General features: G+C 33.7%; 55 protein-coding genes and 3 tRNA genes (1 of these 58 running past the window's edge). 21 read left to right on the plus strand and 37 right to left on the minus strand.

Annotated elements, in window-relative coordinates:
- Positions 1-207 precede the first annotated feature (207 nt).
- From EG814_RS19650 to mraZ, 18 genes are all read right to left on the minus strand, one after another.
- Entirely contained in the window at positions 208-945 is a 738-nt protein-coding gene (locus EG814_RS19650; protein WP_125723582.1) for a hypothetical protein, read from the minus strand.
- Positions 946-982: 37 nt separating this feature from the next.
- Complete coding sequence (locus EG814_RS19655; RefSeq protein ID WP_125723583.1) at positions 983-1,540, minus strand: suppressor of fused domain protein; 558 nt, start codon at positions 1,538-1,540, stop codon at positions 983-985.
- Positions 1,541-1,794: 254 nt separating this feature from the next.
- A tRNA-Arg gene (locus EG814_RS19660) sits at positions 1,795-1,868 on the minus strand.
- Positions 1,869-1,949: 81 nt separating this feature from the next.
- Entirely contained in the window at positions 1,950-2,399 is a 450-nt protein-coding gene (locus tag EG814_RS19665) for a GatB/YqeY domain-containing protein (protein ID WP_125723584.1), read from the minus strand.
- A 227-nt stretch (positions 2,400-2,626) separates the two neighbouring features.
- Positions 2,627-4,627, minus strand: coding sequence for a cell division protein FtsZ (gene ftsZ / locus EG814_RS19670; protein ID WP_125723585.1), 2,001 nt, complete (start codon positions 4,625-4,627; stop codon positions 2,627-2,629).
- Positions 4,628-4,714: 87 nt separating this feature from the next.
- Complete coding sequence (gene ftsA, locus EG814_RS19675; protein WP_125723586.1) at positions 4,715-6,121, minus strand: cell division protein FtsA; 1,407 nt, start codon at positions 6,119-6,121, stop codon at positions 4,715-4,717.
- Positions 6,122-6,127: 6 nt separating this feature from the next.
- On the minus strand, positions 6,128-6,850 hold the full coding sequence (locus tag EG814_RS19680; protein ID WP_125723587.1) for a cell division protein FtsQ/DivIB: 723 nt from the start codon (positions 6,848-6,850) through the stop codon (positions 6,128-6,130).
- Complete coding sequence (murC, locus tag EG814_RS19685; RefSeq protein WP_125723588.1) at positions 6,837-8,186, minus strand: UDP-N-acetylmuramate--L-alanine ligase; 1,350 nt, start codon at positions 8,184-8,186, stop codon at positions 6,837-6,839. Before murC ends, EG814_RS19680 begins: the two co-directional genes overlap by 14 nt.
- Before the next feature lie 156 nt (positions 8,187-8,342).
- Positions 8,343-9,428, minus strand: coding sequence for an undecaprenyldiphospho-muramoylpentapeptide beta-N-acetylglucosaminyltransferase (gene murG, locus EG814_RS19690; protein ID WP_125723589.1), 1,086 nt, complete (start codon positions 9,426-9,428; stop codon positions 8,343-8,345).
- Between the two features lie 37 nt (positions 9,429-9,465).
- Positions 9,466-10,776, minus strand: a complete 1,311-nt coding sequence (locus tag EG814_RS19695; RefSeq protein ID WP_125723590.1) for an FtsW/RodA/SpoVE family cell cycle protein — start codon at positions 10,774-10,776, stop codon at positions 9,466-9,468.
- Between the two features lie 57 nt (positions 10,777-10,833).
- On the minus strand, positions 10,834-11,193 hold the full coding sequence (locus EG814_RS19700; protein WP_125723591.1) for a four helix bundle protein: 360 nt from the start codon (positions 11,191-11,193) through the stop codon (positions 10,834-10,836).
- A 68-nt stretch (positions 11,194-11,261) separates the two neighbouring features.
- A complete protein-coding gene (gene murD, locus EG814_RS19705) occupies positions 11,262-12,593 on the minus strand; it encodes a UDP-N-acetylmuramoyl-L-alanine--D-glutamate ligase (RefSeq protein ID WP_125723592.1) in 1,332 nt (443 codons plus the stop codon).
- Positions 12,594-13,826, minus strand: a complete 1,233-nt coding sequence (gene mraY, locus EG814_RS19710) for a phospho-N-acetylmuramoyl-pentapeptide-transferase (RefSeq protein ID WP_125723593.1) — start codon at positions 13,824-13,826, stop codon at positions 12,594-12,596. It lies immediately after the preceding gene.
- A gap of 71 nt (positions 13,827-13,897) precedes the next feature.
- A complete protein-coding gene (locus tag EG814_RS19715; RefSeq protein WP_125723594.1) occupies positions 13,898-15,361 on the minus strand; it encodes a UDP-N-acetylmuramoyl-L-alanyl-D-glutamate--2,6-diaminopimelate ligase in 1,464 nt (487 codons plus the stop codon).
- Positions 15,358-17,364, minus strand: coding sequence for a penicillin-binding protein (locus tag EG814_RS19720; RefSeq protein WP_125723595.1), 2,007 nt, complete (start codon positions 17,362-17,364; stop codon positions 15,358-15,360). The genes EG814_RS19715 and EG814_RS19720 overlap by 4 nt, the downstream gene beginning before the upstream one ends.
- Positions 17,355-17,702 (minus strand): FtsL-like putative cell division protein, encoded by a 348-nt coding sequence (locus EG814_RS19725; protein WP_125723596.1) that lies wholly within the window; start codon positions 17,700-17,702, stop codon positions 17,355-17,357. The genes EG814_RS19720 and EG814_RS19725 overlap by 10 nt, the downstream gene beginning before the upstream one ends.
- Before the next feature lie 16 nt (positions 17,703-17,718).
- A complete protein-coding gene (gene rsmH, locus EG814_RS19730; RefSeq protein ID WP_206430327.1) occupies positions 17,719-18,627 on the minus strand; it encodes a 16S rRNA (cytosine(1402)-N(4))-methyltransferase RsmH in 909 nt (302 codons plus the stop codon).
- On the minus strand, positions 18,602-19,075 hold the full coding sequence (gene mraZ, locus EG814_RS19735) for a division/cell wall cluster transcriptional repressor MraZ (RefSeq protein WP_125723598.1): 474 nt from the start codon (positions 19,073-19,075) through the stop codon (positions 18,602-18,604). The genes rsmH and mraZ overlap by 26 nt, the downstream gene beginning before the upstream one ends.
- Before the next feature lie 377 nt (positions 19,076-19,452).
- On the opposite strand from mraZ, the gene EG814_RS19740 reads away from it, so the two are divergent.
- A complete protein-coding gene (locus tag EG814_RS19740) occupies positions 19,453-20,217 on the plus strand; it encodes an alpha/beta fold hydrolase (RefSeq protein WP_125723599.1) in 765 nt (254 codons plus the stop codon).
- Positions 20,218-20,260: 43 nt separating this feature from the next.
- Complete coding sequence (gene yihA / locus EG814_RS19745) at positions 20,261-20,881, plus strand: ribosome biogenesis GTP-binding protein YihA/YsxC (RefSeq protein WP_125723600.1); 621 nt, start codon at positions 20,261-20,263, stop codon at positions 20,879-20,881.
- Positions 20,882-20,977: 96 nt separating this feature from the next.
- Here the strand turns inward: yihA and gldC are convergent, their stop codons facing one another.
- Positions 20,978-21,310: a gliding motility protein GldC gene (gene gldC, locus EG814_RS19750; RefSeq protein WP_164515351.1), complete on the minus strand. Its 333-nt coding sequence runs from the start codon at positions 21,308-21,310 to the stop codon at positions 20,978-20,980.
- On the minus strand, positions 21,310-22,266 hold the full coding sequence (gene gldB / locus EG814_RS19755) for a gliding motility lipoprotein GldB (protein ID WP_125723601.1): 957 nt from the start codon (positions 22,264-22,266) through the stop codon (positions 21,310-21,312). Before gldB ends, gldC begins: the two co-directional genes overlap by 1 nt.
- A gap of 99 nt (positions 22,267-22,365) precedes the next feature.
- Between gldB and nadE the strand changes: the two genes are divergently transcribed.
- Together nadE and EG814_RS19765 are read left to right on the plus strand one after the other, a co-directional pair.
- Positions 22,366-23,172 (plus strand): NAD(+) synthase, encoded by an 807-nt coding sequence (nadE, locus tag EG814_RS19760; RefSeq protein WP_125723602.1) that lies wholly within the window; start codon positions 22,366-22,368, stop codon positions 23,170-23,172.
- 92 nt (positions 23,173-23,264) lie between these two features.
- Positions 23,265-23,894, plus strand: coding sequence for a response regulator transcription factor (locus EG814_RS19765; protein ID WP_008467169.1), 630 nt, complete (start codon positions 23,265-23,267; stop codon positions 23,892-23,894).
- Between the two features lie 94 nt (positions 23,895-23,988).
- Here EG814_RS19765 and dnaG read toward each other — a convergent pair whose 3' ends face one another.
- From dnaG to EG814_RS19790, 5 genes are all read right to left on the minus strand, one after another.
- The gene (dnaG, locus tag EG814_RS19770; protein ID WP_125723603.1) at positions 23,989-26,052 is read right to left on the minus strand and encodes a DNA primase; all 2,064 of its coding nucleotides are present in this window, start codon (positions 26,050-26,052) and stop codon (positions 23,989-23,991) included.
- Between the two features lie 129 nt (positions 26,053-26,181).
- Positions 26,182-27,273, minus strand: a complete 1,092-nt coding sequence (locus tag EG814_RS19775) for a hypothetical protein (protein WP_125723604.1) — start codon at positions 27,271-27,273, stop codon at positions 26,182-26,184.
- Positions 27,274-27,349: 76 nt separating this feature from the next.
- Positions 27,350-28,108: a hypothetical protein gene (locus EG814_RS19780; protein WP_125723605.1), complete on the minus strand. Its 759-nt coding sequence runs from the start codon at positions 28,106-28,108 to the stop codon at positions 27,350-27,352.
- The gene (locus tag EG814_RS19785; protein WP_125723606.1) at positions 28,095-28,655 is read right to left on the minus strand and encodes an RNA polymerase sigma factor; all 561 of its coding nucleotides are present in this window, start codon (positions 28,653-28,655) and stop codon (positions 28,095-28,097) included. Before EG814_RS19785 ends, EG814_RS19780 begins: the two co-directional genes overlap by 14 nt.
- A 199-nt stretch (positions 28,656-28,854) precedes the next feature.
- A complete protein-coding gene (locus EG814_RS19790) occupies positions 28,855-29,832 on the minus strand; it encodes a polyprenyl synthetase family protein (protein ID WP_109191933.1) in 978 nt (325 codons plus the stop codon).
- A gap of 160 nt (positions 29,833-29,992) precedes the next feature.
- Here EG814_RS19790 and EG814_RS19795 point away from each other — a divergent pair, with 160 nt between their 5' ends.
- On the plus strand, positions 29,993-30,853 hold the full coding sequence (locus EG814_RS19795; RefSeq protein WP_125723607.1) for a hypothetical protein: 861 nt from the start codon (positions 29,993-29,995) through the stop codon (positions 30,851-30,853).
- Between the two features lie 249 nt (positions 30,854-31,102).
- On the opposite strand, the gene rlmN is transcribed toward EG814_RS19795, so the two are convergent.
- Entirely contained in the window at positions 31,103-32,155 is a 1,053-nt protein-coding gene (rlmN, locus tag EG814_RS19800) for a 23S rRNA (adenine(2503)-C(2))-methyltransferase RlmN (protein ID WP_125723608.1), read from the minus strand.
- Positions 32,156-32,584: 429 nt separating this feature from the next.
- Between rlmN and EG814_RS19805 the strand changes: the two genes are divergently transcribed.
- The 7 genes from EG814_RS19805 to EG814_RS19835 all read left to right on the plus strand — a co-directional run bounded on the left by EG814_RS19805 (position 32,585) and on the right by EG814_RS19835 (position 38,148).
- Complete coding sequence (locus tag EG814_RS19805; RefSeq protein ID WP_125723609.1) at positions 32,585-33,145, plus strand: YceI family protein; 561 nt, start codon at positions 32,585-32,587, stop codon at positions 33,143-33,145.
- Between the two features lie 297 nt (positions 33,146-33,442).
- The gene (locus tag EG814_RS19810; RefSeq protein WP_125723610.1) at positions 33,443-34,012 is read left to right on the plus strand and encodes a YceI family protein; all 570 of its coding nucleotides are present in this window, start codon (positions 33,443-33,445) and stop codon (positions 34,010-34,012) included.
- A 5-nt stretch (positions 34,013-34,017) separates the two neighbouring features.
- Positions 34,018-35,466, plus strand: coding sequence for a hypothetical protein (locus tag EG814_RS19815; protein WP_125723611.1), 1,449 nt, complete (start codon positions 34,018-34,020; stop codon positions 35,464-35,466).
- Positions 35,467-35,473: 7 nt separating this feature from the next.
- A complete protein-coding gene (locus EG814_RS19820; protein ID WP_125723612.1) occupies positions 35,474-36,025 on the plus strand; it encodes a hypothetical protein in 552 nt (183 codons plus the stop codon).
- Positions 36,026-36,200: 175 nt separating this feature from the next.
- A complete protein-coding gene (locus EG814_RS19825) occupies positions 36,201-36,599 on the plus strand; it encodes a hypothetical protein (protein WP_125723613.1) in 399 nt (132 codons plus the stop codon).
- A gap of 111 nt (positions 36,600-36,710) precedes the next feature.
- On the plus strand, positions 36,711-37,352 hold the full coding sequence (locus tag EG814_RS19830; protein ID WP_125723614.1) for an O-methyltransferase: 642 nt from the start codon (positions 36,711-36,713) through the stop codon (positions 37,350-37,352).
- 76 nt (positions 37,353-37,428) lie between these two features.
- On the plus strand, positions 37,429-38,148 hold the full coding sequence (locus tag EG814_RS19835; protein WP_125723615.1) for a phytanoyl-CoA dioxygenase family protein: 720 nt from the start codon (positions 37,429-37,431) through the stop codon (positions 38,146-38,148).
- 203 nt (positions 38,149-38,351) lie between these two features.
- On the opposite strand, the gene EG814_RS19840 is transcribed toward EG814_RS19835, so the two are convergent.
- From EG814_RS19840 to EG814_RS19870, 7 genes are all read right to left on the minus strand, one after another.
- Positions 38,352-38,915, minus strand: a complete 564-nt coding sequence (locus tag EG814_RS19840) for a phosphatase PAP2 family protein (protein ID WP_125723616.1) — start codon at positions 38,913-38,915, stop codon at positions 38,352-38,354.
- A complete protein-coding gene (locus EG814_RS19845) occupies positions 38,915-39,262 on the minus strand; it encodes a Sec-independent protein translocase subunit TatA/TatB (protein ID WP_125723617.1) in 348 nt (115 codons plus the stop codon). The genes EG814_RS19840 and EG814_RS19845 overlap by 1 nt, the downstream gene beginning before the upstream one ends.
- A 154-nt stretch (positions 39,263-39,416) precedes the next feature.
- Positions 39,417-41,660 carry a M1 family metallopeptidase gene (locus EG814_RS19850; RefSeq protein ID WP_125723618.1) on the minus strand — a complete coding sequence of 748 codons (2,244 nt, stop codon included), beginning with the start codon at positions 41,658-41,660 and terminating at the stop codon, positions 39,417-39,419.
- A gap of 66 nt (positions 41,661-41,726) precedes the next feature.
- A complete protein-coding gene (locus EG814_RS19855; RefSeq protein ID WP_125723619.1) occupies positions 41,727-42,233 on the minus strand; it encodes a DUF6702 family protein in 507 nt (168 codons plus the stop codon).
- The gene (locus EG814_RS19860; protein WP_125723620.1) at positions 42,230-42,985 is read right to left on the minus strand and encodes a hypothetical protein; all 756 of its coding nucleotides are present in this window, start codon (positions 42,983-42,985) and stop codon (positions 42,230-42,232) included. Before EG814_RS19860 ends, EG814_RS19855 begins: the two co-directional genes overlap by 4 nt.
- Positions 42,975-43,703: a carboxypeptidase-like regulatory domain-containing protein gene (locus EG814_RS19865; protein WP_125723621.1), complete on the minus strand. Its 729-nt coding sequence runs from the start codon at positions 43,701-43,703 to the stop codon at positions 42,975-42,977. The genes EG814_RS19860 and EG814_RS19865 overlap by 11 nt, the downstream gene beginning before the upstream one ends.
- On the minus strand, positions 43,690-44,460 hold the full coding sequence (locus EG814_RS19870; RefSeq protein WP_125723622.1) for a carboxypeptidase-like regulatory domain-containing protein: 771 nt from the start codon (positions 44,458-44,460) through the stop codon (positions 43,690-43,692). Before EG814_RS19870 ends, EG814_RS19865 begins: the two co-directional genes overlap by 14 nt.
- Positions 44,461-44,623: 163 nt before the next feature.
- Between EG814_RS19870 and pepE the strand changes: the two genes are divergently transcribed.
- The gene (gene pepE, locus EG814_RS19875) at positions 44,624-45,331 is read left to right on the plus strand and encodes a dipeptidase PepE (protein ID WP_125723623.1); all 708 of its coding nucleotides are present in this window, start codon (positions 44,624-44,626) and stop codon (positions 45,329-45,331) included.
- A 137-nt stretch (positions 45,332-45,468) separates the two neighbouring features.
- Here the strand turns inward: pepE and EG814_RS19880 are convergent.
- Positions 45,469-45,541, minus strand: a tRNA-Gly gene (locus tag EG814_RS19880).
- Between the two features lie 98 nt (positions 45,542-45,639).
- A tRNA-Gly gene (locus EG814_RS19885) sits at positions 45,640-45,712 on the minus strand.
- A gap of 135 nt (positions 45,713-45,847) precedes the next feature.
- Here EG814_RS19885 and EG814_RS19890 point away from each other — a divergent pair.
- On the plus strand, positions 45,848-46,285 hold the full coding sequence (locus tag EG814_RS19890) for a GNAT family N-acetyltransferase (protein WP_125723624.1): 438 nt from the start codon (positions 45,848-45,850) through the stop codon (positions 46,283-46,285).
- Between the two features lie 2 nt (positions 46,286-46,287).
- Positions 46,288-47,871, plus strand: a complete 1,584-nt coding sequence (locus EG814_RS19895; RefSeq protein ID WP_125723625.1) for a L,D-transpeptidase family protein — start codon at positions 46,288-46,290, stop codon at positions 47,869-47,871.
- Here the strand turns inward: EG814_RS19895 and EG814_RS19900 are convergent.
- Entirely contained in the window at positions 47,860-48,585 is a 726-nt protein-coding gene (locus EG814_RS19900) for a murein L,D-transpeptidase catalytic domain family protein (RefSeq protein WP_125723626.1), read from the minus strand. The two genes, EG814_RS19895 and EG814_RS19900, sit on opposite strands and share 12 nt — an antisense overlap.
- A 302-nt stretch (positions 48,586-48,887) precedes the next feature.
- Here EG814_RS19900 and EG814_RS19905 point away from each other — a divergent pair, with 302 nt between their 5' ends.
- A complete protein-coding gene (locus EG814_RS19905; RefSeq protein ID WP_125723627.1) occupies positions 48,888-51,323 on the plus strand; it encodes a DUF5916 domain-containing protein in 2,436 nt (811 codons plus the stop codon).
- Between the two features lie 140 nt (positions 51,324-51,463).
- On the plus strand, positions 51,464-52,981 hold the full coding sequence (gene gpmI / locus EG814_RS19910; protein WP_125723628.1) for a 2,3-bisphosphoglycerate-independent phosphoglycerate mutase: 1,518 nt from the start codon (positions 51,464-51,466) through the stop codon (positions 52,979-52,981).
- 266 nt (positions 52,982-53,247) lie between these two features.
- Here the strand turns inward: gpmI and EG814_RS19915 are convergent, their stop codons facing one another.
- A complete protein-coding gene (locus tag EG814_RS19915) occupies positions 53,248-54,498 on the minus strand; it encodes a DUF445 domain-containing protein (RefSeq protein WP_125723629.1) in 1,251 nt (416 codons plus the stop codon).
- Between the two features lie 253 nt (positions 54,499-54,751).
- On the opposite strand from EG814_RS19915, the gene map reads away from it, so the two are divergent.
- The 4 genes from map to EG814_RS19935 form a co-directional block, all read left to right on the plus strand.
- The gene (map, locus tag EG814_RS19920; RefSeq protein ID WP_109191910.1) at positions 54,752-55,570 is read left to right on the plus strand and encodes a type I methionyl aminopeptidase; all 819 of its coding nucleotides are present in this window, start codon (positions 54,752-54,754) and stop codon (positions 55,568-55,570) included.
- A gap of 74 nt (positions 55,571-55,644) precedes the next feature.
- Positions 55,645-56,040 carry a GxxExxY protein gene (locus EG814_RS19925; protein WP_235831016.1) on the plus strand — a complete coding sequence of 132 codons (396 nt, stop codon included), beginning with the start codon at positions 55,645-55,647 and terminating at the stop codon, positions 56,038-56,040.
- 45 nt (positions 56,041-56,085) lie between these two features.
- Positions 56,086-56,859: a class I SAM-dependent methyltransferase gene (locus EG814_RS19930; protein ID WP_125723631.1), complete on the plus strand. Its 774-nt coding sequence runs from the start codon at positions 56,086-56,088 to the stop codon at positions 56,857-56,859.
- 129 nt (positions 56,860-56,988) lie between these two features.
- On the plus strand, positions 56,989-57,671 hold the beginning of the coding sequence (locus tag EG814_RS19935) for a DEAD/DEAH box helicase (protein WP_125723632.1). It continues 2,221 nt past the right edge of the window; 683 of the gene's 2,904 nt are visible here — the first part of the coding sequence; the start codon lies at positions 56,989-56,991; its stop codon lies beyond the right edge, outside the window.

Genomic DNA, 57,671 nt, shown 5'->3' on the forward strand with positions numbered 1-57,671 from the left:
CTTCTTTAAAACCAATTCTACGCATTCTAACTTAAATGCATAGTCATACTTTACTTTTCTTTCCATAAAAAATGCCCCCAAATAGTGTCTAACTTTTTGGGGGCAGTGCATAAATTCTCAGGCTTTTTAATTTTTTAATGAACTTGATGGTACAGAATTCGAACCGTTTGTTAGAAGATTTAAAGATTTTGGTTGGTACTTGAATGTTTAGATTCTACTATTTTCTCGCTCATTTATTTCATCTATCGCACTTTCAATAAAATATTTTAAATCATTGCTTCTTGTTCTTTTAAATTCTGCCTTCAACGTTTCTAATGATTTTATTGTTCCAGTAGATCTAAGGGTTGCACAAATCATACATTTAGTATGCTGATCACTAGTCTTCAGTTTTAATATTAAAATCTCTTCTAAATCTTCGTGCTCTGAGTTTTTTAAGGCATTAAGTGCATCAATCCTGTTCTGATAAGTTCCTCTTAGTAATAATTGTTTAAGATAATCAATATTGAGCGTGGCTGGTTTTCTTAATTCATTAAGTCTACTTAAAACTGTTGTAATTACTTCTTCCTTGTCCGTTTTTTTTAGTTCTGAAATCAAAAAGTCAAAAAGTTCATAATCTTTACAGTTTACGCATAAGCTGCTTAAACATCTTAAAACGTATTGTTTATATTGAAAAAAATCTTTGTCCTTAAGTAATTTGATAAGTTCTGGCTTTAAATTTATATCACTTAATTCATCCGAAACCCTGTAAGCAAACCAACTAGAATAATCTTCACTTCCAAAAGATTGGTCTCGTTTCTGCTTTTTAATGATATTATTTGAAATAAAATTTTTGCTTCCCATTTCAATAATTAGAGTCTTTGCATCAGAAGACTTTAACTTATAAATTAAGTTTTCTTTATCTTCTTTAACTTTTTCATCTAAACTTTTAAATAGTCCAAATAGCATAATTTTGTTTTTATTTAAAATTTCTGATTATAATCTTTTAAACTAAGGATTTTCTTAATGGATTTAAATAATCCAGTTGTTTCTCTTCAAACAATTCTTCTAATGCCTCACAACCATTTTCAATTTTATAATCCCTCTCCGCTTGTGTAATTGGAATAAGCCAATAGCAATGAATAACCTTTTCTTCAAATTGAAAAATTTCCAAATTTTCTCCGTCAAGATAAGGTAAGGAAATAAACGCATGGTCACAGACAGAGTTTTCAAGCCAAGGTCTTCCAATATTAGAGGAATGGTGAATATTAAAAGGTGTCAGTCTATGATGAGAGGCATGAACAGTCAATAATTCAAGCAAAGAGTTATCTTGTCTGGGAGAATAAATAACTAACTCAATTAGGTTATCATCTATTAAATCAGCCGACATGCCAACTGTGCAATACGTCCATATATTATGGATTTTATTCGGAGGGAATTCTAAAATGAAAAATTCAGGATGGATTTTCCATGTTGGACCTATCTCCCACTTTATTTTTTTTCCACAAATTCCAAAATAGGAATTGTAGTGATCGTTCAATTTCGCAGAATAATTCTTTTGCATTAGCTTTTTATGATGAAACAGAGTCAATTTTTGTCAAATCAATCTTGCAGACTATTATTTGACATAGTGAACTTAATAACTTTATCTTCAATATGCAAATAAAAAGTTACTCCAGAATTTTAGATCCATGATGGGCTTCGAACCAAAATTCCCTGTAAATCAAGGCATTTTCAAAACTAGAAAAAAATCCTCTAAATTTCGAATCACAAAAAAGCCTGCAAAATATACACTTTGCAGGCTTTCAATTTTTATAGTGACCCCGGAGGGGTTCGAACCCCCAACCCTCAGAGCCGAAATCTGATATTCTATCCAGTTGAACTACGAGGTCAATTTATTTATGATTTTAGATTGCAGATTTTAGATTTCTTATTGGAATCTAAAATCTACAGTCTAAAATCTAAAATTATATTTACGAAAGTAATTTCTTTACGATTGTCGAAATGGTTTTTCCTTCAGCAGTTCCGCCTAATTGAGCAGATGCTAATCCCATTACTTTACCCATTGAAGCAATTCCAGAAGCTCCTGTTTCAGCAATGATTTTTGCAATTACAGCTTCTACTTCTTCTTCGCTTAATTGAGCTGGTAAAAACTTCTCGATTACAGCAACTTGAGCCAATTCTGGTTCTGCCAAATCGGGACGGTTTTGCTCTGTAAAGATTCTTGCGCTTTCTTTACGGGTTTTAACCAATCTCTGAAGTAATTTAATCTCTTCTTCTTCAGATAAATCTTCTTTAGATCCTGAAACAGTTGACGCTAATAATAATTCTGATTTAACAGCTCTTAATGCTTCTAAAGCTACAGTATCTTTTGCTTTCATGGCGTTTTTAATTTCGTCCATGATTTGTGTTTGTAAACTCATTTTTATGTTTTATTTGAAATAAGCTAATGCTTAATAATTGATATATTAATTTGATTTTTCTTCGACTAAGTTTATTATGTGCGAAGTCGAACTGACTCTAACGAACAATAAGATTCACTTTAAAAACCTATTTAGGAAGTCAAATTCTTAAATTCTGTGCGAAGATAAAAAAAATAACCCGAAAATTAAATCCAATTTTCGGGTTACCAAATATTATGATTCTAAAATTAATCTACGTTATCGTGCAAAAATGAATTGTTTGAACGTAATTGTAAATCATTATTACTGTCTGTTCCAACAGAAATTCTAGAATTTGTATTATTAGATTGCGAATTAGACAAATCTATTCCTAATCTTTTGTAAGCTGGTTCTTTTTCCAACTCATCAATTCTAGAAACATTGTTATGGAATTTATAATTAAATTCTTTTAGTTTCTTTCTTCTTTCTTCAGCTCTTAAACGCAATGTTTCTTCGATAGTCAATTCTAAAGGAGAAACTTCAGAAGTTGTAGAGAAATCTGGCTGACTAGCAAAATCAACTCTTGGCTTCAATGTGATGTTTAATTCTTCTGGAATAGTATCCTCAACTACTTTTTCAACAGGTTTAGAAGCTAATAAATCATTTTCAACTTCCATATATTCTTCTAGAGAATATTTGATGATACCGTTATCTGAAACTTCAGTAACTGGCACAAATTGTACTGGATCGTTTACTTTAATTTCGCGAGTTTCATTTGTTAATTCAAACAACACTCTATTATCTTCAACAACTGGCTCTCTTTTTACAGGCTCTTGTTTGAACAAAGGAAGATCAAAAGAGAAAGTTGTTTGTTCTTCTCTTTCAAAAACTCTTTGCTGATGAACTGGAGGCTGCTGTATTTGCTGAATTGGTGTTTCAGGAGCAGAAATTGTAAAATCGATATCTGTAATTGGCGAAACAATTTCGAAAGTTACATCCAAATTTTTAATAAACTCAGACATCACTACTAACTCTTCCTGATTGATAGCTGGAGCAACAGCTTGTACTGGAGTTTGAATTATAGCTTGAGTTGGAGTCGGTGTAAATGTTTCATCTTCATCTACCAATTCAAAAACAACTTTATCTTCTACTTTTGCTGTAGGAGTATCTGTTGTTAAGTCAAAAGATGTAAGAGGTCTGTTTGTTAAATTATGAACACTTCTTTGCTCATCTTCTAATGTATGAATGATTTTCTTCGGTTCTGTATTTACAATTTCGTTTTGCTGTTCTACATCAAAACCTGTAGCAATAATGGTTACAGCAATAGCCTCACCAAGAGTTTCGTCTTCACCAACTCCCATAATGATATTTGCATTGTAACCAGCTTCTGCTTGAATATGATCGTTGATTTCTCCAATTTCGTCAAGCGTAATCTCATTAGTTCCAGAAACGATAAGCAACAATACGTTTTTGGCACCCGTAATTTTATTGTCGTTTAACAACGGAGAATCTAAAGCAGAAACGATAGCGTCTTTTGCTCTGTTTTCGCCTGCTGCCACAGAAGATCCCATGATCGCAGTTCCACTGTTTGCTAAAACAGTTTTTGCGTCACGCAAATCGATATTTTGAGTATAGTGGTGCGTAATTACTTCGGCAATACCTCTAGAGGCTGTTGCCAAAACTTCATCCGCTTTAGAGAATCCTGCTTTAAAACCAAGATTTCCGTATACTTCTCTTAATTTATTGTTGTTGATTACAATTAAAGAATCTACTTGCTTACGCAATTTCTCGATTCCTAGAATTGCTTGTTCCTGACGCACTTTCCCTTCAAATTGAAACGGAATGGTCACAATACCAACAGTTAATATTTCTCTTTCTTTAGCTAATTGAGCAATTACCGGAGCTGCACCAGTTCCAGTTCCTCCACCCATACCAGCAGTAATAAATACCATTTTAGTATTTCTATCTAACATTTTTTCAATATCAGAAATACTTTCAATAGCCGATTGCTGTCCTACGTCTGGGTTTGCTCCTGCTCCTAATCCTTCAGTTAAATTAACTCCTAACTGAATCTTATTTGGTACTGAACTATTTTGAAGCGCTTGCGAATCGGTATTACAAACGATAAAATCTACGCCTTTAATACCTTGTTTAAACATGTGGTTAATAGCGTTACTTCCGCCTCCACCGACACCTATAACTTTGATTACATTTGATTGATTTTTTGGTAAATCAAATGAAATACTTCCAAATTCTGAGTTGCTCATCATCTTTTTGGTTTTTTGAAATTCTTATTAAGTACATTTTTTACTTCTTGACTTGGGGCCAGAAAGTAATCCTTCTCTTTTTATTCTAATTTATTCTGCGTTGTCTAAAAATTCTTTGATTTTGTCGACGTATCGATCAAAAAATGATCTTCTTATTTTGGTCTCTGTAGATTCATTGCTTGCTACCTTTTGGCCAACGGCTTCTCTAGGCTCATCAATTGTTTCTACTTTCTCAACGTAGTTTTCTTCAACTTCGTATCGCTGTACTGGAGGAGCCGTTCTGTAAACTACTTTTGGCTGTTCTTTAACTAGTTCCATTCTAACAGCACTTTGCGAACTGTTTTCGATACTATTCATTACTAATCCTACTGCAGTTGCAAACAACGGGCTAGAGATTTCATCACTAGAGTTTCCTGCCAAATGCTCGTTCGGATAACCAATTCTAGTATCCATTCCAGTAATGTATTCTACCAATTGCTTAATGTGCTGCAACTGTGCGCCACCACCTGTTAAAACAATTCCTGCAATCAGTTTTTTACGAGGATCTTCATGTCCGTATGCTTTAATTTCTGCAAAAACTTGTTCTACAATTTCCACTACTCTTGCATGGATAATTTTAGATAAGTTTTTAAGCGAAATTTCTTTTGGCTCTCTTCCTCTTAAACCAGGAATTGAAACAATCTCATTATCTTTATTTTCTCCTGGCCAAGCCGATCCGAATTTTACTTTTAAAAGTTCGGCTTGTTTTTCGATAATCGAACAGCCTTCTTTAATATCATCTGTAATTACATTTCCTCCAAAAGGAATTACTGCTGTATGACGAATGATGCCATCTTTGAAAATAGCCAAATCTGTTGTTCCGCCTCCAATATCGATAAGCGCAACACCAGCTTCTTTTTCTTCCTGACTTAAAACCGCATCTGCAGAAGCTAATGGTTCTAATGTTAATCCAGATAATTCAATTCCTGAACTCTGAATACATCTTCCCACATTTCTGATTGAAGAAGCCTGACCAACTACAACGTGAAAACTAGATTCTAGTCTTCCGCCATACATACCGATTGGTTCTTTTATTTCAGATTGCCCGTCAATTTTAAATTCTTGCGGTAAAACGTGAATAATTTCTTCTCCTGGAAGCATCGCCAGTTTGTTAACTTGATCGATTAAAAGCTGAATATCTTTTTCGCCAATTACTTCTTCTGGATTATTTCTGCTGATGTAATCTGTATGCTGTATACTTCTGATGTGCTGTCCGGCAATACCTACAACTACATCTTTTATTTTATATCCTGAATTATTTTCCGCTTCGAGTATAGCCTGCTGAATAGACTGAATCGTCTGCGTAATGTTGTTTACTACTCCTCTGGCAACACCCAAACTTTTGGATTTACCGATGCCCAAAATCTCCAACTTACCATATTCATTTTTTTTGCCAATCATGGCAACGATTTTGGTTGTTCCAATATCTAGACCTACTGCAATGTTATCTTTTTCCATTTTCTATTATTTAGTGCAAACTACTTGTTCCGTAAACCTAAGGTCAATTTTTTTGTATTTGTATAACGAACTATCTAAAACTGCTTTTTGAAAAAACGCTTTATAGTTTCTAAATTTCTTATCAACATTCATCGTTCTTCCAAAATCTATGAAGTAATCATAGTTACGATTAAACATTTTTAAGCTTCCATTCGGCATAATCTCTATAGCAATGATGTTTTTTTTCAAAAACGCATCGTCATAAATTGTGCGAAATAAAGCTGCTAAATCTTCGTTATTTTTTTCATTTATTGCCCCTGAAACAAGAGGAACTCGTGCAGTGAAATTGTCTGATAAAGGCATTTTACCACCCTCATAGTCAATATAAAAAGAAGTGCCGCCGTCATAAACTCTTGCTATGGGCGTCTTCTGTTTTACTACTGCTTTTAGAACCCCGTCGATACTTACAAAAACATTTGACTTCTCAATCATCTCTTGCGTATCGAGGGTTTTCTCTATCTTATTCAAATCTAGTTCATCTTTTCTAATACTGGAAGCGTCTCTTTTATTTTCTATCAACAATTTATTAACCGTTTCCGGTTTTACAAAAAGCGTATTTTCCCCTACAAAAACAACCATAGATTTTTTCAGTTTTCGATCCCCATTTCGATGCTGAGCAAAAGAATATAGAAACAAAACCAGTCCGAAAATAAGTACTAATCTAATATTTGTCCAATTAAATATTTTCATTTAAAATCTTTTTAATTGACGGAACCATCTCTCCCAAATCACCAGCTCCAATTGTTACAATAATAGGTGCATCACTGGCTTTAATTTCACCTAATAAATTTTCTTTTGCAACAATTTTTTTATCTGTATTGGTCATTTTACCCAAAAGCCACTCAGAAGTAACTCCTTCCATCGGAAGCTCTCTTGCTGGGTAAATATCCATTAAAAACACTTCATCAAACTGCGATAAGCTTTCGGCAAATCCGTCAACAAAATCTCTTGTTCTGCTGAACAAGTGCGGCTGGAAAATCGCCAAAACTTTACGCCCTGGATACAACTCTCTAACTGCCTGATGAACAGCATTTATTTCTGTTGGATGATGTGCATAATCATCAATATACACTAATTCTTCAGTCTTAATCTGATACGAAAAACGTCTTCTGATCCCGTTGAATGAAGCAATGGCTTTTGCAATAGAATCGGTCGGAGTTCCATAAGTTTTAGCCATTGCAATAGCCATCAATCCATTCATTAAATTGTGCTTTCCAGGCAGTCCGAAACGCAGATCTTTAATAATTTCTGATGGCGTCTGCACGTCAAAAACATAAGCCCCATCTTCGATTCGAACGTTATAAGCCTTATATACAGCATCTTCATTTATAGCACATTGAACACCTTCTAAAGGCAATTCTTTGGTTATAAAAAGCTTATTTTTATCTTCTACTTTCGAAGCAAATTCTCTAAATGAATCTTGAATTGCATCGCTAGTTCCATAAATATCCAAATGATCGGCATCCATAGAAGTTACACAGGCAATATCTGGACGTAAGTGCAAAAACGATCTATCAAATTCGTCTGCTTCTACAACCGTTACCGTTTTTCCGCTTCCGATAAGATTTGAATTATAGTTTTCTACAATACCTCCAATAAAAGCCGTTACATCTACACCACTTTGAAACAGAATATGCCCTAAAATACTTGATGTTGTTGTTTTTCCGTGAGTTCCTGCAACTGCAAAACAGAAAGTATCTTTGCTTATGATACCTAAAACTTCAGCACGCTTTTTAACTTCATAATGTCTTTCTATAAAATAGTTCCATTCTGAATGTGTTTTTGGTACAGCCGGAGTATATATCACTAAGGTATTTTCAACGAAATAATCTGAAGGAATTAAACTAATATTATCTTCAAAATGAATATCTATACCGCTTTCAATCAATTCATTTGTAAGCATTGAAGGGGTTTTATCATAGCCTGAAACCTGTTTTCCAATAAATTTGAAATAACGGGCTAGAGCACTCATTCCGATTCCTCCGATACCTATAAAATAAACGTTTTGTATTTGATTTAAATTCATTTTAAATTATGTTTTTTCAGACTTTTAAAATTCCTTACAACATGTAAGTTATTACTAATTAAACTCTTGCAATCTCAACGTCTTTTTAAGCCTAAATTGCCTAAAATAGCGCTCTAATCTGTATTTAATGTTGTATAATTTTTGTTTTAAATTATATTATAACAACTTTTTAATTTCTTCAACGATGCGTTTAGTTGCATCTGGTCTTGCCAATTTTTTAATGTTATCGCTTAGTTGTTTTTGTTTTCCCGAATCTTTCAGCAGCGCTTCAAAAACAATGCTAAACTGATTGTCTAGTTCAGATTCTTTCAACAAAATTGCACCTTTTTCATCTACAATTGCCTTTGCATTTTTAGTCTGGTGATCCTCAGCAACATTAGGCGAAGGGATAAAAATTACAGGTTTTCCAACAATACATAATTCTGATACTGATGAAGCACCAGCACGTGAAATTATGACATCTGACGCTGCGTAAACAAAATCCATTCTTTCGATAAAATCGACCACTTTTACATTAGGCTGATTGTATTTTTTATATTCTTCAAAATATAATTTCCCACATTGCCATATTACCTGTACCTCTTGAGAAAGAAAATTTTGCAGTTCTTTTTCTATTAGCTGATTAATTTTTCTCGCTCCTAAACTTCCTCCAAGAACCAATAGCGTTTTCTTATTCGGATCTAAATTATAGAACGCAATTGCTTCATCTCTTTTACTTTCTATATCAATTAAATCTTGACGAACGGGATTTCCTGTTAGAACAATTTTCTCTTTTGGAAAAAAGCGCTCCAAATTTTGGTACGCTACACAAATTGCATTGGCTTTTTTGCTCAACAATTTATTTGTAATTCCCGGATAAGAATTCTGCTCCTGAACCACTGTCGGAATTCCTGCCGAACCTGCCGCTTGCAATAAAGGCCCGCTAGCAAAACCTCCTGTTCCAATTACCACATTTGGCTTAAACTTTCTGATAATTCTTTTTGATTCTAATAAACTGCTTGCCAGCTTAAGAGGAAACATCATATTTTGAAAAGTCAGTTTTCGCTGTAACCCCGCAATCCAAAGACCTTTTATTTCATAACCTGCCTGAGGCACTTTCTGCATTTCCATTTTATCTTTGGCGCCTACAAAAAGAAATTCTGCATCAGGAAATTGTAATTTTAATTCATTCGCAATCGCAATCGCAGGATAAATATGTCCTCCTGTTCCTCCTCCGCTAAGTATGAATTTATAGTTTGTCATTTTTCTAAAAATTACAACATTTTAAAACTTATTCTTTTTATTTATTTAAAACCGCATTCATCGGATTTCTTGAATTATCTTCTATCGAATAGACTGGTTCTTCATCATATATTTCCTGAGGAATTACATCGTCTTCTGCCAATTCTTTATCAATCAATCGCTGTAGTGCTTCTTTTCTTTTTTCTTTTTCTAATTTTTCCTCAGCAATTTCATCTTCTTTTTTAGTCACGCTAATGATAATTCCAAGTCCAAGACAAGTCATCCAGATCGAACTTCCCCCGCTACTAATCAACGGAAGCGTTTGTCCTGTAACCGGCAATAATTCTACCGCCACCGCCATATTAATCATTGCTTGAAATATCATCGGGAACCCGACGCCGACGACGACTAATTTTCCGAATAAAGTAGGTGCTTTATGAGACGCAATTACAAATCGGAATAAAAGCAATAGATATAAAACTACAATCGCTACGCCTCCAACCAAACCATATTCTTCTACAATGATGGCATAAATAAAATCGGAAGATGACTGTGGCAAAAAGTTTTTCTGAACACTTTTTCCTGGCCCTAATCCTCCAAACTGCCCAGATGCTATGGCAATTTTTGCTTTTTCAATCTGATAATCGTCTTCATCTGGTTTATCTGTCGTAAAGTTCATAATACGACTTTCCCAAGTTGAAACCCTGCTGAAAAATCTTGAATCTGGAAAAGCTTTTGCTACCAAAAGAAAAAATGCCAGCATAGCAATTCCTGAACCTACAATAAAAGCAAGATATTTTATTGGATATTTTCCAATAAACGTCAGCATCAAAACCATTGAAAAAATCAGCGCTGTGGTTGAAAAGTTCGCAGGCAATATAAGTGCCAATGTTATAAATACCGGAACCCAAAGCTGAATTAATGAGGTTTGAAAAGGCTCATTTTCTTCTTTAGTTTTAGATAAATAGCGTGCCACGTAAATAAACAAAACAATCGATGCTAATGTCGAGGTCTGAAATGTGATTCCGATAAAAGGCACCTGAATCCAACGGCTCGCATTTGCTCCCGCAATTACAGTTCCTTTTAAAAGAGTGTACACCAATAAAATCCAAACCACTGGAAGCGCAATTTTAGAAATTGCTCTAAAATAGTGATACGGCACTCGATGCACCCAATAAATGATTAGAAAACCAATACAAATATGAGCCAAGTGCTTTACCAAATATCCTAATGTATTCCCCGTACCATGCCCAATATAAGCCAAATTACTACTCGCACTAAAAACAGGCATAAACGAAAACAAAGCCAATAAAGCCACGAATGACCATATTACTCTATCTCCTTTTAATTTGTTTACTAGTTCTTTCATATTTTAGATTTCTGATTTTAGATTTTAGATTATTTCGAACCTTCGGTTTTGATTATTTTATTTATTTATTCTATTATTTACTGTTTTTAGACTGCTTACAAAAATTGCTGTCAATTCATTTGCTTCTTTCAAAGCGATTTCGAGTTCTTCTTTGGCAAGCCACATTTTTTCTTTTATAATTTCAATCCAGAACAAAGTTTCGTCAGCTTCTTCTAAAACTATGTTCATTTTAGCAACAAATTCTTTATCACTTCTCGCTCTGCATACTGCTCGATAATTTGCTCCAACTGATGTCCCACTTCTTACTATTTGACTTGTAATTGATCTAATTACATTTGTATTCGGCAACTTTTCAGCTAAATCAATGATCATCAAAGAAAACTTCTTAGTTCTCATCTTCATTTCATTCGTCGTCATACTCAAAAGAACTTGTAATAAGTTCAAAGCTTAGAAATAATCTAAAATCTGAACTCTAAAATCTAAAATTATAAATTGTGGACAGCTTGTTTGAATTGTTTTCCACGATCTTCGTAGTTTTCGAATAAATCGAAACTTGCGCAGGCTGGAGACAATAAAACTGCATCACCTTTTTCTGTTAATCTTTGAGCAGTTTTTACTGCATCGTTCATGTTATTTACTTCAACCATAATATCTACTACGTTTCCGAAAGCATCAATTATTTTTCTGTTATCAACACCAAGACAAATAATTGCTTTTACCTTTTCGCGAACTAAAGACATCAATTCGTTGTAATCGTTTCCTTTATCAACACCCCCAACAATCCAAACTGTTGGAACATTCATACTGTCTAAAGCAAAAAAAGTAGCGTTTACATTTGTTGCTTTTGAATCGTTGATATATTGAACGTTTTGTATTTTTAATACTTTTTCTAAACGGTGCTCAACACCTTGGAAATTAGATAAACTTTCGCGGATTGTTGCATTTCTAATCTGCATCAATTTCGCCACAGAGCTTGCTGCCATTGCATTTTTCATATTATGTTTTCCTTCTAACGCAATGTGTTCTGTATCCATTGTAAACTCTTCTTGGTTGATCTTTATTTCCATTTTGTTGTTATTTATAGAAGCTCCTTCATCAAATTTTTTCGTCAATGAAAAAGGAATTAATTTTGCTTTTGTCTTGTTGTTTTTTAACCATTCTGTACTTGCCTCGTCATCTGCATCGTAAATGAGATAGTCACTTTCAGTCTGTTTCATTGTTATTCGAAACTTCGAATTGATATAATTTTCATACTTATATTCATATCGATCCAAATGGTCCGGACTTATATTGGTTATAATGGCAATATCTGGCCTGTAATCTATTATTCCGTCCAGCTGAAAACTGCTCAATTCCAAAACGTAGGCATCATACTTATTTTCTGCTACCTGCCAGGCGAAGCTCTTTCCTATGTTCCCGCCCAATCCGACATTTAAGCCTGCATATTTCAGCAAATGATGTGTCAGCATTGTGGTGGTAGTTTTACCGTTACTTCCCGTAATCCCGATCGTCATTGCATCTGTATAAGGAATCGCAAATTCAATTTCCGAAATCACTTTTACCCCTGCTGCAATCAGCTTTTTTACTATCGGAGATTTCTCTGGAATTCCCGGGCTTTTCATCACCACATCTGCATTTAGAATCAAATCTTCTGTGTGCTGTTCTTCTTCCCAGGCTATTTTATTAATGATAAGAACTTCTTTATAACTTTCTTTTATCTTTCCGAAATCAGAAACAAAAACTTCATATCCTTGTTTCTTACCGAGGATTGCGGTTCCTACTCCGCTTTCTCCTCCTCCAAGCACTACTAGCCTCATCTATCTTAATTTTAAGGTTATGATTGATAAAATCGCTAACATTACGGCAACAATCCAGAAACGTGTTACGATTTTACTTTCGTGATACCCTTTTTTCTGATAATGATGATGCAAAGGCGACATCAGAAATATTCTTCGGCCTTCGCCAAAACGTTTTTTTGTATATTTAAAATAAGTCACCTGAATAATTACCGAAGCACTTTCTGCTAAGAAAATCCCACAGAATAAAACAATCAATATTTCTTTACGAACTGCAATTGCCAATACTGCAATGATTCCTCCAATGGTCAAACTTCCTGTATCTCCCATAAATACTGATGCCGGATAAGAGTTATACCAAAGAAATCCTATAAGCGCTCCAACAAATGCCGAAATAAATACCGTCATTTCTCCAGAATTCGGGATATACATAATGTTCAAATAATTCGAGAAAATGATATTACCAGAAACAAACGTAAATATTCCGAGCGCGAGGACCGATATTGCGGAAGTTCCCGCTGCGAGTCCGTCGATTCCATCTGTCAAATTTGCTCCGTTTGATACCGCTGTAATAATGAAAATTACAACTGGAATAAAGATTAACCAAGCCCATTTCTCATATCCATCTCCCATAAAAGACAATACTTCAGCATAGTCAAATTCGTTATTTTTTACGAAAGGAATTGTCGTCGCAGTAGATTTTTCTTCAACACCTGCAGGCATAATCACCGTTGAATTTGTAGCGGTCTTAAAAATATCTGCACGTCCTGTATCTGTTCTTACTGTTACAGCAGGATTAAAATAAAGTACCGCTCCAACGATGACCCCAAGACCAACTTGTCCGATAACTTTAAAAATTCCTTTTAAACCTTGCTTATCTTTTTTGAATATTTTGATATAATCATCCACAAAACCAATGGTTCCCATCCATAAGGTCGTTACAATAAGCAAAACAATGTAGATGTTGTGCAACCTAGCAAATAATAAAACAGGCAAAAGAGTCGCAAAAATGATGATAAGCCCTCCCATTGTTGGTGTACCAGCTTTTTCATTCTGACCTGCTAGACCAAGTTCGCGCACTGTTTCTCCAACTTGCTGACGGCGTAAAAAGTTAATTACTCTTTTACCATAAATAGTCGATAAAAGCAACGAAAGCATAAATGCCAAAGCTGATCTAAATGTGATGTACTGGAAAACTCCTGTTCCCGGAAGATCCAATGTCTTGTCAAAATATTCGAATAAGTAGTACAGCATATTTTTCTTTTTTTAAATTCTTTTTTGAAACTCCAAATTCCAATGTGGTATTTGAACTTAAAAATGTATTGTTATTTATTTAGTTGCTTTAAAATCTCTTTTATTGTTTCCATATCATCAAAATGATGGCGAACACCATTTATTTCCTGATATGTCTCATGCCCTTTTCCTGCAATTAGGATAATATCTTTAGCTTCAGCCAATTGACAAGCCGTTTTAATTGCTTGTTTTCTATCGGTGATGCGTAACATTTTTTTATAATTATGAGGTTCAACTCCTTGTTCCATTTCGTCCAAAATAACTTCTGGATCTTCATTTCTAGGATTATCAGAAGTCAGTACTGCTTTATCGCTTAAATCTGAAGCGATCTTAGCCATAATTGGACGTTTTGTTTTATCACGATTTCCTCCGCAACCTACAACAGTAATTAATTGTTCGTTTTTGGTGCGAATGTCGTTTATTGTTTTCAAAACATTATCCAATGCATCTGGCGTATGCGCATAATCTACAACAGCGGTGATTCCTCCATCTGAAACGATATATTGAAAACGTCCTGAAACACTTTCTAAATCAGACAGCAAACGCAACGCTTCAAGACTATCAATACCTAGCTCTACTGCAGTTCCATAAATAGCTAAAACATTGTATGCGTTGAAAGTACCAATCAGTTTTACCCAAACTTCATTATCATTTACTTTTAACAATAAACCAGACAATTGGCTTTCTAAAATCTGCGCTCTGTAATCTGCATATGATTTTAAAGCGTAAGTCAGTTTTTTAGCAGCCGTATTTTGAAGCATAACCGCTCCATTTTTATCATCTATGTTAGTTAAAACAAAAGCCGATTTTGGCAATGAATCAAAAAATGACTTTTTCACATCTCTGTATTCAGCAAATGTTGGGTGATAATCTAAATGATCGTGAGAAAGATTCGTAAAAATTCCGCCTACAAAATGTAAAGCTTCAGTACGTTTCTGATGAATACCATGAGAACTTACTTCCATAAAGCAATGCGTAACTCCAGCTTCGACCATTTCATTTAAATAATGATTAATTGTCAAAGAATCTGGCGTTGTATGCGTTGCAGGATATTCTGTTTCATCAACCACTATTTTTACCGTTGATAATAAACCAACTTTAAAACCTGCTTTTTGAAATAGCTGAAATAATAAGGAAGCAATTGTAGTTTTACCGTTTGTACCCGTTACACCAACCAATTTTAGTTTTGAAGACGGATCTTCAAAATAATTAGCTGCCATAAAAGCTAAAGCGCTATTGGTATCTTTTACCTGAATGTAAGTTACATTTTCTACAGCATTAGCAGGAAGTGTATCGCAAATAATTGCTTTTGCTCCAAGCTGAATTGCTTTTTCAATATAATCATGTCCATCTGAAAGCGAACCGCGAATTGCTACAAAAACATCATTTGCTTCTACTTTACGTGAATCAAATTCAATTTTCTGAATAGCAACATCTGTCGAACCTTTTACAGACTCAATAGCTACTTTATATAATATGTCTTTTAATACTTTCACGATAATTCTAATACAATTGTTGTGTTTTTGCTAATATTGGTTCCTGCTTGAATCGATTGATTTTTCACTTTCCCCATTCCATTTACTTTTACTTTTAAACCTAAATTTTCCAGTAAAGCAATTGCGTCCATTCCAGGCATTCCTTTTAAATTCGGAATCTGACTGCTTTTTTTATTGGCCTCAGCAGTATATTTATCATAACTAGCATCCTGTTTCGGAATTCTAGTGTCTATTTTTTTTATTTTATTTGTCGAAGGCGCATCTGTAAAAATCTTTTGCGCAATTCTTTTGAAAACTGGTCCTGCAACGTCTGCTCCATAATAATTATTCTTAGCTGTATTCGGTTTATGAACCACTACAATACAAGAATACTTAGGGTGATCTGCTGGAAAATATCCTGCAAAAGAAGATGCATAATACATTCCTTCTCTTCCTGCTTTACCATAATTAACCATCGCCGTTCCTGTTTTTCCCGCCATCGAGAAATCTTTCGAATACAACTTAGAAGCTGTTCCTTTTTTTACCACGTTTGCTAAAACTGCTTTTACTTTTTTAAGCGTTTCAGGCGAACAAACTCTTGGATTTATAACCTCTGTATCAAACTTCTTTATGGTTTTATTCCACTCTTTAATTTCAGATACAAATTGCGGTTTTACCATCACTCCATTATTTGCTATCGAATTATAAAAAGCTAAAGTCTGCATTGGCGTAACCGAAACCGAATATCCAAAAGCCATCCACGGAAGTGAAATTCCCGACCAGATTTTATCTCCTGGATGAGGAACAATAGGCCTACCTTCTCCTTTAAAATGCAATCCCAGCGGTTTATCCAAACCAATTCTTCTGATGTGATTTACAAACTTTGACGGATTATTTTTGTAATTATCATAAACTGCCTGAACCATTACTGTGTTTGACGAAAGTTCGAATCCGCGGGCTAAAGAAACTTTTCCGTAACCACCATGATGCGAATCACGCACCGATCTTCCATAATATTTAACTACACCATTATGACTATCATAAACTGTACTTGTGTCTGCAACCTTATCTTCTAAAATCGCAACTAAATCAACCAATTTAAAAGTCGATCCTGGTTCGTGAGATTCTGCAATTGCATAATTGGTTGTCTCGTAATACGATCCGTCTTCTGCTCTTCCTAAATTTGAAATCGCTTTTACGTGACCCGTTTCTGTTTCCATTACCACCACACAACCATGGTCTGCTTCGTAATCTTCCAACTGTTTCAATAAAGCATGATGCGCAATATCTTGAATAAAAACATCTATAGTCGAAATCACATCGTAACCGTCAATTGGGTCTACTTCGTTAACATCACGAATAGGTTTCCATTGTCCTTTTGCTATTTTTTGCTTTAAAATTTTACCGTCTTTTCCGTTTAGATAATTTTTAAACGCCCATTCAATTCCTTTTCCTACTTCAACTCCTGTTGCAGGATCAATACGGTCGTAACCAATGGTTCTTTCAGCAATTTTTCCGATTGGATGTTTCCTAACCGTTTCTTGCTCGACAATAATTCCGCCTTTGAAAGCACCTAAACTGAATAATGGAAAACCTTTAATTTTCACATATTCGGTATAGCTTAAATTACGGGCAATCAAATAATAACGGTTTTTATTCTCGCGCGCTTTTCTAAGTTCTTTTTCATAATATCCCGCTGGTCTGTCTAAAACCGTTGCCAAAGAATCTGATAATTGCTTTACGTATTTCTCAAATGTTTCTTTTTTAGGCGCTTTGGCATCAAAACGAATTTCATAATTCGGGATTGATGTTGCCAATAAACTTCCGTCAGCAGAATAAATATTTCCTTTGTTGGCCGGAATTACAAAATTTCTCACCGTACGCTGTTTGGCTAGTTTTCTGTAATAATCTCCTTGTACCCATTGAATATTGGTTAATTTAACAACAATAGCAATTGCCATCACAAAGATGAAAACTGCTACGAGGTAAATTCTGTAGGATATATGTTTATCGTCTACTGCCATATTCTTTTAAAGAAACTTTTTTCTTCTTCTTTTTTAACTTCTATTTTTATCGGAGGAACTGTCGACGGAAAAATTTGTTTTTCTAACATTTTATCCGAAATAGTCGACTCCATTTTTAATTTCATCAATTCTGAACGTCGATCTACAAATTCAGATCTCAACTCTTTTACTTCATTATTCAATTTTGCTATTTCAAAAACCTTCTGCTCGTATCGCTGCGTATTGGCAATCATTAAAATAGCCAGCAGAATTATGAAAACAATAAATCTCCAGTTTTTTACTGCATCTTCATGAATCAGAAATCTTGCTTTTAATATGCTAAATACTCCACCTTTCATTTTCTACCTATATATATTATATCTTTTCAGCAATTCTTAATTTGGCACTTCTTGCTCTATTATTAACTTTTATTTCTGCTTCATCTGGAACAATCAGTTTTCCGATTGTTTTGAATGGAACTGAAAAGTTTCCGTAAAAATCTCTTTCTGGCTCCCCTTCAAACATTCCATTTTTTATAAATCTTTTTACCAAGCGATCTTCTAATGAATGATACGAGATTACCGAAAATCTTCCTCCCGGTTTTAAAATTTCTAAAGACTGCTCAATAAATTCTTTTAGAACGTCCATTTCCTGATTAACCTCAATTCTGATTGCCTGATAAATCTGAGCTAGAATTTTGTTTTTAACCTTTTCAGGCAAATACTTTTTCAGAACATCTTTCAACTCGTCTGTTGTTTTGATCGGATAATCTCTTCTCGCTTCCACAATTGTTCTTGCTAGAACTGGTGCGTTCTTCAACTCCCCATAATCAAAAAAAACACGACGTAAATCCTGTTCTTCATATTCGTTAACCACCCGATAAGCATTTAAATCATTTTTTTGACTCATCCGCATATCTAACTCAGCATCAAATCTTGTTGAAAAACCTCTTTCTGGAACATCAAACTGATGTGATGAAACTCCTAAATCGGCTAAAATCCCGTCGACTTGTTTTACTCCGTGAAAACGTAAAAATCTTTTTATGAATCTAAAGTTTTCATTTATCAAAGTAAACCTTTCATCTGGCAATGCATTGGCAAGAGCGTCTTCGTCTTGGTCAAATGCAAACAGCTTTCCGTTTGGTCCTAATCTTCTTAAAATCTCTTTTGAATGACCACCGCCTCCAAACGTAACATCTACATACACGCCGTCTGGTTTAATATCTAAACCATCAACTGTTGGATGAAGCAAAACCGGATTATGATATTCCATCTTCGTCGTCATTAATATTTCCCATTACTTCTTCGGCTAAATCTGCAAAATCCATATCTTCGCCGCTTATTGATTTTTCGTATAAATCTTTATCCCAAATTTCTACAATATTAACCGCCGATGAAAAAACCACATCTTTAGAAATACTTGCAAACGTTACCAAATCTTTTGGAACAAGCAATCTTCCTAACGCATCAACCTCAACCACTTTAACACCAGCAGTAAACCTTCTAATGAAATCGTTGTTCTTTTTTACAAAGCGATTAAGCTTGTTGATTTTTTTCATCATCGCATCCCACTCTTCCATCGGATACAGCTCTAAACACGGCTGAAAAACAGAACGCTTCAAAACGAATCCGCTTTGAAGAGAAGCCGTCAATTGCTTTTTTAAAGGTGCAGGCATCATTAGCCTTCCTTTAGCATCGACTTTACATTCATATGTTCCAACAATTGTGTTCAAAAAAACTAGTTAACATGTTATACAGCAAAAATATAAAAAATTTTACCACATTTTACCACTTTATACCACTTTGTTAATAAGTTTAACCACTTTACTACCACTTTCTATAATTCTCATTTAATCAATACCTTAACTATTAATTAACGGATTTTTAATTCTATTATTCATTCAAAAAAATAATGCGCTAATTTTCTTAAAAAATTGATTATTATGCACTTTTCTTAACATTTAAAGATTTTAACAAAAAGACGTTTATTTACTGATTTTTAGAGATTTACAAATTCTACTCAAATTATCTAGTTAAAAAATGGCATCAAAAATTCATTTTTGTGTAATTAACCCTATATTTGTCGAAATTGAAATTGGCATTAGATTAGATGGACAAACACTATAAAAAAGAAGGCAAATACAGCTATTTTGAAGCTGGAGAAGGAACTCCGATCGTTATTCTGCATGGTTTAATGGGGGGCCTAAGTAACTTTGATGGTGTAGCACAATATTTCCCAACGAAAGGGTATAAAGTTGTTATCCCAGATTTGCCAATATACACTCAAAGCATTTTAAAAACGAACGTAAAAAGTTTTGCGAAATACGTAAAAGACTTTATTACTTTTAAAGGGTTTGACAAAGTTATTCTTCTAGGAAATTCTCTAGGAGGACACATTGCTTTATATCACACAAAACTGTATCCTGAAAAAGTTGCTGGACTTGTAATTACTGGAAGTTCTGGTCTTTACGAAAGCGCAATGGGAGACAGTTACCCAAGAAGAGGCGATTATGAATACATCAAAAAGAAAGCTGAAGATGTATTTTATGACCCAAAAATTGCAACTCCAGAATTGATTGATGAAGTTTACGCTACGGCTAACGACCGCATCAAATTAATCAAAACTTTGACGATTGCAAAAAGCGCAATTCGCCACAACATGGCCAAAGATTTACCAAAAATGGACGTTGATACGTGTATAATTTGGGGTAAAAATGATAATGTAACACCGCCAAATGTGGCAGAAGAATTTCATAAATTATTGCCTAATTCTGATTTGTATTGGATTGATAAATGCGGACACGCAGCAATGATGGAACACCCTCAGGAATTTAACGAAGTTCTTGAAAAATGGCTTACCGAAAAGAAATTATAGCCGTCAAAAAATTATTTTAGGAGGTTTTAAAACGTAAAGGAATATGAAAATTAATACCGCCGAATTTATTGTCAGCAATTCTGATGCATCAAAATGCCCGAAGGATTTTTTGCCAGAATATGCTTTTATAGGAAGATCAAACGTAGGTAAGTCATCATTGATTAACATGCTTACCAATAATAAAAACTTAGCTAAAACTTCAGGAAAACCGGGAAAGACACAGTTAATTAATCACTTTAAGATTAATAACAACTGGTTTTTGGTCGATTTACCAGGTTATGGTTATGCTAAAGTTTCAAAGAAAACAAAATCTGTTTTTCAGCAATTTATTACCGATTATTTTGAAACAAGAGAACAATTGGTTTGTGCTTTTGTTTTGATTGATATTCGCCATGAGGCTCAAAATATCGATGTCGAATTTATGTCTTATATGGGCGAAAGTGAGATTCCGTTCTGTATTATTTTTACAAAAGCAGATAAAATCAGCAAAGGAAAAATAGATTCGCATATCGCGGCTTACAAAAAACAAATGTTTGCCAACAACTGGGCCGAAATGCCACAGTATTTTGTAACCTCATCTACAGAATCAATCGGAAAGGAAGAGTTGCTTTCTTATATTGACGAAGTAAATCAGGAAGTTTTTAAAAATAACTCAGAATTTTAAAATTAAATTTCAAAGTTAAAAATATACATATTGAAAATCCCAAATTCCAATTATATTTAAGATTGGAATTTGGGATTTGATTTATTTGAAATTTTACTATTTCGTAAGTTCTAGTTTTTCTGCAAAGTAATCACAGAAATCTTTCATCGTGTCAGACATTTTTTCGTCGTCTGTTGCACGTTTGAAAGTATCTGACATTGCTACTAAAGTCTGATGGAAGAAAATCTTCATTTCGTCTACCGGCATATCTTTGGTCCACAAATCAATACGCATGGTTTCTTTTGCTTTGCTATCCCAAATTGACAGCATTATCGCTTTTGCCTCTTCGGCTTGAACTCCACCGTCTTGTGCACTCCACGTCAATTTTTCTGGAACACGGTTTTCGTCCAATTCTATATTAAATCTAATCTCTGAATTTATATTTGCCATTATTTCTTAGGTTTATATTTTGATTTTTCGAAGATTTCTTTTGGCTCCAACTTAAACAATTCGGCTAAAGAAACATCACTATTATTTTTCATGTAAGAACGTACCATCTGCCAGCCTATCCAAGCTCCCACTCGCCCTGGAGAATCGTTATCAATTTCTAAAAAGAATTTAGAAAAAGGTGCCGGAGCTATAAATCGCGCATTCAATTTCGGGTCATCACTGTAGAGCATTTCATTTTCTATAAAATAACGCCACATATAAGCTTCGTTTTCTTGACACCATTTTATCTGCTCAGGCGTATACCCCATTTTTTCAGCATCTGTATATTCAGGAAGCAGCAAATCTTTTGCATAAAGCTGTTTTCCTTCAAAAACCATTTGAGAAACTAAACTCTTGTCAATCGAATTCTGAATATTTCGATAAGAAAAACTAGAAACCACGTCTGGCATAATTTGTCTTTCTTCAAAATTCTCTTTTAAATAATTTGGAAACTCATAAAACTTATGCTCTTTTCCCAAATACAATTCTAAAGCTACCACAACAAGACTGTCTGCATAAATTGCTTTTGCATTATAGTCCATTTCTCCAATAACGGTAATTACCTTCGGAATTTTAGTTTTAGGGAAATAATACTTTATGTGCTGAAAAAGTTCATTAAATTCTTTGCGAACGGGTTCGAAATTACTGTATTTTTTCTGAACTTCTTCATAAACTTCTCTCCAGATCGGATCATTCATTTTCTGAATCCAGACATTATCATCGTTACCCGGAAAGAAAAAAGGATATTGTTTTTTTACTTTTGCCAGATCTTGTGGTTTAGTTTCAAAAAACACTTTATCAAATCGTTCTACTTTAATATCAACAGGGATTTCTTCTACTTCTTTTTCAACCTTACTTTTTTGGTTGCAAGACAAAAAAAACAGGCATAGAACCACTGCAAAGCGATAAATTTTCATTTTATTTTAATTAGATTTGTGTTATCAGAATTTTAAGTAATTGCATACTCAAAATAATTCTGCAAATATACATCCCTGCATCTTAAAACTTAAACTATTATGGCTAAAAAAAGCACAATTCAAACAGAAAAAGTAAATACGCACATTGTAGACTGGTTAAAAAATTACGCTACTAATGCAAAAGTAAACGGTTTTGTAATTGGAATCTCAGGAGGTGTAGATTCTGCAGTAACTTCAACTTTATGCGCACAGACAGGACTGAAAGTTTTATGTGTAGAAATGCCAATTCATCAAGCAGAAAGCCAAGTTTCAAGAGGAAGAGAACATATTGAGCAACTTAAAAAACGTTTTCCAAATGTTTCTGATGTTAAGACTGATCTGACAGACACTTTCGAATCTTTTAAAAGTGCTGTACCTTCAACTGAAGATGTAGCGAAAGTCAATTTAGCTTTGGCTAATACTCGCGCCCGCATCAGAATGACTTCTTTATATTATTTAGCAGGAATTCACGGTTTGCTTGTTGCCGGAACTGGAAACAAGGTAGAAGATTTTGGTGTAGGTTTTTACACTAAATATGGAGATGGCGGAGTCGATTTAAGTCCGATTGCTGATTTAATGAAATCTGATGTTTATGCTTTAGGAGAATTTTTACAGATTCCGCAGTCAATTTTAACAGCTGCTCCTACGGATGGATTATTTGGTGACAATCGTACTGACGAAGACCAATTGGGCGCAAGTTATGACGAACTAGAATGGGCGATGTTAGCCGCGGAGTCAGGAAAAATGGCATCTGACTTTGAGGGGAGAGAAAAATCTGTCTTTGAAATTTATAAACGATTAAACACCAGCAACAAGCATAAAATGGATCCAATTCCGGTTTGTTTGATCCCAAAAACGTTAAAATAATACATTTTAACATTCTCTGCGAGTTATTACAGAATTTATTTATTAATTTTACCGTTCCAAAAACATGAACAATTCTAAAAAAGGTAAAAATTATGATTAAAGTATGTCTAGCAGACAATCATCCTGTGACGCACTTTGGCGTTAAGTCTTATTTTAAAGACCACGATCAAATTTCAATTGTTGCCAACGTAGGCAATTTTTCAATGGTTAGAGATATTCTTCAAACGAAGGAAATCGACATTCTAATCTTAGATTTAGAGTTAGAAGGACTTTCAAGTATCTTTGAAATTAAATCTATCTTGAAAAATTTCCCAAAAACAAAAATTGTTATTTTCAGTGATCTTGCTGAGCAAATGTACGCTCCAAACGCAATTAAGGCAGGAGTTTCTGGGTATGTGCACAAAACAGAAAAACTTGAAACATTAGGTCATTCTATTATTAAAGTACACGAAGGAAAAATTATCATTAATGAAACAGTACGTAAAAACATGGCTCTTATTGCTAAACAAAGCAAAAGTGAACGTCTGTACAGAAAACTTTCTAACCGTGAAATCGAGGTTTTACGTTATTTAAGTGATGGTAAGAAAAACAATGAAATCTCTAAAATCTTAAATCTGAACGAAAAAACAATCAGTACTTACAAACTAAGATTATTGACTAAATTGAATGTTACGAATTTAGTTGACTTAGTAAATAAAGCTAAGACTTTAGAAATTATTTAATCACAAGTCGAAATTCTTAACCTTTTAAGAGAATCGAAAAATTTATAAAACTCTATCTATTTTGATTTTATCAATTAGATAGAGTTTTTTCTTTTTAGTGATAAGGCACTACTACTCGTCCTAATTTTTTCGAAAAGTTATTTAGCAATTTGGAATAATCAATCACCATACTTAAAACCTCTGAATTATCTTCCTGCGGATTGGTTAATAGCGAATTCTTTAATTCGGCAATAATTCCAGACACCAAATACCATCTCATAGCAAATATCGTCTCAGAAACATTCTGCTCGATGGTTTCGCTTTTCTGTTTTGGAAAAATATTCTGCCCTTCCCAATTGTGAATGGTTAATCTTTCATCTTCCATTAATATATTGGTCACCTCTTGAGCAAAATCGGGCTCCAGATGCATTAGATATTTGTCTAGATTAAAAGTTTCATTCTGGTTATAAAAATCAATAATATTATTGTAAATATTTTGAAACAAGACATTTGACAATTCTATTTCATCTTCCTGAAGACTTAAATATATTTTTTGAAATACTTTATATTCTCTTTTTTCCGATACTTCTTTTACATTTCCTTCTTCATCAGCTTTCAAGTAAACATCTTCGAAACTTTCTACCACACTTCCGTACAATAGTAAAATTTCAATTACTTTCTTTTCAAAATTATAGAGAATATCTACTTTTTGAGCTTGTTCTTGCGGATAGTACCCTGGATCTCCTGGATAATCATCTGGCGGTCCTGTTCTTGGATCTTCTGGATCTCCTCCTGAAAAAGTGCCGGCTTGCAGCTGGTTTCTAACTACTTCAAAAGGTCTTTGCTCTTGTTTCTGTTTTTTATTCGCGTCAGCGATATCTTTCTGAATCAGCTGTGCCAAAGTACTCGTTAGAACCTGCTCTGAAATATCCATGATTCGCGCACATTCCTGAATATATACTTCACGCTGAATACGGTCTGGAATTTTAGAAATACTCGCAACCATATCACGAATCAGATCGGCTTTTTTTATAGGATCGTTTTTGGCTTCATCCATTAAGATCGAAGCTTTAAACTGTATAAAATCTTTACTGTTATTTTCTAGATAAGCAACTAAATCGTCATGCGAATTGGCACGCGCAAAACTATCTGGATCTTCTCCTTGCGGGAAAGAACAAACACGAACATTCATTCCTTCTTCCAGAATCAAATCGATTCCTCGAATTGCAGCTCGCAAACCTGCCGCATCTCCATCAAAAAGAACGGTGATATTTCGCGTCAGACGATTGATCAAACGAATCTGATCTGGCGTTAATGCCGTTCCAGAAGATGCCACAACGTTTTCTATTCCAGCCTGATTAAACTGAATTACATCGGTATACCCTTCTACCAGATAACAATTGTTTTGTTTGGCTATGGATTGTTTGGCATGGTAAATTCCGTAAAGGACTTTACTTTTATGGTAAATATCGCTTTCTGGCGAGTTCAGGTATTTTGCCGCTTTTTTATCATTGGTTAAAATACGTCCTCCAAAACCTAAAACACGTCCTGACATACTTTGAATCGGGAACATTACGCGCCCTTTAAATCGGTCAAAAGGGCGGTCTTCTCTCGGAATTGTTAAACCTGTACTTTCTAGAAATTCTAATTTATAGCCTTTTCCTAAGGCTTCTTTTGTCAAAGCATCCCAGGTTTCTGGAGAATATCCTAAATTAAACTTTTTAATGGTTTCGTTAGTAAAACCTCTTTCTTTAAAATACGATAAACCAATGGCTTTTCCTTCTTCAGAATTCAATAAGACATCATGAAAATATTTAGAAGCAAACTCCGAAACCAGATACATACTTTCGCGAAGATCTGTATTTGCTTTTTCCGCTTCTGTCTGTTCCGTTTCTTCAATTTCGATATTATATTTTTTGGCTAAATATCGAATGGCTTCTGGATAGGTAAACTGCGAATGTTCCATTAAAAACTTAACGGAATTTCCTCCTTTTCCTGTACTAAAGTCTTTCCAAATTCCTTTTGCGGGCGATACCATGAACGAAGGCGAACGCTCATCTGAGAACGGACTCAATCCTTTAAAGTTACTTCCTGCGCGTTTCAAATTCACAAAATCGCCGATAACCTCCTCTACTCGAGCAGTTTCAAAAACAGAATCTATGGTGCTTTGTGAAATCAAAATCTAAATTATTTTTTTAAGTGGATAGCTAGCAAAAATACGTAAATCTTGGTTGAATTTTAAATGATTTTTTAAACAAAAAAAGCACCTCCAAATAGAGATGCTCTTTACTAACTAAACTTAATTTTCTTAATTGAAATCGAAGCGAATACCCAAAGAAATATTATTCTCATCAACTAAATTGTTCTTAAAAATTGGATTTAAGTCATATTTCAAATACAAGCTTATTTCTTTGTAGCCAAAGTAAGAACTCAATCCATAAATAAAATTATTGACATTATAATCGCCTTTTGTTTTTTGTGTCGTTTTATAATCATTGTCTTCAAACTTTAAAATCTGTTTCGATTTTACATTGATTCCAGCATATCCTCCAAACCCCATTCTGAATCCTTTGTGTGTTCTAAAATAGGTTTTCCCATCATGATTGCCGTCTTTCGAAAAATCAAATTCTAAATGAACCGGAGCCACTAAATACACATTTCTAAAAAGAGATTCTTTTAAATGTATCGGATTTGTAACTAAATCTGTTTGTTGGCCGTTTACAACAAAACTGCGATTATCTGTCGGACGAAGATTATTATACATTAAAGAAAGACCGTATTTGGCATGCAATAAATTATTGTCGTTTAGAATTCTAGAATTTAAAGTCAAACCCCATTCGTAAAAATGCGACCCAATAAAGTCGTAATTAGAATCTTGAAGTTTACCATCCACCATACTACTATTCAACCCCATTGCAAATACAAATTGAGAAGTTGTTCTTTTAGATTCTCTTTTAATTTTATCATCCTTACCGTCGTATACTTTCATTGCAGGAATTTTTATTTCTGTTTGATTCGCTCTAATGGAGTCATTGTTTCCGCCAATTACCAAAATGGTTCCTCCTTTCGCTTTCTCATAGTTTAGCTTTCCATCTACTTTTTCCTGAATCAGTTCCTGTAATTTTTCTTGTTCTACGGCAACTCTATTTTCGATATTACGGGCTCTCTTTTCTGCAAATTCCTTTTTTCTTTTTTCTGCTTCTTCTTTAGAAATAGTTCCTTCGACTAATTGTGTGTTAACATCGTCAACTTCTTTTTTAAGTTCTGCTTTTTCTTCCTTTGTAATTTTTTCGATTTCTATTGCTATTGCCTTTGCTTTGTTCTCAAAAGTTTCCTGTGCCAGCAATTTTGTGACAAATAAGAAAAACAGAAGGAATAAATAAATGGTTAAATTTTTCATGATTACTTTTTTTGATTGATTGGATTAATTTGATTGCTACGCCAGTTCGAGCTAAGCTCTCGTGTGATGATTGTACTTATTTTTTAACGTTTCGATTTTCAACCGCAACTTTGACCGTGTGATAACTTCTATTTATTTTGGTAATCAGTTTTTCTCTAAAAGAAAGCTCCAATTCCCCATCTACCTGATCCAATAGATCGTTAGAATTGATTTTTACTTTAGATTTTGATTTAGATTTTGATTTAGACGCATTTTCTGCCAGAATTTTATTTTCTGCCGTTTCTAATAGTTGATCTATATTTTCTTTTTTTGAAGTTTCTGCAACTAAAGTTTGACTGGTTGTTGATTGTTTTTCTTGATTGTTTTTGATGATGATTGAAGACTCCGCTATTTGATTTGATTCATTTTGATTGTTTTTATCTGAAATTTGTCCCGAAGCTTCGGAATTGTTTTTTTCATTTTTGTTTGCTCTTTCTTCCGAAGTTTTTTCAGCAATTGCAGTTTCCGCTTTCGCTGAATCAATAGTATTTAAAATAGGCTCTTTTACTGATTCTTTTTGAGTTTCGTTTTCTTTTTCCACAACTACCGTTTCTGGCGTTTTAACTGCATCTTTATTCTGATTGAAAAACAGTGTCCCAACCAATAAAAACCCGATGAAGCTGGCCGCGATATACAACCATTTTCTTTTTGATTTTTTGGAATGAAGTTTAACTGGCTCTTTCTCTTCTGCCACAGTCAGCATCGCATCCAATCGATCCCAGGCTTTATTGCTTGGTTCAATTTTGCGCTGGTTTAGTTTGTCACGGAAATCCTTTTCAAAATTATTCGGTTCCATTATCTTGTTTTTTTAAAATAGTAATTTGTGTTTGGAGCATTTTTCTAGCGTGCGATAATTGCGATTTCGATGTTCCTTCATTTATTCCTAACATCTTGGCAATCTCATTGTGTTTGTAACCTTCAATCGCATATAAATTGAAAACCATTTTGTAGCCATCTGGCAAAGCATCAATTAAATACTGAATCTGTTCTACCGTAAACTGGCTGTCGATTTGATTAAAGCTTTCCTCAACAAAAAACTCATCTTCAGCAAATTTTACTTTTTTCTGAACTCTTAAATACGAAATGCATTCGTTAACCATAATTCTGCGAATCCAGCCTTCAAAACTGCCTTTGTGTTCAAAGTTTTTCAGATTCGTAAATACTTTCATGAAAGCGGTTATCATTACATCTTCTGCCAGCTGAATGTCTTTTATATATTGACGGCACACGCTTAACATTTTAGAAGAAAACTTACTATAAATCTGCTGCTGCGCCTGACGATTGTTTTCGACAGCGAGCTTTATGATTTTAGCTTCTTCTTGATGTAATGCTATAATTTTCATTAATAAGCGGTTCGGTTTTGGTTTTAGAAATAGACTTCTATTAGCATAGACGATTGTTGATTTGAAATGGTTGCATCAACTATTAAAAATTTCAATAAAAAAATTTCAAATCCCAACAAAATAAAAATAGACAACTGATTTACAACAAAGTAAAACAATTATCTAATTGACAAGTTTTCTAATTATCTAATTTGAGAGACTATTTTTTTCTTTCAATAACGTAGTTCACCATCAAAGTGAGAGCATCTTTGTATTCTGAATCTTCGAAGTTTTGAAGTAATGCAAGTGCTTCCTGCTGGAATTCGACCATTTTGTTTTCGGCGTAAGCCAAACCATTATTATTTTTCACAAAGGCAATCACTTCTTTTACGCGTTTTTTGTCTTTGTTGTGGTTTTTGATGGAGTTTATCAGCCACTTTTTTTCTTGCGGAGTACAAGTGTTTAAAACATGAATTAAAGGCAATGTCATTTTTTGCTCTTTAATATCTATTCCCGTTGGTTTTCCGATGGCTTCTTCACTGTAGTCGAATAAATCGTCTTTGATTTGGAAAGCCATTCCTATTAACTCGCCGAATTTGCGCATGTTTTCTACCTGAATATCGTCTTCGATCACGGCTTTCGCGCCAAGCGCACAACAAGCAGCAATAAGCGTTGCGGTTTTTTTACGGATGATTTCGTAATACACGTCTTCGGTAATATCCAATCTTCTTGCTTTTTCGATTTGAAGCAATTCTCCTTCGCTCATTTCGCGAACGGCTACAGAAATGATTCTCAATAAATCAAAATCGCCATTATCTATAGAAAGTAACAAACCTTTAGACAATAAATAATCTCCAACGAGAACGGCAATTTTATTTTTCCAAAGTGCATTGATGGAGAAAAATCCGCGGCGGCGATTGCTGTCGTCTACTACATCATCGTGTACTAAAGTTGCGGTGTGAATAAGTTCAATTACAGAAGCTCCGCGATAGGTTCTCTCATTTACAGTACCGCCAGAAACCATTTTTGCAGTAAGAAAAACAAACATCGGACGCATTTGTTTTCCTTTACGGTTTACGATATAATAGGTGATTCTGTTTAGTAAGGCAACCTTAGAAGTCATCGATTCATGGAACTTTTTTTCGAAAAGTTCCATCTCGTTAAAAATGGGTTGCTTTATTTGAGACGTAATATTCATTTAGACCCCAAATATACTATTTTAAATAAAAATACGTTGTGTATTTTAGGTTAGGATTTAAATATTTTATGCTCGAACCTTAAATAAAACACCCAAAATAGCTCTAACTAATACTGATTTGAATTCATTAACTTAAAAGAAGAACCCAAACTATTTATTTATGAAAACAAAATTTTTATTACTTAGCACTTATATTACGATGTCTTTTTTTATCAGCTGTAATTCTGATGAAAAAACAAATGATGAAACAGTCGCTGCGATTACGAACGAAGAAATTATAACTAATTCTAAAATCGATGCTTCTGTTGAGGATGTTACGAATATTGCTGAAGACCAATTTAGTTCTCAGCTTAATGTGAATGCAAAACCAAGCGGACCAATAAAAAATTATCTTCCGAGTTGTGCCACCATTACAACCGTTTTAACCAACAATACTTGGACAAAAACTGTCGATTTTGGCGCTGAAGGCTGTACTCTTAACAACGGAAATACAGTTAAAGGAAAAATGGTTGTTTCTTTTTCTAATGATTTCACTTCTTCTACACAAACTATTAGCTACACTTTTGAAGGATTTTATCATAATGACAAAAAACTTCAGGGAAGTAAAAGCATTGTAAGAACCATTAAAGAAACCAGCCTATTAGTGACACCACACCCAGTTTCTACGGCATCTATAGATTTAGCCATTACTTTTGATGATGGAAAAGTGTATACTAGAAAAGGAACTTTGATAAAAGAAATGACTTCTGGTTATGACACATGGTTTGATTGGGAGGATAATGTATTTGTGGTTACCGGAAGTGGCACTACAACTTTCCCTAACGGAGATACTTTCTCTGCAGAGATTACTACTCCTTTAGAATTTAATGCGTCTTGCAGAAAATCTTTTGCAGTAAAAGGAATTGTTTCTATAACAAAAAATGGTGCTTCAGCTACTCTTGATTATGGAAACGGAGAATGTGATACACTTGCAACAGTAACAAAAGATGGAGTTACAGAAGAAGTTGATTTGAAAAAATAAAGCATCCTTTTTGTCCAAAAAAAGCATTAAAAAAGAGAAAAACTCTCGTTTTTAATGCTTTTTGTTTTTATCTGAATATATTTTCTATAAACATTGCTACTACCGATATTTTACTCCTAACGGAGTATACTAAACAACCTTATATGATTCTGCCACCGATATTTTACTCTTAACGGAGTAATTTAGACAACCTTATATTGTGATTCCGCTACCGATATTTTACTCCTGACGGAGTTATTTTTAGTAACCTTATATTGTCTCTGCTTCTTTATTGGCTAATTGTCCGCATGCGGCATCAATATCTTTTCCTCGGCTTCTTCGTACTTTTACTACTACGCCGATATTTTCTAACGCTTTTATGTATGCCATAATCGATTCTTCTGAAGCTTGCTGGAATTCGCCATCATCGATTGGGTTATATTCAATTAAATTAACTTTGCACGGTACATATTTACAGAATTTCACCAATGCGTCAACCGAAGCTTTATCATCGTTAATTCCTTTCCAAACTACATATTCGTAAGAAACTTTGCTTTTGGTTTTTCTGTACCAATATTCTAAAGCTTCTCTCAAATCTTTTAAAGGGAAGTTTTTACTGAATGGCATGATGCGTGCACGGGTTTCGTCTATAGCAGAGTGCAGAGAAACTGCCAGCTTAAACTTCACATCATCGTCTGCCATTTTTTTGATTATTTTCGGAATTCCAGAGGTCGAAACCATGATTCGTTTTGGAGACATTCCTAAGCCTTCTTCTGAAGTAATCATATCGATGGCTTTAATGACATTGTTATAATTCATTAAAGGTTCGCCCATTCCCATGAAAACGATATTTGAAAGCGGATGATTGTAATAAAGACGGCTTTCTTTGTCAATAGCCAAAACCTGATCATAAATTTCGCCTGGTTCTAGATTTCGCATTCTTTTTAATCTCGCTGTTGCGCAGAAATTACAATCTAAACTACAACCTACCTGACTAGAGACACATGCTGTAGTTCTGGTTTCGGTCGGAATTAAAACAGATTCTACCACAAGACCATCATGAAGGCGCACGGCATTTTTTACCGTTCCGTCACTACTTTTCTGCATCGTATCAACTTTAATATGGTTGATTACAAAATTGTTCTCCAACATAGATCTTGTAGCTTTTGCTACGTTTGTCATGTCTTCAAAACTGTGAGCTCCTTTGCTCCATAACCATTCATAAACCTGATTTCCACGGAAAGCTTTATCTCCATTTTCAACAAAAAAATCGCGAAGCTGCTCTTTTGATAAGGCTCGTATGTCTTTTTTCTCCATTTGCATGCTGCAAAGTTAATCACTTTTGTCATTTTTTTTGGCTTTTTACATTCATTCTTATTTAAACCATAAAAAATAGGGAGAAAATGACAGTCCTTTTCTATTATTTTCTAAAACTCAAAGTCTTGTCTGTCTTTTAATTTGATTTTTATCTAGAAAAAGTTCTCAAAACAGTTCTAGTATTTTCGATCACAAAAACAGCAACAACTTACACTTAACTTTCATTAGTATAAATATCAAAAAACCAACTTTAATAATGTTTGGCATTCTTTACTATAACAATTTAATAAATATTTAGCCATGATTTTTATCATTTCGTTTTCTATACGCGCGCGATAATTTTGGTCTAAGAAATAAGTATTGTTTTTAATTTTTGAACCACTAACTGAATTTTAAAACTTCCTTATTTGAGTGATTAACCTATACTTTATCAACATGAAAACAATTCAATCAATTTTACTGACCGTAATTTTTACAACAATGTCATTACAGGCAAATGCGCAAAAAAATTATAACATAACTGCCAACTCCACTTTTGAAGTAGCAGGAACTTCTACCGTACATGACTGGGTAATGAAATCTACAGAAGGAACCGGAACTGCCAATTTAATAGTTAAAGATGCTAAACTTGCTGGTATAAATAGCTTAACGGTTTCGTTATTGGCAGAAAGCTTAAAAAGCTATAAAACAAGCATGGACAAAGTAGCTTATGAAGCTATGGATACCGAAACATATAAATATATTGAATATGTTTTAAAATCTGCTGAAAAAATTGATGAAACAACTTGGGACTTAACTGGTGTTTATACTATTGCTGGCGTGAGCAAAGAATATAAAACTCAAGTAAAAGTAACGGCAACTAAAGGAGCTTTTGTTTTGCAGGGTTCTAACCAAATTACTTTTGGAGATTTTGAAATGACTCCTCCAAAGGCTGCTCTAGGAGTTGTAAAAGCAGGAAAAGATCTCACAGTCATCTTCAATATTATTTTAAGCTAAATAGAGCGTCAGCTGAATGTTAAAAATTGCACTCTTTTTAAGAGTGCTTTTTTTTAACCAAATGTTAAAATTATCGATTTAATAAAATTCGCCTCCTTGTTTATCGATTCCTCAAAAAATGAAAACGTTGTAGTTTATAAATAGCAATTTAATAAAATTTTAACAATGATTTTTATCATGTACTAAAACGGTATATAGGAGGATCTTTGATACAAGTTAAAAAACAATATAAAATACTTAAAGATAGAATTGGCCGAGTTTATCTATATTTTTTAAAATCTAAAAAACACAATAAAAATGAAAACCAATAAAATGAAATTATTCGCTCTCGTTATTGCAATTTTCGGAATCACTTCGTTTGCAAAAGCACAAAAATCATATTCCTTAGATAGTAAATCAACTTTTTCTGTTGCGGGAACATCTACACTTCACGACTGGGAAATGAAATCGGCTTCTGGAACTGGAACGGCTTCTTTAAATATTGCTAATGGAAAATTAACTGAGATAGAAGCTCTGACAGTTACTCTTTTAGCAGAAAGTGTAAAAAGCGAGAAAAAAAGCATGGACAAGGTAGCTTACGAAACGCTAAAAACAGATAAAAACAAAAACATTAAATACGTTCTGAAATCTGCTGAAAAAGTAAATGAAACAACTTGGGAATTAACTGGAACTTACACCATTGCAGGAGTTAGCAAAGTTTATAAAACCAACGTAAAAACAACCGTTACAAAAGATGGTTTAAATCTGCAAGGATCTAATAAAATCACTTTTTCAGAATTCGGAATGAAATCGCCAACCGCAATGCTTGGTACAATAAAAACAGGACAAGACCTAACTGTAAAATTTAATTTAACCTTTAATTTATAACCGCCATGAAGAAGATTTATATTCTATTTATTGCAGCAATTAGCACATTTACCGTTCAAGCACAAGTTAGCTTTGGAAATATGCAAAACCAAATTTCGAGAGATAAAAATGGTATCAACGTTTTTGACGTTCAAAAAGATGATAGAGAGTTTAAAGGTCTTAGTATAGATCTTGGTGGTGCTTTCAACATGGATTTTCAAGCCACAAATTCATTCAACGACCAACCTGCTAGTTCTACTACTACCACGACAGCAGGTAATACAACTACTGTAAGAACAATTACTGGCTATCGTTTAATGAATACAGAAAACAATTTTACTCTTCCTGCGGCTGATATGTACATTGGAGCTCAGTTATTTGATGGTGTGAGAGTAAATTTAGATATTTATTTAGCATCAAGACATCACAATGATTCTTATGTGAAAGGCGGATACTTACAAATTGACAAGTTAGACTTTATCAAAAAAGACTTCTTGGCTGATGTAATGAAATATGCTACAATTAAAATTGGACAAATGGAGAACAACTTTGGTGATGCTCACTTCAGAAGTTCTGATAATGGAAACACAATAAGAAATGCATTTGTTGGTAATAACATCATGAATTCGTTCACCACAGAAATGGGTATGGAAGTGTACTACAAAAGAAATGGTTGGGTAAGCATGTTAGGTGTTACCAATGGTAATTTAAATCAAAGTAACGAAGAAGTTTTTTACACTTCTGGTCCAAACACAAATACAACGCATAGTCCTTCAATCTTAGCTAAATTTGGTTATGACAAACAACTGAGCCAAGATTTAAGAATTAGACTTACAGGTTCTTACTATCATAATGCAAATCTAGGTAACGCAAACATATATGCTGCTAATAGATCAGGATTTGGTTACTGGGGTATTTTGAATAATAATGCTTACAACAATACCATTACTAGAACCGACGCTGACGGAAATGTCACTACAACTTCTACAGATGTTCCTACTAGTTTCAGTAAAACTTCTACTCCAGAGGCAACGTTCAACCCTAATTTTAAAAACTGGGCTACTTCATACATGATTAACCCTTTTGTAAAATACAAAGGACTTGAATTTTTCGGAACAATCGAATTAGCTTCAGGAGGAGACAAAGCTGGAACTGACGACAAACGTACTGCTAACCAATATGCTACAGAGGTGATCTACAGATTTGGAAAAACAGAACAATTCTACCTTGGAGGTAAATATAACACAGTATCTGGAAAATTGTCTAATGCAGATGCTAAAGAGGTAACAGTAGATAGATTTGAAGCAAGTGCTGGTTGGTTTATGACTAAAAACATTTTAGCTAAATTAAATTACGTTAATCAAAACTATAAAAATTACTCACAATTTGTGGGAAATCCAGCTAGTGGAAATCCAAACAATTTTTATGGAGGTAAGTTTGATGGTTTAGTATTCGAAGCTACAATTTCATTCTAAAAAAAAAATGAAAACAAGATTTTCAATATTAATTATGGGTTTAGCACTATTCTTTTTCTTAGGAAGTGCTAAACCCACTTTTTTTCCAGAAGATACGGCTGTGGTAATAAATAAAATTAAAATAGAAATCACAGGACTATCAACTGTTGGTAAATACAATTGCTCTAATACTTTTTCTATAAAAGATACAGTCTTTGTAAATTCGATCAAAAAAAACACTTTTAATACTGAGATCAAAATGTCAGAGTTTGATTGTGGCAATAAAATAATGACCAAAGATTTACAAGGAACTGTCAAGGCTAAAAAGTTTCCGAACAGCACTGTTTCTATAAGCGACATAAAACCTGTCGGAAAAAACTACAAATGCAGATTAAACTTTTTCATTACAGATAAAACCCTAAAATACAAAGATTTTATTCTATACAATAACGACGACAAAATTCAAGGAACTCTTAATCTGAAATTCTCTGACATCGAATTGGAAGCTCCTGTAAAGATGGCTGGATTGATCAAAGTTAAAGACGACATTGTGATTAATTTCTCCTTATATAAAAAATAATTTTTTCTATTAAAAATTAAAACGCACTTACAAAAAAAATCAAAATTTGGCACAAGAATTGTTTTGCTCTCAAAAGAAAAATAATCTTACAAAGAGCTCAATCATTTTAAAATTTGTACTTTTATTTTTCAGCCATTTAACCTTTAAGTTTTTATCAACCTAAAAAAATTAAATTATGAAAAAACAAATTTTGAGTTTAGCTGTAATTGCTTTATTAGCTTTCGCTGTTCAATCTTGCGAGAAAAAAGAAACTAAACCAGCCGATGAAGAATTAACACTTGGAAACAAAGTAGATTCTTTAACAACAGACATTGAAGAAGTAACGGACAGTGCTGTAAGCAAAGCCGAAGGTGCCGCTGCAAAAGCAAAAGATGCAACACAAACAGCAGCTCAGGATGTAAAAGACGCGACTAAAAAAGCAGCCAATGACGTTGAAAATGCTGCTAAGAAAACGGCTACCGATGTAAAAGACGCTACTAAAAAAGGCGCAGAAAAAGTTGAAAATGCTGCTAAAGCCGCTAAAGACGGAACTGTAAAAACAGCTAAAGATGTAAATGAAGCTTTGAAAAAATAAAATTCATCTAAATCCAAAACAGAAACCATTCGCAAAACGAATGGTTTTTTTATACCCTATATTAAGTGTATAATTTTGTATTTTTGTTGCTAAATTACAAGACAGTACAACATGCATTTTATATCTCAAGAATTAGAAGATTATATCGAACAGCATTCTGAAAAAGAACCAGAATTGCTGGCAAAACTCAATAAAGAAACATATCAAAAAATACTTTTACCAAGAATGTTGAGTGGTCATTTTCAAGGCCGTGTTTTAAGTATGCTGTCTAAATTAATTCGTCCTGTAAATATTCTTGAAATTGGAACTTATACCGGTTATGCGGCTTTATGTTTATGCGAAGGAATGCAGGAGAATGGTCAATTACATACTATTGATATTAAAGAAGAATTGGTCGATTTTCAGCGAAAATATTTTGATCTGTCTCCCTGGGGAAACCAGATTGTTCAGCATTTAGGTGAAGCTGTAAATATCATTCCAGATTTAGACCTAAAGTTTGATTTGGTTTTTATCGATGCTGATAAAGAAAACTATCTGAATTACTGGGAAATGATTGTTCCAAAAATGAATAAAGGTGGCATTATTTTATCTGATAATGTTTTATGGAGCGGAAAAATTCTGGATCCTGTTCACCCAAATGACATAAGTACAAAGGTACTTTTAGAATACAATCAGCTTTTAAAAGAAGATCCAAGAGTTGAAACGGTTTTATTGCCAATACGAGATGGATTGACGGTTTCGAGGGTGCTTTAATTATAAGGTTCTAAGCTACTAAGCTACTAAGATGCTAAGGTGCTAAGGTTTTCTTTCTATGTTTAAAACAATTAAAATGGATTATTCCAATCAGGTAGATAACGAAGGTTTTTCAATAATAAATAATGTTTTTACAGAAAATGAAATTGAAAATTTAATTTCATTAATTGAAAATAAAACTGCAAACAATCAAGAGAGTTCTACTTTTAGAAAGTCTCAAGATTTATTTGCTATTAGGCAATTTCATAAAGAAATTCCAGAAACTCTTCCAGTTATTTTTAATAAAAAACTGCAGGAAATTATTGAGAACATTTTTGGTGAAGGCTTTTTTATTACAAAGTCTATCTATTTTGATAAACCAGAAAAATCGAATTGGTTTGTAGCTTATCATCAGGATCTAACAATTTCTGTTGATCAAAAAATTGAAATAGAAAATTTCGAAAATTGGACTGTAAAACAAAATCAATTTGCAGTACAGCCTCCTACAGAAATATTAGAGAATAATTTCACAATCAGAATTCATATCGATAAAACCACTAAAGATAATGGAGCTCTAAAAGTGATAAACAACTCGCATTCGAAAGGAATTTTGAGAATTGAAAACCTTGATTTCGAAAATGAAAAAGAAACAATCTGCGAAGTCGAAAAAGGTGGAATTATGATTATGAAACCTTTATTATTTCATGCTTCAAACAAAACCACAAACAACGAACGAAGAAGAGTCATCCATATTGAATTTAGCAAACAGCAGCTCCCAAATGGATTGGAATGGAGTGAAAAAACGGTTTTGAATTAGTTTTTTTTAAGCTTCTAAGGTGCTGAGGGACTAAGGCTCTAAGATTAAAAAAAGGCTTTAGCCAAACATCTTAATGTTTTTGGCTAAAGCCTTTTTTCTTGACTTTATTAAACCTCCAGACAAAACTGAAGACAAACAATATATTTATTAAGCTAAAAAAACTTAGAACCTTAGTCCCTCAGCACCTTAGAACCTTAAAAAAACTATCCTGGAAAATACTGCGGTTTTAGCTTTCTGTAAACCAAATATAAGAGTGATCCAAAAAGTGCTCCAAAGAAATAACCTGCTAGGATATCGCCTGGAAAATGTAATCCTAAATAAATTCGGCTGTAAGCGAAAATTAAAGGCCACAGGAATAAGAAACCAATATATTTAAAATAGCGCCTTAAAACCCAAAATAAGAAAGTTGCAACCGCCATTGTGTTTGCGGCATGTCCAGAGAAAAAGCTAAACGATTTTCGAACCTGAACTACTCTGATGATTGAGTTCACTTCAGGGTCATTGCAAGGGCGCAAACGCTGAAAAGTATGTTTAAACAAATTACAGGTCTGGTCTGTAAAAGCAAGCAGAATTGCTATAAAAAGTAAAATATACAGGGTTTGTTTTCCTCCTACTTTTTTATAAATAAGATAGAACAATAATAAGAAAAATGGCGTCCAGTTTAATTGACTGGTAATAATAAGCCATAATTTATCGTATGTTTCAGAACCTAACCCGTTTAGATAAATTAAAAGATCTTTATCTAATTCCTGTATTTTTTCAAGCATTATCTTTGGCGTTTTATAGGTCCAGAAAGGGTATCAATGTCTTCTTTTACTTTTTCGATTTCATTTGCAGTATCTCCTAAAAGATTTCCTGTATCGCCAAGTAAATTAGATTTTGCGTTATTAATTTCCGCATTAATATTTCCAGTGATATCAGTCAAGGATTTTGAATCAAGGCCATTAGCCTCTGCTCCTTTTTGGATTTCACTTTTAATATCATTAGTTGCATTCTTTAATTGAGCCATCGCTTTCCCCATTGTACGAGCAATTTCTGGCACTTTGTCTGAACCAAAAAGCATTAACACGATAAACAGTATGAAAACTAATTCTCCTCCTCCTATACCAAACATAACTTTTATTTTTGTTTGTCGCAAAGATATTAAATTTTGAACGCTCTGAGTTTTAAAATTAACTTAAAAAGTCCTTTAAAATATATTTCAAAAAAGAAAAAAGTTCATCGAGCTTTTAAACCCGATGAACTTTTTATTCTAAGTCTTATTTTTTTTAGTCAAATTTTGACTTTGTTTCTACTTTTGGCCAAGAGTTATTGGTTACATCAATATCTGCTGTTAGCAACTGCGGATCTATCTGAATACTCTTAATTGCTTTTGTTGTAGCGTATACTTTTCTAGCAGTTTCATTACTTTTTCTCCAGATTTGTGCTGGATATTTGTAATTATCTTTAGAACCATCTTCGTAAGTAATCTCTACTAAAATAGGCATAATCATTCCGCCTGGTTTATTAAATTCTACTTCGTAGAAGTATTTAGGAGATTTAATGGTCGCTTTTTCTTCAGCAGTAAAAGTTTGATCAACGTAATCTGCCAGAGGCTTAAAATCTTCCATTTTTAAAGCTTTTTTCTTAGAGTTGCTTACTTCTGCATTGTCTCCAGAAACCAAATAAACAAAAGGTCCTTTTTCGAATCCAAAACGTCCTTTTCTTACTTTAACATCTTTAATATCTGTAGTTGGAGTATCTGAAACATAATATTGTTTCACTTCTTTAATACCAATATCTACAAAATCTGTTGAATAGAACCATCCTCTCCAAAACCAATCCAAATCTACCGCCGAAGCATCTTCCATTGTTCTAAAGAAATCTTCTGGAGTTGGATGTTTAAATTTCCATCTGTTTGCATACGTTCTGAATGCGTGATCGAATAATTCTCTTCCCATAACTACTTCTCTCAAAATATTAAGACCTGTAGCTGGTTTTCCGTAAGCGTTATTTCCAAATTGGTGAATTGTTTCTGAATTAGACATAATCGGTTCTAAAAACTTTTGATCACCACTCATGTACGGAACAATATTTTTTGCCGGCCCTCTTCTTGAAGGGAAATTCGGGTCTAATTCCTGTTCTGCCAAATATTCTAAAAATGAATTCAAACCTTCATCCATCCAAGTCCATTGGCGTTCATCCGAATTCACAATCATTGGAAAGAAAGTATGTCCAACTTCATGAATAATAACACCTATCATTCCGTTTTTCACTTCTTTACTTGTCACTCCGTTTTCGTCCGGACGACCATAATTCCAACAAATCATTGGATATTCCATTCCTTGATCTTCTGCCGAAACTGAAACTGCTTTTGGGTATGGATATTCGAACGTATGAGATGAATAACTTTTTAAGGTATGTGCTACGACCATTGTAGAAGTTTCTCCCCAAAGCGGGTTTGCTTCTTTTGGATAAACAGATTCTGCCATAACAGTTCTGTTCCCCATCTTAACAGCCATTGCATCATAAATGAATTTTCTCGAAGAAGCAATTCCGAAATCACGAACATTTTTAGCGCTGAATTTCCACGTTTTTTTCTTTTCAGAAAACCCCTTTTCAGCTGCTTCAGCTTCTGCCTGTGTTACAATGACTACAGGTTTATCAAATGATTTTTGAGCTTGTTCGTATCTTTTCACTTGTTCAGCTGTAAAGACTTCGCTTCTGTTCATTAATTCTCCCGTTGCATCGATCACGTGATCTGCTGGAACAGTAATGTTTACATCGAAGTTTCCGAAAGGAAGAGCAAACTCTCCGCTTCCCCAGAATTGCATGTTTTGCCATCCTTCAACATCGTTGTAAACCGCCATTCTTGGGTAGAATTGAGCAATTACATATAATTTATTGCCATCTTTCTCGAATAATTCATATCCTGATCGACCGCCTTCTTTTCTATAATTATTAATATTGTACCACCATTTGATTGAGAAAGAAATTTTTTCCCCAGGTTTTAAAGGCGAAGTCAAGTTAATACGCATCATGGTTTCATTAATCGTATACGACATCGCATTTCCTTTAGCATCTTTAACTTGTTCGATATTAAAACCGCGCTCTAAATCTTTTTTCAAATATTTAGAAGAAAATCCTTCAAGAGGTAAAACCTGACTAATTTTATCACTTTCAGCTAATGAAGTTTGCGTATTTGCTTTTGCCTGATTCTGATCTAGCTGTATCCATAAATATTCCAGAACATCTGGCGAATTATTGGTATAGGTAATCGTTTCAGATCCGCTTAATCTTGAATTTTTATCATCCAATTCAACATCAATTTTGTAATCTGCCTGCTGTTGGTAATATGCCGGCCCTGGAGCTCCAGAAGCTGTACGAAACATATTTGGCGTTGCCAGTAAGTCGTACATCTGGCTAAACTTATTAGTATCGTACTTTCCTTGTTGCTTAGCAGGCGCGGTTACAGCTTTATCCTGCGCCACTAACATTGCAGGAAATAGTAATAATAATGAAAGTTTTTTCATAAAATTTTAATGGTAATTTCTTTAGCCTGTGAAAATAGTAATTATAACATTAATTTTATCAATGTCTTAATATTTTAACAATTCTTTCCTTGAAGATTCTGTAAAAAGCACACTTCTTTTTGTATCAAATGCTGAAATATGTGTAATGTTTTGCTGTTCTGAATTCCAATCTACCAAAACTGTATTGGAAATCTCAAGAGTTTTAAATTTATCTATATCCTTAATTCTTGAATAACAAACCAAAACGTCGTCGGCTTCAACTTCTTTAGACAAAAATGTTATTGCTTTCGATTGTCCGTTTACTTTAATTAAAAAATGCTCTGATAGATATTTTTTAAGCAATTCAACATCTGCCGGAGTTTCTTTGCTTGTACCTACAAAAGTTTTTTTGTGGTACTTTTTTTCCATTGCATTATTTAAATCATCAATAAAAATGCGGGAAGTAATTTGTAACATTTTCTTTTCGGCAGCATAATTCACCTGAAAAACACCAACATAAAATTTATGAAAAGTAAATGCTGAAAACAATACAAACAAAATAGCCAGCAAAGGATAAACTAACTTTTTTTTCATTTTTGAACAGCAGCAGCCTTCTTAAATTCTTTATTCTTATTAATCATGAAATCCATCAGCTGAAACTTCTGGTCTGGATCTAACAATTGTTTAGAATGCGGATCGTTTGAACAGTACATTAAGAAAAGCTCAATTTCGTCATCTTTAAGATTTAGCGTTTTAGAATAAAAATCTTTCGTAAAATTATCTTTGGCATATTCTACAAAAGCAATATCGGTAACTTCTTCCTCTCTTACATCTTCTTTTTTACTTAAAAGCTTTTTGACATCTTTAAAGATTCGAACAAAATCGGTTCCATATTTTATAGTCTGATCAGACATCATTGCATTATTTTTCGCTGTAGACTGATTGTCGTCTTCAAACTGCATATCTACAAATTTTTGAGAATTGCCTTCTAACGATTTTACTTTTAATTCTTTATGAACTACAACTTCCTTAAGCTGATTATTAACCATGTCCAATTTCACTTTAAACAGAATCTCAGCACAGTCTTTTTCAGTTAAAACTATTTTTTTTGATTGAAATGTAAGGCCAGAAAACAGCAAAGTATCTTTTGGCTGTGCCATGATATCAAATAAACCACCAGAACCAATAAATGTTCTGACATTAGCATTAATATTCATTACGTAACCACTTTCTATCGTTAAAAAATCGTTTATAACTTGACCGTGTAATGGTTTCCTAAAACCGTTTTGCCCTAATACAAATTGACAAAATAAGCAGACAACGAGTACTCCTAATTTATTTTTCATTTTCGAGAATTGTTAGATATTTTCTTGCTAGATCTGTGATTAAAAACATACTCATTGTTTTGTTTTTCGTATTCAAAGATACAGCAAATTCAGCATCATCCACACAAAATAATTGAAATCCTTTTATATAATCTACAGGTATTTTTAATCTTTCCGTATAATAATTCTCCTCAAAAAGATATTCCAGCTTTCTAAAAAGAGCTTCCTTTTTCTCTACATTCACTTCTTTTTTTAGCATGGCAGTTCGCCCAGAAATACTATTTAAAAGCTTATCAATCGATGTTGAAGTAGCGGTATAAACTTTTCGTTCTGCGGGCGTGTATTTTTTTTGTCCGTACGGAATAATTCCTAAATTTTCAGCTGTTATATTGGCATTTTCATTTACCACAACCTCTTTCAACTCCACTTCTTTTGCGGTCATTTTCACCACTAAAGTATTCGGATACAGATCTTCAGCTGTAATTCTCTTTTTTATCGGTTCCAAATTAACCGCAGAAAAAACCAGAACATCACCTTCTTTGGCCATTATTAAAAAATTACCATCAGAATCTGAAACTGTCGCTACCTGAGTAGCATTATTAATAATATTTACCCCTTCAATTGGAGTGGAGTGTTCTAGCACTTTACCGGCTACTTGTTTACTATCGTTTTTTTGTCCAAAACTAATCTGAGCAAGAAACAAAAAAACAAGAATTGATATGATTTTATTTTTTTTCACTAACAATCATTTCTTTGTATTTTACAGCTAATTCTCCTAAAAGAAATTCTGTAGAAGTTTTATTCTTAGAATTCAAAATTGCAGTAAACTTATCATTTTCTATTGCATAATATTCAAAACCTTTTACATAATCTGCCGGTATTTTTAATCGGTCAATAAAATGATCGAGACTAAACATATTTTCTAGCAATCTCATGAAAAACTCTTTCTTCTCAACCGCAACTTCTTTTTTAAGTATAGCTGTTCGCCCTGAGAAAAAATTAAGCAACGGATCTGCAGATACAGAACCTCCAGCCATTGTACCTGCATTTGCTGTAGCGTTTAGCGCAGTTGCCGTCTGCAGTTTACGTTCTGCTGCGGTGTATTTCTTTTGTCCTAACGGAATTATCCCCAGGCTTTCGGCGTTAATGTTATCATATCGTTTTACAACAACTTCTTGTAATTGATACATAACCATATTGAGATTAACAGTAAAATTGAGATTGGAGAAATCTTCTTGTTTCAATAAAACCCTTTTTTCTTTAAAACTTATCGAAGAAAAAACCAGCACATCGTCTGCTTTTGCTAAAATAGAAAACGATCCTGCTGCATTTGTGGTTACAGTCTCTTCCGTCTGGGCATTGATCACATAAATACCTTCCATATCTGATGCGTTGGAAACCACCGAACCATTAAAAACAGAACGATCCTGAAGACTCTGAGACCAGCCAACCTGACCCGCGATAACAATTAAAAAACAACTAATTTTATGAAGCAAAATGAAATAAATTAAAAATATTGTTAAAACGGTAAAAATATCTCAAGTCGTTCCAAATTTAATACTAATGAGTTGGTAAAAATATGTTAATTAAAACCGCAAAAATTTAAAGAAAAACAGACTTTTTAATACCTTTAACAAACAAAATTTGAGTTTAAAAATCATGAAAAGCATTATTATTGCCAGTACTTCTACTTTACACGGAGGCAACTACTTAGAATATATTTTACCTATTTTAAAAACACATTTTAAAAACTGCAAAACAATCTTATTTATTCCGTATGCACGCCCTGGGGGTATTTCGCACGACGACTATACAAAAAAAGCTGCTGAAGCTTTCGCTACAATTAACATTGAGGTTAAAGGAATTCATGAATTTGAAAATCCGAAAGATGCGGTAAAGAACGCGGAAGGAATTTTTACAGGCGGAGGAAATACTTTTTTGCTAGTTACACAGCTTTACAAAAACAATGTTATGCAGTTACTTTCTGAGACTGTAAAAAATGGAACTCCGTATCTAGGATCGAGTGCAGGAAGCAATATTTGCGGTTTGTCTATGCAGAGTACAAACGATATGCCTATTGTTTATCCTCCAAGTTTTCAAACTTTAGGATTAATTCCATTTAACTTAAATCCGCATTATTTGGATGCCGATCTACAATCGAAACACATGGGAGAAACTCGCGAAACAAGAATTAAAGAATTTCACGCATTTAATTCAATTCCGGTTTTAGGCTTAAGAGAAGGAAGCTGGTTAGAAGTTAAAGGCGAAAAAATTATCTTGAAAGGAGATTTGAAAGCTCGTTTGTTCAGGCAAAACCAAGACCCAACAGAACTAGAAGCTGAAAGCGATTTGAGCGATCTGAAATAATTTTTAAATTTTTTAAACCATATAAGTTATATAAGTTCATTTAATTAAAGCCTTAGCAAAAAACTTATTCCCTTATATAACTTATATGGTTAAAAAAAAAAAAAAAAAGCCTCAAACAATGTTTGAGACTTTTGAAGAGCGAAAGACGAGGCTCGAACTCGCGACAACCAGCTTGGAAGGCTGGAGCTCTACCAACTGAGCTACTTTCGCATTAACTGGGTGCAAATTTAAAAAATTCAATTTTAAAAACAAATAAAAATCAAAAATTTTATTTTCACAAAAACAAAACTAATAAGTTTGTTTTCTAGAGCGAAAGACGAGGCTCGAACTCGCGACAACCAGCTTGGAAGGCTGGAGCTCTACCAACTGAGCTACTTTCGCATTGGTTCGGCAAAGATAGAAAGAAAGTTCAGTTAAAAACAAGCTTTTGGGCAAAAAAAATTAATAAAAAACAACAATTATTTATAACTTATTTAAAATTAAAAAGTTATAAATGCTATATTTTTAAAAAAAATCATGATTACAATCAAAGAAATTTCATCAAAAGAGACTTATGCTGTGCGCCAACCTGTTTTAAGAAACGGAAAACCTATAGAAAGTTGCGTGTTTGAGGGCGATGACTTACAGTCTACGCATCATTTTGGCTTATTTGAAAACGAATATTTAATAGGAATTATTTCCTTATTTAATAAAATCAATACTATATTTGCCGCACAAAATCAAGCTCAAATTCGAGGGATGGCTGTTTTAGAAACGCATCAAAAGAAAGGATATGGAGAAGCATTGGTCAAACATTGTGAAAGCTATTGCAATGAAAATCAAGTCGATTTGATTTGGTTTAATGCCAGAACAGCGGCTGTAGGCTTTTATAAAAAAATGAACTATCAAACAATTGGTGATGCATTTGACATTAAAGATGTTGGCGAACATTATTTGATGTTTAAAAAATTATAAATATGAAAAAAATCTACTTTATAGTAGTAATATGCTTTTTTGCAAGCTGTAAAAAAGAAGAACCAAAATCGACACCTATTGTTAAGAAAAAGGTTCCGGCCATTATACTTACTGATGAGAGAAAAGTCGATATAGACACAGCTATAATAGGTACCTTTAAAAGCGAAACCTTAAAACAATTTTATATCGCATCTGAAAATCAAACGGTATGGGGAAATCTTAAAAAGAGAACTTTTGTATTGTCGCAATTAGAAAAATCAGACGAATTAGGCTTAGAGCCAGAAGATTACAAAATATCTCAGCTTAAAAAATTTGAGAGCAAAATCGCATCGCTTAATGATAGAGATTTGGCTACGTATGATATTTTACTGACTTATAATTTTGAAAAATATCTCAATCATCTTTATAAAGGAAAACTGGATCCTAAAAAATTGTATACGAATTGGGATCTTGACGAAAAAACATTTGATGTAAATTCTGTTCTTGTTAAAGGTTTCAACAACAATAAACTAGATAGCATTGTTGAAAATATTCAGCCTAAAACACAAACATATAAAGAGTTGCTTAAAGCACTTGAAATCATTAATACTTTTCCAGATGAAAATATAGGCACAATAGAATCTGCCGATAAAATTGTTTTGAACGATACCAATTCTGCTTTAATAAACATTAAAAAAAAGTTGCTGTATTGGAACGATATGACTGGAAAAGACAGCCTTACAAAGATTTATGATAAAAAAACTTTTGAATCGGTTAAGAAATTTCAGGAAAGACACGGTTTAGCTGCAGACGGAGTTATCGGAGTTGGAACCATTCGTGCTTTAAACCATTCTAAAGAGAATAGAAAAAAACAGATTATCGCCAATTTGGAACGTTGGAGATGGTATCCGTCAGAATTGGCAGAAAACTACTTTATTATTAATATTCCTGATTACAGCTTAAATGTTGTTGAAAATCAAGACACAACCTTAGTTAGAAATGTTGTGGTTGGAACCAGCAAAAGAAGAACTCCAATTATTACTTCGTATTTAAAAACCGTTGTTTTTAATCCGACTTGGACTGTTCCTCCGACCATTTTAAAAGAAGATGTGGTTCCGGCAATGAAGAGAAACCGCAATTATCTGGCAAAGAAAAACATCACGATTTATGATACTTCAGGCAATGTTGTATCTCCAATTGCATGGAATGAAAACAAACCAAATAATTATCGTTATGTACAAAGTCCTGGTTCTGATAATTCGTTAGGATTAATGAAAATCTTGTTCCCAAATCATCATAGTGTATATCTTCACGATACGAATCACCGAAATGTTTTTGGGCGTAATAACCGCTCTATGAGTTCTGGCTGCGTGCGTGTTGAGAATCCGTTAGAATTGGCTCAACATATATTAGATGTCGATGGCAATTGGCCTCAAGACAGAATCGATACTATTATTGCCAGTAAAACAACAATGAGTTTTAAGATTACCAAAAAGTATGCCTTGTACCAATGGTATTGGACGGCTTGGAGCAAAAAAAATCAGCTCCATTTTAGAGCTGATATTTATGACTTAGATTCGGATTTATATGCGCAATTAAGAAATTAGCCTCTCTTCCATCGCAAAACTTCTTGATGGATGATAGATGTATAAACACGATTTGTCTTTTATTAATTGAATGATATCATTCGTCATTTCAACTGGAACTGCAGGACAGCCTTGGCTTCTGCCTAATCTTTTATGATTTCTAATAAAAGATTCAGAAACGTAATCTGCACCGTGCATTACAACACCTCTTTCGCGGGCATTGTCGTTTACACCATTTTCTAAACCGTCTAAACGTAAAGAAGCACCGTGTTTTCCTTGGTAAATTTCGCCAGTTGCGTAAAATCCTAAACTGCTTTTAAATGATGAATTAAGATTTGAAAATGCTGAAGCAAATTCTTCTCCAGTATTTCTTCCGTGAGCAACAAGCGAATTAAACAAAATTGTATTGCTAGTTAAATCAATCACCCACAAACGCTTTGTGTTTGATGACAAACTAAAATCAATTAGTGTTAGGATATTTTTCTTGACTACTCCTCTTTCTTTCAACAAATAAAATCCTTTTAAAGCTTCCGAAAAAGTTTTAAGCTCAGGCATTTTAAAATTGTTGGAATTTAACGAGTTATAAACGCTCTCGATTTTAGAATCTACTGTAACTTTTTCGACTTTAGCAATCGTCTTTACAGTGGCATTTTTTTTAAGATCGGCTGTGTTCTTTGAATCTTTTCCAAAAGACAATAGCAAAAACACAAATAACGGATAAATTTTGTAAATCATTGAATTTCTTTAGGTTAAACAAAAAATTTGGGTAGAGCAAAAGTATAAAAAAATCACTCCTTGCAAAATACAAGCCTGATTTTCAGGCGTTTTTTGTTTAAATTTTAACATAATTAACAAAAAAAAGCTATTTCTGTAAGATTTTATCTTATGCTAAAAATCCTAACATTTTGGTGAATTTTCTTAAAAAAACATCAATAAAATGGAAATCTTGAAACTAAAACTGTAACAAGTGAAAGAAAATGATGTCTATTATCTCTATATTAAAGTACTTTTGCTTTGTAATTCTCCCAAAAAATTCAATGAAAAAAATCATTTTCTTCGGTTTTCTTTTATCCGTTTTGTGCGGCTACAGCCAGAATCAGAAAAAATCAATTCAGGCACAAGTAACTACGCATGACATTTCTATTGATGGAAAACTAGATGAAGCAGCTTGGAAAAATGTACCGCTTGCTACAGACTTTATTATGCTGGAGCCAGACAATGGAAAAGCTATTCCGTATGAAAAGCGTACTGAAGTTAAAGTTGTATACAATAACGACGCAATTTACATTGGCGCTATGATGTATGACAATGAACCTTCTAAAATTTTAAAAGAAATTTCGCAACGTGATAATTTTGGAACCGCAGATCTTTTTGGCGTTTTTATAAATGGTTTTAATGATGGACAGCAGGATTTTATGTTTTATGTTTCTGCAGCCGATGTACAAGGCGATTGTATTATGACCGATGCCAATGGCGAAGATTATTCTTGGGACGCTGTTTGGATTAGCAAAGCATCCTTGGCAGAAAATGGATGGATTGTAGAGATGAAAATTCCGTATTCTGCATTAAGATTTTCTGCAGAAAACAAACAAACTTGGGGAATCAATTTCTTTAGAGAAATTAAACGGGAACGTTTTAAATATACTTGGAATTTTGTCGACAGAAAGATTGGAACTTTTACGCAACAGGCAGGAACTTTGGAAGGTATTGAAAACATAAAACCTCCTACTCGATTGTTTTTTATGCCTTATGCATCGTATTATTTAAATGCCTCAGACGGACAAAAAACATACGGAACTATTAAGGGCGGAATGGATATTAAATATGGCATAACCGATGCTTTTACAATTGATGCTATTTTAATTCCTGACTTTGGACAGACAAAATATGACGATCAGATTTTGAATCTTGGACCTTTTGAACAGCAATTTAACGAAAACAGAGCCTTTTTTACTGAAGGGACAGACTTATTCAGCAAAGGGAATATATTTTATTCCCGAAGAATTGGTGGCGTTCCGTCAATCGATCCTGTATTAAATGAAAATGAAGAAATTGCAGAATTACCCGCGGCTGTAAATCTCGTCAATGCCTTAAAATTATCCGGAAGAACAAAAGACGGACTCGGAATTGGTATTTTGAATGCGGTTACAGAAAAAACTTTTGCAACCATAAAAAATACCGAAAACGGAGAAACAAGACAGGTAATTGTAGAACCACTTACGAATTATAATGTATTGGTTTTGGATCAGCGTTTTAGAAAAAATTCGTCTGTAACTTTTATTAATACCAATGTTACCCGCAACGGACATTTTAGAGATGCAAACGTAACGGGTCTGGCTTGGGATTTAAACACAAAAGCCAATACGTATAGTTTATTTGGAAATGTAAAATATAGTACCATAAATGATATAGAAGACAAAAACGGTATTTTTTCGACAGTAAGTTTGGCAGAAACAAGCGGAAATTACAGATACAGCGTAGGTACCGATTTTGTGTCTAAAAATTTTGATCCAAATGATTTGGGAATTAATTTTTATACCAATTATTACAATATTTATGGAAACGCAAATTACCGAATCTTAAATCCAACCAAGCGATTTAACAGCTTTAGAATTGATTATGAAATGTATAGTGAATTCAACAAAGAATCGGGAAAAGTGCAGGATAACAAAATCGCAGCCGAACTAAATCTTACTACCGTCAGAAATAATTATTATGGAATTGGTTTTACTGCTTCACCATTAGAATCTCACGATTATTACGAACCAAGGGCAGTAAACCGTTATGTAATCATACCGCAGAAAATAGATTTTTGGGGAAGCATTTCTACCAATTACAATTATAAATTTGCTTTAGACCTGAATCCGTCACTATCCATTGCAGACGAACGCGGCCGCGCGGCATATGGTGTAGATATTGGCCCTCGCTACCGATTTAGCGATAAATTATTGCTGACTTATACTTTTAGTTTTCTCAAAAGAAATAATAACAAAGGTTTTATAGATAGTTTTGATGACGACGACAATGACAACACAGCTGAAATTATTGTATTTGCCAATCGTGATGTTATTACGTACGCGAACACTATTAGCGGAAAATATGCAATCAATAGCGCTATGACTTTAAATTTGGCAGTGCGACAATATTGGTCTTCAGCAGAAAACAAAGACATTCTTAAACTTGGTTTTGATGGAACTTTGGATCCGTATCTGCAATATACGGAGAACAAAAATTCGAGTTTTTATTCCTGGAATGCCGATTTATCGTATTCTTGGTGGTTTGCGCCAGGAAGCCAGCTTTCTGCTTTATACAGAAATAATGCTTCTAATTTTGAACGTATTATCCATAAAGATTTCAAGCATAATGTTACTAGTTTATTGACCAACGATGCCTTAAAACATATATTTTCAATCAGTGTAAAATACTTTATTGACTACAGTGCCGTTAAAAATAAGCTCAGAAAAAGAGCTTAGCGTGAATTAATTTTAAAAAATACAGACTTCTATAACTAAATCAATATTTTTTTTTATAGTTCATTTTATTAAATATAAATGTAACATTTCTCAGGTTTCAAATTTTATAAATGCCTTATCTTTGTAGAAAACAAAAAGTAATGAACAAAAAAGTTATCCTTATGATTTTAGACGGTTGGGGAAAATCTCCTGACCCTAAAGTATCTGCAATAGACAATGCAAATGTTCCTTTTATAAACAGTTTATACCAAAAGTACCCAAGTGCACAACTTCGTACTGACGGATTAAATGTTGGTTTGCCAGAAGGCCAAATGGGAAATAGCGAGGTTGGACATATGAATCTTGGTGCAGGAAGAATTGTATATCAAGATTTAGCCAAAATAAATTTAGCTGTAGAGCACAAAACTTTAGCAAAAGAGCAGGTTTTAATTGACGCTTTTACTTATGCTAAAGCCAACAATAAAAAAGTACACTTTTTAGGATTAGTTTCAGATGGTGGTGTTCACTCACATACTTCACACCTTCGCGGACTAATCGATGCTTCTCAAGAATACGGTTTAGATCAGGTTTATATTCACGCTTTTACAGACGGACGTGACGTTGACCCTAAATCTGGAGGCAAATACATTCACGATTTAGAAGATTATATTAAAGATACTCCAGTAAAAATTGCTTCTATCATTGGCCGTTACTACGCTATGGACCGTGATAGACGTTGGGAGCGTGTAAAACTGGCTTACGATCTTGTAGTTAATGGTGTTGGTACTCCATCTACAAATGCTGTTGCAAGTGTTTTAGACAGCTATGCAAAAGATGTAACTGACGAATTTATAGAACCTGTTGTTATTGTTGACGAAAATGCAAAACCGCTTGCTACAATTGTAGAAGGCGATGTTGTAATCTTCTTTAACTTTAGAACAGATAGAGGACGTGAACTTACTGAAGCGCTTTCTCAGCAAGATTTCCACGAGCAAAATATGCATAAACTAAACCTATATTATGTAACATTCACCAACTACGACGAAACGTACCAAAACGTAAAAGTGGTTTACAATAAAGATAATATTACAGAAACTCTAGGTGAAGTTTTAGAACAAGCTGGCAAAAAACAGATCAGAATTGCTGAAACGGAGAAATATCCGCACGTAACTTTCTTTTTCTCAGGAGGAAGAGAAGTTCCTTTTGAAGGAGAATCAAGAATTTTAAGAAATTCTCCAAAAGTAGCTACTTACGATTTAAAACCAGAAATGAGCGCTTATGAATTGACAGACGCTCTTGTTCCTGAATTGTACAAAAGAGAAGTTGATTTCGTTTGTTTAAATTTCGCAAATGGAGATATGGTAGGCCACACTGGAATTATGGAAGCGGCAATTAAAGCTTGTGAAGCTGTGGATGTTTGTGTAAAACAAGTTATCGAAGCGGCTCTTGCTAACGATTACACTACAATTGTAATTGCTGACCACGGGAACTGCGAAACGATGATTAATCCAGATGGATCTCCAAACACAGCTCACACAACAAACCCAGTGCCGATTATCTTGGTTGACAAAGAACTAAAAAGCATTCAAGATGGTGTTTTAGGTGATATTGCTCCAACAATTTTAGAATTGATGGGCGTTCAGCAGCCAAATGCAATGACTTGTCATTCGTTGTTGTAGTTTTTTTACCATATAAGTTATATAAGTAAATATAAAAGCTATATCTAAAATAAAGAACATATAATATAAGTTCATTTAAATAAAACCTCGCAAAGACGCGAAGTCGCAAAGAATTTTAAACTTTGCGTCTTTGTGACTTTGCGAGATTATTTTTTTATTTTAAACCAACCATATAAGTAATGTAAGTTCATTTAATATTTTTTTTTACTTGGATGAACTTCTCTTTTAGACACAGTTTTTATATTTACTTATATCACTTATATGGTTTAAAAAACAAAATGATAAAGTTGCTCTACACCATAAATCACAAGTCCGATAAAACCACCGACTAAGGTTCCGTTGATTCTAATGTACTGAAGATCTTTTCCTATTTCTAGTTCTAACTTTTCAGAAACTTCTTTTCCATCCCAACTTTTTACGGTTGAAGAAATTAAATCGCCAATTACTTTTTTGTTATTCAGAAGAACCGCTAGAAGATCATTTTTAATAAAACTATTGATTTTTTCAAACATAACATGATCTTCTTTAATTCCGTTCCCAAAAGTCTGAATCAAACCAGCAATACTGTTTTTAATTGAAGAATCATCCCCTTTTTCTAAATCTGTTGTTATCGAAAGTTTGATTTCGTCCCAAATTCCATTAATATAATCCTGAACTTCTTTCTTTCCGACAAAACCTAAAATTATATCGTTGATTTTGATTCTCATTTCCTCAGAGTTTTTTACTTTCTCTAAAAAATTAAAAATATATTCGTCAATTTTTAAACGCACTGTGCTTTCAGGATTTTTGGCTTCATCTAAAAAATCTTGCAAACCGTTAAAAACACCTTCAGTAATGCTTTTATCGGCCAAACCAAAACTTAAAAATGGCGTTGAAGCTTTTACTTTTTGTCTAATTAAATCTTTGTTGTTTCTCAACTCGCCGCTCATTACTTCAAGAAGGTTTGTCAGCATTTGATTTTTCAAATCTCCTTTTTGCAAAGGCTCTAAAGCGACGGCAACCCAATCACCAAAATTTATTCCTTCTAGCCGTTCTCTAAACTGAACCTGGATAAATCGTTTTATATCTTCATCTTTTATTGCATTTAAAATTCCGGGAATAATATTTATCGCTACAACATTAGCAACTTTGTTGGCGTTTTCTTTCTGCGAAAGCCAATCTGATGCTTTACTGGCAAAGTTAAATTCGTCCAATTTAATTTCTAGTTTTTCTCTATTTAGAAATTCTTCCGAAACAAAACTTCCGAGATTTTCACCAATTTCATTTTTCTTAGTCGGAATAATAGCCGTATGCCAAATCGGAATTCCCATCGGATGCCGAAATAATGCCACAACGGCAAACCAATCTGCAATTCCGCCCACCATAGCCGCTTCGCTAAAAGCCTGTAAAATTGGAATTTTAAAATAAATAGCAATTAAAAATAACAGCACAGCAACACCCAAAAGCCCCAAAGCATTATTCTTCATTTTCTTAAGGGCTTTTACTTTTTCTATATCTCGATCTGTAATAGTTTCCATAATTATAAGCGTTTCTACTACTAATTTAAGGCTTTTTGCTGAAAATTAAGTTAAAAAAATGAGTTGCCACGAATTACACGAATTTTCACGAAATATTTTTTTGCCACAGATTAAAAGATTTCCACAGATTAATCCTTTTAATCTTTTTAATCTGTGGCAAAAGAAAAATAAATCCAGTGAATTCATGGCTAAAAAAATTACTCAAAAAGTGAGATAAAAATTGTACTTTTGCGAACTGAAAAATGGAAAAAATATGATCATCCAAAAAACTAGAGAGGAAATCGAATTAATGCGCGAAAGTGCTTTAATCGTATCAAAAACATTAGGAATGATTGCTTCTGAAATTAAAGAAGGAGTAACAACTTTATATCTTGACAAATTAGCCGAAGAATTTATTCGCGATCACGGTGCTGTTCCAAGTTTTCTTGGATTGTACGATTTCCCGAATTCGCTTTGCATGAGCCCAAATGCTCAGGTTGTTCACGGTATTCCTAACAATGTACCTCTTAAAAGTGGTGACGTAATTTCGGTTGACTGTGGTGCTTTCAAAAATGGCTATCATGGAGATCACGCTTACAGTTTCGAAATTGGAGAAGTTGCGCCAGAAGTTAAAAAACTTTTGAGAGTTACTAAAGAATCTCTTTACGTTGGAATTAGAGAATTTAAAGCCGGAAATCGCGTAGAAGATGTTGGAAATGCGATTCAAAAATATACGGAAGCTCATGGTTACGGTGTTGTTCGTGAATTGGTCGGACATGGTGTTGGACAAAAAATGCACGAAGAGCCAGAAATGCCAAACTACGGAAAACGCGGACGTGGAAAACTTTTTGTTGAAGGAATGGTCGTGGCAATCGAACCGATGATCAACATGGGAACCAGAAACATCAAACAACTGAAAGACGGCTGGACAATATTAACGGCAGACGGAAAACCAAGTGCGCATTTCGAACACGACGTTGCTTTGATCGATGGAAAACCAGAATTATTATCTACTTTCCAATACATCTATAAAGCTTTAGGAATCGAAAGCAATGAAGAAGACGAATTCAGACAAGTGCCTTTAGTGCTGTAAGAATTCCACAGAGATTCACAAAGATATACGCCGAGATACACAAAATTATTTTATACGCCTTTTGAAAAATGTATTTGGAAAATGAAGTATCGCAAGATGAACTAAATACTATCTCATATAAAATTATAGGTTTAGCAATTGAAGTTCACAAACAACTAGGGCCTGGTTTACTAGAATCTGCGTACCAAGAATGTTTATATTATGAAATTGCAAATGCTGGATTAGCTGTAGAAAGGCAGAAAATTTTGCCTATAATTTATAAGGATATTAAACTGGATCATGGTTATAGAATTGATCTGTTAATTGAAAACAAAATTGTAATCGAACTAAAAACGGTGGAAACTTTTACAGATGTACATTTTGCACAAATATTAACTTATTTAAAACTTGGTGAATACCCTTTGGGTTTGCTTATTAATTTTCATTCAAAAATTTTAAAAAACAATATAAAAAGATTTATAAACACTTAGTGGAACTCTGTGCTCACTTTGTGCAACTCTGCGAAACAACCCCACATGAAAAAACTTTTCAAATTAGTTTTAAATACCATTCCAAGACCATTATTAATTCGTTTGAGTTATGTGGCTCGTCCTATTTTAGCATTCTCTTTAAGAGGAGATAAATTTACAGATCCTATTGACGGAAAAAGTTTTAAATCGTTTTTGCCTTACGGATATGGAAAACAGCGTAACAATGTGCTTTCACCAAGTACACTTTCGTTAGAAAGACACCGTTTACTTTGGCTGTATTTAAACGATCAGACTGATTTTTTTACAGCACCTAAAAAAGTATTGCATTTTGCTCCGGAACAAGCTTTTTACAAGAGATTCCGCAAGCAGAAAAACCTTGACTATACAACAACCGACTTGCTTTCGCCTTTGGCAGATGTAAAAGCAGACATCTGTAATTTACCTTTCAAAGACAACGAATATGACGTTATTTTGTGTAATCATGTTTTGGAACACATTCCAGACGACACAAAAGCAATGCAGGAATTATATCGTGTTTTAAAACCAGGCGGAATGGCCGTTTTGCAAATACCACAGGATTTGAATCGCGACGTTACTTTTGCAGACGATTCTATTACAGATCAAAAAGAGCGTGCGAGAATATTTGGCCAATACGATCATGTTCGTATTTACGGACGCGATTATTTCAACAAATTAAGAAGCATTGGTTTTATTGTTATCGAAGAAGATTATACAAACAAAATTGCACCAGAATTGGTAGAAAAATACTGCTTGGCAAAAGGCGAAATTATTCCGCTTTGCTTTAAACAGGAAAACTAATTTTTTTTTTTCACCATATAAGTGATATAAGTTCATTTAAAAGGAGTTTTCAAAATAGCAATAATTTGAAAACTCCTTTTATTTTTTGCCCAAACCTAAAGATTATAAGCCTAACAAAATCCCTATATTTTGCAACCTACAAAATCATTTCAGTTCTGTTTTGACATCAGTTTTGAAAAAAATCTGAATGCCTATATCCCTACAGCGTATATTGTTGAAAACACCAGCGAAATCAAATATCTGGACAAAAAAGCCACCAAAGGCGTACTGGAAAGTTTTGGAATCGATTATGAAAATTTAGATCACAATTCAAAAAAGATTCTTACGATCTGCGAATCTTTAAAACCTGAATTTATATTTAAAAAATTCAGCGCGAAAGTAAAATCAGCCAAAACAATTGCCGATTTACAGAAAGATTCCAAAATTGATTTTGCTATTCGCCAGCATTTAAAAATCAATTTAATTCCATTTTATGGCCTAATTGTACAAGAACAATATCCCTTATCGATTGATTTAGGTCCAGAAAAAGATTTTTATCGTTCGAGAGTCAGCATTGATCCGTTGGATTTTGAACCGCAAATTCAATTTGACAAACATGCAGAAGGCATCACCTATACCCTTTCTTTAAAAGAAAATGAAACTGCTTTTTTGCCAATGGACAATAAAGTAGATATTCTTTCTGATGAACCGGGCTGGCTCATTGTCAATAAAAAACTAGGCCAGTTAAAAGAGTTAAACGGTAAAAAACTGACACCATTTTTAAAGAAAAAATCAATCGAAATCCCTTCAAAATTGGTCGATGACTATTTTAA

The sequence above is a fragment of the Flavobacterium ustbae genome, assembly GCF_003946915.1.
In the GTDB taxonomy this organism is placed as follows: domain Bacteria; phylum Bacteroidota; class Bacteroidia; order Flavobacteriales; family Flavobacteriaceae; genus Flavobacterium; species Flavobacterium ustbae.

What these genes read in the sequence shown, in the direction of transcription:
- EG814_RS19650 (WP_125723582.1), bottom strand. Translation starts at nt 945, where the DNA reads ATGCTATTTGGACTATTTAAAAGTTTAGATGAAAAAGTTAAAGAAGAT.
- EG814_RS19655 (WP_125723583.1), bottom strand. Translation starts at nt 1,540, where the DNA reads ATGCAAAAGAATTATTCTGCGAAATTGAACGATCACTACAATTCCTAT.
- EG814_RS19665 (WP_125723584.1), bottom strand. Translation starts at nt 2,399, where the DNA reads ATGAGTTTACAAACACAAATCATGGACGAAATTAAAAACGCCATGAAA.
- ftsZ (WP_125723585.1), bottom strand. Translation starts at nt 4,627, where the DNA reads ATGATGAGCAACTCAGAATTTGGAAGTATTTCATTTGATTTACCAAAA.
- ftsA (WP_125723586.1), bottom strand. Translation starts at nt 6,121, where the DNA reads ATGGAAAAAGATAACATTGCAGTAGGTCTAGATATTGGAACAACCAAA.
- EG814_RS19680 (WP_125723587.1), bottom strand. Translation starts at nt 6,850, where the DNA reads ATGAAAATATTTAATTGGACAAATATTAGATTAGTACTTATTTTCGGA.
- murC (WP_125723588.1), bottom strand. Translation starts at nt 8,186, where the DNA reads ATGAATTTAAATCAAATACAAAACGTTTATTTTATAGGTATCGGAGGA.
- murG (WP_125723589.1), bottom strand. Translation starts at nt 9,428, where the DNA reads ATGACAAACTATAAATTCATACTTAGCGGAGGAGGAACAGGAGGACAT.
- EG814_RS19695 (WP_125723590.1), bottom strand. Translation starts at nt 10,776, where the DNA reads ATGAAAGAACTAGTAAACAAATTAAAAGGAGATAGAGTAATATGGTCA.
- EG814_RS19700 (WP_125723591.1), bottom strand. Translation starts at nt 11,193, where the DNA reads ATGACGACGAATGAAATGAAGATGAGAACTAAGAAGTTTTCTTTGATG.
- murD (WP_125723592.1), bottom strand. Translation starts at nt 12,593, where the DNA reads ATGAGGCTAGTAGTGCTTGGAGGAGGAGAAAGCGGAGTAGGAACCGCA.
- mraY (WP_125723593.1), bottom strand. Translation starts at nt 13,826, where the DNA reads ATGCTGTACTACTTATTCGAATATTTTGACAAGACATTGGATCTTCCG.
- EG814_RS19720 (WP_125723595.1), bottom strand. Translation starts at nt 17,364, where the DNA reads ATGGCAGTAGACGATAAACATATATCCTACAGAATTTACCTCGTAGCA.
- EG814_RS19725 (WP_125723596.1), bottom strand. Translation starts at nt 17,702, where the DNA reads ATGAAAGGTGGAGTATTTAGCATATTAAAAGCAAGATTTCTGATTCAT.
- rsmH (WP_206430327.1), bottom strand. Translation starts at nt 18,627, where the DNA reads ATGACGACGAAGATGGAATATCATAATCCGGTTTTGCTTCATCCAACA.
- EG814_RS19740 (WP_125723599.1), top strand. Translation starts at nt 19,453, where the DNA reads ATGGACAAACACTATAAAAAAGAAGGCAAATACAGCTATTTTGAAGCT.
- yihA (WP_125723600.1), top strand. Translation starts at nt 20,261, where the DNA reads ATGAAAATTAATACCGCCGAATTTATTGTCAGCAATTCTGATGCATCA.
- gldC (WP_164515351.1), bottom strand. Translation starts at nt 21,310, where the DNA reads ATGGCAAATATAAATTCAGAGATTAGATTTAATATAGAATTGGACGAA.
- gldB (WP_125723601.1), bottom strand. Translation starts at nt 22,266, where the DNA reads ATGAAAATTTATCGCTTTGCAGTGGTTCTATGCCTGTTTTTTTTGTCT.
- nadE (WP_125723602.1), top strand. Translation starts at nt 22,366, where the DNA reads ATGGCTAAAAAAAGCACAATTCAAACAGAAAAAGTAAATACGCACATT.
- EG814_RS19765 (WP_008467169.1), top strand. Translation starts at nt 23,265, where the DNA reads ATGATTAAAGTATGTCTAGCAGACAATCATCCTGTGACGCACTTTGGC.
- EG814_RS19775 (WP_125723604.1), bottom strand. Translation starts at nt 27,273, where the DNA reads ATGAAAAATTTAACCATTTATTTATTCCTTCTGTTTTTCTTATTTGTC.
- EG814_RS19780 (WP_125723605.1), bottom strand. Translation starts at nt 28,108, where the DNA reads ATGGAACCGAATAATTTTGAAAAGGATTTCCGTGACAAACTAAACCAG.
- EG814_RS19785 (WP_125723606.1), bottom strand. Translation starts at nt 28,655, where the DNA reads ATGAAAATTATAGCATTACATCAAGAAGAAGCTAAAATCATAAAGCTC.
- EG814_RS19790 (WP_109191933.1), bottom strand. Translation starts at nt 29,832, where the DNA reads ATGAATATTACGTCTCAAATAAAGCAACCCATTTTTAACGAGATGGAA.
- EG814_RS19795 (WP_125723607.1), top strand. Translation starts at nt 29,993, where the DNA reads ATGAAAACAAAATTTTTATTACTTAGCACTTATATTACGATGTCTTTT.
- rlmN (WP_125723608.1), bottom strand. Translation starts at nt 32,155, where the DNA reads ATGCAAATGGAGAAAAAAGACATACGAGCCTTATCAAAAGAGCAGCTT.
- EG814_RS19805 (WP_125723609.1), top strand. Translation starts at nt 32,585, where the DNA reads ATGAAAACAATTCAATCAATTTTACTGACCGTAATTTTTACAACAATG.
- EG814_RS19810 (WP_125723610.1), top strand. Translation starts at nt 33,443, where the DNA reads ATGAAAACCAATAAAATGAAATTATTCGCTCTCGTTATTGCAATTTTC.
- EG814_RS19815 (WP_125723611.1), top strand. Translation starts at nt 34,018, where the DNA reads ATGAAGAAGATTTATATTCTATTTATTGCAGCAATTAGCACATTTACC.
- EG814_RS19820 (WP_125723612.1), top strand. Translation starts at nt 35,474, where the DNA reads ATGAAAACAAGATTTTCAATATTAATTATGGGTTTAGCACTATTCTTT.
- EG814_RS19825 (WP_125723613.1), top strand. Translation starts at nt 36,201, where the DNA reads ATGAAAAAACAAATTTTGAGTTTAGCTGTAATTGCTTTATTAGCTTTC.
- EG814_RS19830 (WP_125723614.1), top strand. Translation starts at nt 36,711, where the DNA reads ATGCATTTTATATCTCAAGAATTAGAAGATTATATCGAACAGCATTCT.
- EG814_RS19835 (WP_125723615.1), top strand. Translation starts at nt 37,429, where the DNA reads ATGGATTATTCCAATCAGGTAGATAACGAAGGTTTTTCAATAATAAAT.
- EG814_RS19840 (WP_125723616.1), bottom strand. Translation starts at nt 38,915, where the DNA reads ATGCTTGAAAAAATACAGGAATTAGATAAAGATCTTTTAATTTATCTA.
- EG814_RS19845 (WP_125723617.1), bottom strand. Translation starts at nt 39,262, where the DNA reads ATGTTTGGTATAGGAGGAGGAGAATTAGTTTTCATACTGTTTATCGTG.
- EG814_RS19850 (WP_125723618.1), bottom strand. Translation starts at nt 41,660, where the DNA reads ATGAAAAAACTTTCATTATTATTACTATTTCCTGCAATGTTAGTGGCG.
- EG814_RS19855 (WP_125723619.1), bottom strand. Translation starts at nt 42,233, where the DNA reads ATGAAAAAAAAGTTAGTTTATCCTTTGCTGGCTATTTTGTTTGTATTG.
- EG814_RS19860 (WP_125723620.1), bottom strand. Translation starts at nt 42,985, where the DNA reads ATGAAAAATAAATTAGGAGTACTCGTTGTCTGCTTATTTTGTCAATTT.
- pepE (WP_125723623.1), top strand. Translation starts at nt 44,624, where the DNA reads ATGAAAAGCATTATTATTGCCAGTACTTCTACTTTACACGGAGGCAAC.
- EG814_RS19890 (WP_125723624.1), top strand. Translation starts at nt 45,848, where the DNA reads ATGATTACAATCAAAGAAATTTCATCAAAAGAGACTTATGCTGTGCGC.
- EG814_RS19895 (WP_125723625.1), top strand. Translation starts at nt 46,288, where the DNA reads ATGAAAAAAATCTACTTTATAGTAGTAATATGCTTTTTTGCAAGCTGT.
- EG814_RS19900 (WP_125723626.1), bottom strand. Translation starts at nt 48,585, where the DNA reads ATGATTTACAAAATTTATCCGTTATTTGTGTTTTTGCTATTGTCTTTT.
- EG814_RS19905 (WP_125723627.1), top strand. Translation starts at nt 48,888, where the DNA reads ATGAAAAAAATCATTTTCTTCGGTTTTCTTTTATCCGTTTTGTGCGGC.
- gpmI (WP_125723628.1), top strand. Translation starts at nt 51,464, where the DNA reads ATGAACAAAAAAGTTATCCTTATGATTTTAGACGGTTGGGGAAAATCT.
- EG814_RS19915 (WP_125723629.1), bottom strand. Translation starts at nt 54,498, where the DNA reads ATGGAAACTATTACAGATCGAGATATAGAAAAAGTAAAAGCCCTTAAG.
- map (WP_109191910.1), top strand. Translation starts at nt 54,752, where the DNA reads ATGATCATCCAAAAAACTAGAGAGGAAATCGAATTAATGCGCGAAAGT.
- EG814_RS19930 (WP_125723631.1), top strand. Translation starts at nt 56,086, where the DNA reads ATGAAAAAACTTTTCAAATTAGTTTTAAATACCATTCCAAGACCATTA.